Below are 46958 nucleotides of genomic sequence, written 5' to 3' on the forward strand. Positions count from 1 at the left end.
ACTTTTTCAGCAGCCTCGAAAAATGGTGTTGACACTTTATAAAGAAATTTCTTCTGGAATAACGGGTCTGCTTGTGGAGAACGAGGGATAAGAGATGAATGAGAGCCATCTTATTGAGTAAACGATTAGCGGATGATGAAGATTTATTGAAAAGGTCAAGATGACTATACATGAAACACCCGGAGTGTTATAATTAGTAAGATGGAATAAAAAGTACCAAAAGAAAGAGGCGAATAAGATGGTAGATAGTCTACAATTAGTCATTCTTACTGGAATGAGTGGAGCAGGTAAAACAGTGGCAATGCAAAGTTTTGAGGACATGGGTTATTTTTGTGTCGATAACATGCCGCCAAGCTTATTACCTAAATTTTGGGAACTAGTTAAAGAATCAGGAAAATTAACAAAAATTGCTTTAGTGATCGATTTACGTTCGAGAGCTTTTTTTGAAGAAATTGTAAAAGCTTTAGAATCAATGGATAATACATCTCTTGTCACGACAAAAATCGTCTTTTTAGATGCTAGTGATGAGGAATTGGTGTCTCGTTATAAAGAAACCCGTCGAACACACCCGTTAGCAATGAGCGGGCGCGTTATCGTAGGCATAAAAAAAGAGCGAGAATTATTAGAAGAAATAAAAGGTCGGGCGCAAATTGTTATCGATACTTCGAAATTAACACCGCGTCAATTAAGAGAAAAAATCAATAGTGATTTTAAAACGGCTGATACTGAGCTATTTAGAATTGAAATGGTCTCATTTGGATTTAAATATGGATTACCTATTGATGCAGATGTCGTTATGGATGTTCGCTTTTTACCTAATCCTCATTACATTGATAATTTGAGACCGTTGACCGGGGTGGATAAGCCTGTATATGACTACGTGATGAAACAGCCAGAAACGGAAATGTTTTACCGTAAATTCACAGATTTATTGGAGTATATTTTACCAGGTTACAAAAAAGAAGGTAAAAATAATGTAACGATCGCCATTGGCTGTACAGGTGGGAGACACCGTTCAGTAGCTTTAGTAGAACGCATTGCACAAAAAATTAAAATTGATGGCTATCCAGTTCATATTACTCATCGAGATAAAGGAAAGGTTAAAGAATCGGTGAATCGTTCATGATACAAGAAAGAAAAAAAAACAGGCCTAAAATAGTTGTCATTGGCGGAGGTACTGGGTTACCTGTTATTCTGAAGGGCCTTAAATCAAAGCAAGCAGATCTAACGGCGGTTGTAACAGTAGCTGATGATGGAGGAAGCAGTGGAACACTGAGGAATTATGCCAATATTGTTCCGCCAGGAGATATTCGCAATGTTTTAATTTCACTCTCCAATATTCCGATATCACAAAAAGATATATTTCAATATCGATTTGATACGCATGATAATTTTTTAGCCGGACATTCAATAGGGAATTTAATTATTGCTGCAATGTCCGAAATGAGAGGAAGTATTTTTGAAGCAATCCAATTATTGTCTAAAATGATGATGGTAGATGGCCATGTTTATCCAGCGGCAGAAGAAGCTTTGATTTTGCATGCTATTTTTGAAGATGGATCTAAAATAGCAGGAGAATCTAAAATTGCAATCGAAAGAAAAAAAATAGAACGAGTGTATATAACGACAGCAGAAGATGACCACGCAGCCAAAGCTTCTAGAAAAGTGATTGCTGCTATTCATGATGCAGATATGGTTGTATTAGGTCCGGGAAGCTTATTTACGAGTATTTTACCTAATTTAATGATTGAAGATTTAGGGAAAGCAGTCACAGAAACAAAAGCAAAAGTAGTCTACATTTGTAACATAATGACTCAATTAGGTGAAACAGAGAATTTTACTGATGCAGATCATGTCAGCGTATTGCATAAGCACTTGGGTGAAAAATTTATTGATACAGTTTTGGTCAATATCGGTGAAGTACCAGAAAATTATATCGATGCTGAACGCTACAATGAATATTTAGTACAAGTAACACATGATTTTAAAAAACTTGCTGAGGAAGTTCCTTCTATTATATCGGATGATTTTCTTGAATTAAGAGATCAAGGAGTTTTCCACAATAGGGAAAAAGTTGTGGATGAATTATTTAAAATAGCTTTCGATAATAGACGGCTAGAAAAAAAAAATAGTTAGTAAATCAATTGAAAAAAGAAAGGAGGCTATTATATGTCTTATGCTTCAGAAGTGAAGAAAGAATTAACGCAATTAGAAGTTCACAGAGAGCATGCTAAAGCTGAATTAGCTGCGTTGATTCGTATGAATGGAACAGTTGGTTTGGTCGACAAAAAATTTATTTTAAATATTCAAACTGAAAATGCAGCAATTGCACGTAGAATTTATGTTTTATTAAAAGATCATTTTGATGTTGAAAGTGAACTGTTAGTTCGCCGGAAGATGAAATTAAAAAAAAATAATGTTTATGTCGTACGATTAAAACATGGAACTCAAGAAGTTCTTTCAGATTTATCAATTATGGAGGGAATGTTTTTGCATAGCCATGTTTCAGATGAAGTGATAGGCAATACACAAAAAGTCAAATCTTATCTACGCGGCGCATTTTTAGCGGGAGGATCGGTCAATAATCCAGAAACGAGTCGTTACCATCTTGAAATCTACTCAAGTTACGAGGAACATAATGATGATATCTGTCAAATGATGAATCAATTTAATATGAATGCTCGCACATTAGAAAGACGTAATGGATACATCACCTATTTGAAAGAAGCAGAAAAGATTGCCGATTTTTTAGCCTTGATTGGGGCAACTAGTGGTATGCTTAAATTTGAAGATGTTCGTATTATCAGAGATATGAGAAATTCGGTCAATCGTTTAGTTAACTGCGAAAATGCTAATTTAAATAAGACGATCGATGCTGCAGGTAAACAAATCGAAAGTATCAAGTTTATTGATGCTAGAATTGGATTAGATAAGATTCCAGTAAAATTAAGAGAAATCGCGCTTGTTCGTTTAGAAAATCCAGAAGTAACTTTAAAAGAATTAGGAGAAATGATCCCGAGTGGAACGATCAGCAAGTCTGGGATCAATCATCGATTACGTAAGTTAAACGAAATGGCAGAAAAATTAAGATCTAAAGACCTTGCGAAAACTGACAAAAGGAACTGAAAAAATTAAAACAAATGAATCTATTCAGTAAAGCAAAAAAATCTCTTTACGAGAGAATTCATGCGTCGTTAGTCCGGAAGTTCTGCTTGTCTTTTTATTATAACTGGGCTACACTATAATAGTTGGTATTTTGCTAACATCAGAGAATAGTGGACCCTTCATTAGGTTAGCATTATTGTAGTAGTAGTCCCCTTAGTGTAATGGATATCACGTAAGATTCCGATTCTTAAAATGGGGGTTCGATTCCCTCAGGGGGCATTTTTGTGATTAGAGCAAAACTTCTAATCACTTTTTTTTATCAAAAAAATAACGAACAAAAAAATTGACCTTCATTGACCAATGGAGTAGAATACAGTTAGTAATGTATTGAGTCGATGTTTAGTCACTTAAAAGTAGTAAACAATTGAGGAGGAAGCAAATTATGAACTTAGTCCCTACAGTAATCGAACAGTCATCAAGAGGTGAACGTGCCTATGATATTTATTCTCGTCTTTTAAAAGACCGTATTATTATGTTAAGTGGTCCAGTAGATGATGATCTTGCAAATGCTGTAATCGCTCAGCTGTTATTTTTAGATGCACAAGATTCTGAAAAAGATATTTATATTTACATCAATTCACCAGGAGGCAGTGTAACTGCTGGATTAGCGATTTTCGATACAATGAACTTTATCAAAGCAGATGTACAAACGATCGCAATGGGTATGGCTGCTTCAATGGGAAGTTTCTTATTAACAGCTGGTACAAAAGGTAAACGTTATGCTTTGCCAAATGCTGAAATCATGATCCATCAACCATCAGGTGGTTCGCAAGGACAAGCAACAGAAATCGAAATTGCTGCTCGTCATATTTTGAAAACACGTGAACGCTTGAATAAAATTTTATCAGAACGTACAGGACAACCAATTGAAGTTATCCAAAGCGATACAGATAGAGACAATTATATGTCTGCAGAAGATGCAAAAGCATATGGTTTGATTGACGAAATTATGGAAAATAGTGCTGCTTTAAGCAAATAAGCAGAAACAATCTATATGAGTAAACTAATTGAAGAATAAAATAAAAAAAAGATTGGAGCAACTCTCCAATCTTTTTTTTATTGATAGCCTTTTTAAAAAAATAAGCCAAATCCTTTTAATTGACTTACTATAATCTGTATAATGAAAATAATTAGCGAATAAGGGAGGACTTTTAATGGATGTCAGCAATATAAAATCGGACAAGGTCAATACAACCAATGGAATTAAGGTTGGAAGTGAAAGTGCTCCAGTTAAAGTAATCGAATTTATTAACTTGGCATGCCCGTATTGTAAAATATGGTATGAGGATTCAAAAGATCTATTAACTGAGTATGTCTTTGCAGGTAAAGTACAGCGAATCATCAAACATTTTGATAAAGAAACAGCGGGGTTAAGAAAAGGAAATGTTCTGCATCAATATTTAGACTACTCTGATCCTGAGAAGGCACTTGAAGAAATAGATTTCTTTTTTGCTCACCAAAAAGAGTGGGGAAGATTAACAAATTCTGATGAGATCGCAGCATATGCAGTCGAAAAAAGAAACTTAACGCTTCAATCAAATGGAACTAAGGCTAAAGAAATCGTACAAGAAGCAAACGGAGCAGAGGTTGTATTGGTTCCTACAGTTTTTATTGAAGAAGATATTTTTGATGAGAATATCAAACAACAAGAACTTAAAGGCTTGATCGAAGCGCGTATTGAACAAGTGTAGAAGTTGAGAACAGTATTTTTTTGTGAAAAAGACATAATTCATTCAAACTTTCTTTGTGTAATTTAATGAAAAACTTAGAAACATAATAGTTGAAAGATAATCGGATAACTGTTACAATAATTGATGTGAGAGATGGTAATAGTGCTTTTCAGTACTATTGATTAATGATAATAAAACAGAACCAGGAAACTGATAGTTTAATTTTCATTTTGATTCTCTTGTTTTTTTAAGTAACAAGGGTCGCCAAACGACTAACGCGGTCACAAAGCGTCCAACGTAGAAAGAGGTCGCTCATGCAAAGCGTAGTATCCGTTATTGAAGAAGTCATTCCAGACATCATGTATACACTTCAGAATCGTTACCATATTTTGCGCAATGTTTTTTTATTAGGTCCGGTGGGCAGAAGAGTTTTAGCTGATCGTATGGGAATCACAGAACGTGTTTTACGTACAGAATCAGAGGGCCTTAAGAAGCAAGGGCTAATAAAAACTTCAAAAATGGGAATGGAATTAACTGAAAAAGGCGAAACCGTTTACCACCAATTAGACCAATTAATGGGTCAATTATTGGGAATGAGAGAGAAAGAAAAACAACTTGCCTCTTATTTGGAAATAGAACAATGTGTGATAATTTCCGGTGATATAGACGATCAGCCAAAATTACGTGAGGAAATAGGCCGTGCTGCAATGGAAGCTTTGAACTTTTTGCTTCCGGAAGGTGATAATATTATTGCTGTAATGGGCGGTACAACTATGGCAGAAGTGGCAAATCAAATGAATGAAACTCTTTCTCGAAAAAGAAAGCTGCTGTTTGTTCCAGCTCGAGGCGGCTTAGGAGAATCACTTAATATACAAGCGAATTCGATAACTTCTTTGATGGCACAAAGGGCAGGCGGCGAAAACCGTGTTCTGTATGTTCCGGAACAAGTAAGTGAAGAAACATATAAACCGCTCTTACAAGAACCTGGGATCAAAAAAACGCTTAAGTTAGTAAATGATGCGAATTGTGTTTTGTTTGGCATCGGTAATGCAAAGCTTATGGCGGAACGCAGAGGAATGAATGAAGATGTTCTAGCTCTGATTAAAAATAAAGCGGCAGTTGGAGAAGCGTTTGGAGAATTTTACGATCAGTCTGGTGAAGTGGTATATAAAATACCCCGAATTGGAATGCAGTCAAAAAACCTGGCAAACATTGCTAGTGTGATTGCTGTAGCTGGCGGAAAATCCAAAGCTAAAGCAATTGAAGCTTACATGAAAAAAGCACCCGGTCATACGTGGTTGATCACAGATGAAGGTGCTGCTAATGAGATTTTAACAGGGATAACCCTTTAAAATAAATTTATTGTATGATTCCTAAAGGAGGAAATATATTTATGACAGTTAAAGTAGGTATTAATGGTTTTGGACGTATTGGACGTCTTGCATTCCGTCGTATTCAAGAATTAGAAGGTATCGAAGTGATTGCGGTTAACGACTTAACAGAACCAAACATGTTAGCTCATTTACTAAAATATGATACAACACAAGGCCGTTTCAATGGTGAAGTTGAAGTTAAAGAAGGCGGATTTACAGTTAATGGTAAAGACGTTAAAGTTTTAAGCAACCGTAACCCACAAGAACTTCCATGGGGAGAACTTGGAGTTGACATCGTATTAGAATGTACTGGTTTCTTCACTACTCAAGAAGCTGCTGAATTACACATCAAAGCAGGAGCTAAAAAAGTTGTTATCTCTGCACCAGCAACTGGTGACATGAAAACAATCGTTTACAATGTAAACCACAAAACTCTTGACGGTTCTGAAACAGTTATCTCTGGTGCTTCATGTACTACTAACTGTTTAGCTCCTATGGCTAAAGTATTGAATGACAAATTCGGTATTGAATTAGGCCTAATGACAACTATCCACGCTTACACAGGTGACCAAAACACATTAGATGCTCCACATGCAAAAGGCGATTTCCGTCGTGCTCGTGCTGCAGCAGCTAACATCATTCCTAACACAACTGGTGCTGCAAAAGCAATCGGCGAAGTATTACCAGAATTAAAAGGTATATTAGATGGAGCTGCACAACGTGTGCCAGTTGCAGCTGGTTCATTAACTGAATTACAAACTGTATTAAAAACGAAAGTAACTGCTGAAGAAATTAATGCAGCAATGAAATCAGCTTCTGACGAATCTTACGGATATACTGAAGACCCAATCGTTTCTTCTGATATCTTAGGTATGTCATTTGGTTCATTATACGATGCAACTCAAACAAAAGTTATCACTGTTGGTGACAAACAACTTGTTAAAACTGTTGCTTGGTATGACAACGAAATGTCATATACTTCACAATTAATTCGTACTCTAGAATACTTTGCTAAATTAGGTTAATCTTTAACGAGAGACTTGAATTAGGATAGAAATAGTAAAAAGCGGGGAGGCAACGCGCTTCCTCGCTTTTATTTTTTCAAAAATTAATATTTATAGATAATTGCTCTTCAGAGGAGGAACCTTCATGGTGAAAAAAGTTGTAACTGATTTAGATTTAAAAGGTAAAAAAGTTTTGGTTCGTGCGGACTTTAATGTGCCAATGAAAGACGGCGTTATTACTAATGACAACCGTATTCAAGCAGCATTACCAACTATCCAATATGTGATCGAACAAGGTGGAAAAGTTATTTTGTTCTCTCACTTAGGTAAAGTGAAAACAGAAGAAGACAAAGCTGGCAAAAGTTTACGTCCTATCGCTGAACGTTTAGGCGAATTATTGAAAAAAGACGTTACATTTGTACCTGAAACACGCGGTGAAAAATTAGAAAATGCTATCGACCAATTAAATGCTGGCGATGTATTAGTATTTGAAAACACACGTTTTGAAGATGTTGATGGTAAAAAAGAAAGCAAAAATGATCCTGAACTTGGCAAATACTGGGCAAGCTTAGGCGACGTTTTTGTCAATGATGCATTTGGTACGGCTCATCGTGCACATGCTTCTAACGTAGGAGTTGCTTCAAATCTTGAAACAGCTGCTGGTTTCTTAATGGATAAAGAAATCAAATTTATCGGTGGCGCAGTTGACGAACCTAAACGTCCTTTTGTAGCTATCTTAGGTGGCGCAAAAGTCAGCGATAAAATTGGTGTTATTGAAAATCTATTAAGCAAAGCGGATAAAGTTCTTATCGGCGGCGGAATGACTTACACTTTTTATGCTGCAAAAGGCATTGAAATCGGTAAATCATTAGTCGAAGAAGATAAAATTGAATTAGCTAAAAGCTTGATCGAAAAAGGCGGAGATAAATTAATCTTGCCAATCGATTCAATTACATCTCCAGAATTCAGTAATGATACACCAACTGAAATTCATGAAGGTGCTGTACCGGCTGATCAAATGGGACTTGATATTGGACCAAAAACAACTGCACTATTCACTAAAGAATTACAAGGTGCTAAAACAGTTGTATGGAATGGACCAATGGGCGTATTTGAAATGTCTAACTTTGCTGAAGGAACAATTGGTGTTTGCGAAGCAATTGCTAACTTAACTGAAGCAACTACTATTATTGGTGGAGGAGACTCTGCAGCAGCAGCAATGCAATTAGGTTTTGCAGAACAATTCACTCACATCTCTACAGGTGGCGGAGCATCATTAGAATACCTTGAAGGCAAAGAACTTCCAGGTGTATCATCTATTTCAAATAAATAATTCATTTTAATTAGAGAAAGGAAGTTATGTTATGCGTAAACCAATTATTGCAGGTAACTGGAAAATGAACAAAACAGCTGCTGAGGCTGCTGAATTTGTTGAGGCTGTTAAAACAAAAATCCCTTCTTCTGAAAAAGTAGATTCAGTTGTTGGAGCTCCTACTTTATTTTTACAATCTTTAGTTAAAGCTTCAGAAGGAACAGAATTAAGAATTGCTGCTCAAAACAGTTATTTTGAAGGAGCTGGAGCATTCACAGGCGAAACTAGCCCTGTAGCTTTAGGCGATCTAGGAGTAGACTACGTTATCATCGGTCATTCTGAACGTCGTGAAATCTTCCATGAAACTGATGAAGAAATCAATAAAAAAGCACATGCTGTTTTTAAAAATGGTATGATTCCAATCATTTGCTGTGGTGAAACGTTAGAACAACGCGAAGCTGGAGAAACAAATGAATGGGTTAGTGGTCAAGTTAAAGCAGCAATCGCTGGCTTAACAAAAGGTCAAGTAGCCGCATCTGTTATTGCTTACGAACCTATCTGGGCAATTGGAACTGGTAAATCATCAACTTCCAAAGATGCAAACGACACGTGTGCCGTTATTCGTCAAACAATTGCAAAAGCAGTTTCTCAAGATGTTGCTGATGCTGTACGTATTCAATACGGCGGCAGTGTAAAACCTGAAAATATTGCTGAATACATGGCTGAGTCAGATATTGATGGAGCTTTAGTAGGAGGAGCAAGCTTAGAAGCAGAATCGTTCTTAGCACTATTGGAGGCTGTTAAATAATGACAAAATCACCAGTAGCCATCATCATTCTTGATGGATTAGGATGTCGTAGTGAAGTTATGGGTAACGCAGTAGCTCAAGCTAAAAAACCAAATCTTGATCGTCTTTTAGAAAAATACCCCCATGGTACATTAAAAGCGTCTGGTTTAGATGTAGGTCTTCCAGAAGGACAAATGGGGAATTCTGAAGTAGGACATACAAATATTGGAGCTGGACGAATTGTCTACCAAAGCTTAACACGCATTGATAAAGCAATTATGGACGGCGATTTCCAAACAAATCCTGTTTTAAGCGGTGCAATGGAAAGTACGATCAAACAGCAATCTAATTTGCATTTGTTCGGACTTTTATCAGATGGTGGAGTGCATAGCCATATCAATCATTTGATTTCATTGATCAAAACAGCTAAAGAAAAAGGTGTGCCAAATATCTATGTACATGCTTTCTTAGATGGCCGTGATGTTGCACCTGACTCTGGTATCAATTATGTTAAACAATTAGAAGAAGCTATCATGGAAATTGGAGCAGGCGAAATTGCGACTGTTTCTGGCCGTTTCTATGCTATGGACCGCGATAAACGTTGGGAACGTGTAGAAAAAGCTTATAACGCTATAGCTCATGGTGAAGGCGTTAAGGCTTCTAATGCATTAGAAGCTGTACAAGCAAGCTACGACAATGAAAAATTTGACGAGTTTGTTATGCCGACCGTTATTGAGAAAGACGGAAAACCAGTTGCAACTTTACAAGATAATGATTCAATCATTTTCTTTAACTTCCGTCCTGACCGTGCGATCCAATTGTCAAATGCTATAACAGATGATGAATGGGAATTCTTTGATCGTGGACAAAGAGCACAAAATCTTAAACTTGTTACAATGACTATGTATAATCCTAGTATCAAAGCTGAAATAGCTTTCCCACCAATCGCTTTAAAAAATGTTGTCGGGGAAGTTCTTTCAAATAAAGGACTCACTCAATTACGTATTGCGGAAACTGAAAAGTATCCACACGTTACATTCTTTATGAATGGCGGACGTAATGAAGAGTTCCCAGGTGAAAATCGTATCTTGATCCCATCTCCAAAAGTGGAAACATATGATTTGAAACCTGAAATGAGTATTTATGAAGTTACAGATGCATTAGTGGCAGATATTGAAGCCGACAAACACGACGCAATTATCTTAAACTTTGCAAATCCGGATATGGTTGGACATTCAGGCATGCTTGAACCAACGATCAAAGCGGTCGAAGCTGTTGATGAAAACCTAGGTCGTGTGGTAGATGCAATCACTGCTAAAGGCGGACATGCAATTATCTTTGCTGACCACGGTAATGCAGAAACAATGCTTACACCTGAAGGCAAACCGCATACTGCACACACTACCGTACCAGTCCCTGTAATTGTAACTAAAGAAGGCGCAACATTACGCGAAGGCGGACGCTTAGCTGATATCGCACCAACAATGTTAGACCTATTAAATATTGAAAAACCAGTTGAAATGACTGGCGTATCGTTGATTCAAAAATAAAATCAAATCAAATCAATAGAACGTCATATTGAAAGACAACCCATGTAAAAGCTGCAGACTTTGCATGAATTCTTTTGATAAAATAATTTTAAAAATAAATAGTCAAATAAAACTTAAATTGTTTGCATTTGACAGCTAAACTCATTAAAATAAGGCCATGGGCAAAGCCCTGGCACTAAAAATTTTTTATACTAAAAGGAGAGAAATTAAATGCCATTTATTACAGATATTTTAGCTCGCGAAGTATTAGATTCACGCGGTAACCCAACAATCGAAGTAGAAGTTTACACAGAAAGCGGAGCATTTGGCCGTGGAATGGTTCCATCAGGAGCTTCAACAGGAGAACATGAAGCAATTGAATTACGTGACGGAGACAAATCTCGTTACCTTGGAAAAGGTGTTTTAAAAGCAGTAGATAACGTAAATAACATCATCTCTGAAGCTCTTATCGGTTTTGACGTTCGCGATCAAATGGCAATCGACAAAACAATGATTGAATTAGACGGAACTCCAAACAAAGCTAAATTAGGCGCTAACGCTATCTTAGGTGTTTCTATCGCTGTAGCACGTGCTGCTTCTGATTACCTAGATGTTCCTTTATACCAATACCTAGGTGGATTCAATACTAAAGTATTGCCAACACCTATGATGAACATCATCAATGGTGGTTCACATGCTGACAACAGCATCGACTTCCAAGAATTCATGATCATGCCTGTAGGAGCTCCTACATTCAGAGAAGCTTTACGTATGGGTGCTGAAGTATTCCATGCATTAGCTGGAATCTTGAAAGCAAAAGGATTAGCTACTTCAGTTGGTGATGAAGGTGGATTCGCTCCAAACCTAAGTTCTAACGAAGAAGGTTTCGAAGTTATTATCGAAGCAATCAAAAAAGCTGGTTACAAACCTGGTGAAGACGTTATGCTTGCAATGGATGCTGCTTCAGCAGAATTCTACAACAAAGAAAAAGGTGTTTACGACTTAGCTAGTTCAGGCGAAGGCGAAAAAACAGTTGATGAAATGATTGAAATTTACAAAAACTTGGTTGAAAAATACCCAATTATCTCTATCGAAGATGGATTAGATGAAAATGACTGGGAAGGTACTAAAAAATTAACTGAGATCTTAGGCGATAAAGTTCAATTAGTTGGTGACGATCTATTCGTTACAAACACTGAAAAATTAGCTAAAGCAATTGATATGGGAGTTGCAAACTCTATTCTTATCAAAGTTAACCAAATTGGTACATTGACTGAAACATTCGATGCTATCGAAATGGCTAAAAAAGCTGGCTACACTGCAGTAGTTTCTCACCGTTCAGGTGAAACTGAAGATTCAACAATTGCTGATATTGCAGTTGCAACAAATGCTGGACAAATCAAAACAGGTTCTCTTTCAAGAACTGACCGTATTGCTAAATACAACCAATTGTTACGTATCGAAGATCAATTAGGCGACTTAGCAGTATACGAAGGTAAAAAAGCTTTCTACAACCTAAAAAACAAATAAGAATTTAAGTAAATTAAATTTTTAAATAGAGGAACACTTCATTAGTTGAGGCAACGCAACTAATGAAGTGTTTTTATTATTAATGAACTATGATCTTTGGTATTGTTAGATCAGTTAAATAAATTATAGAATCAGATAGTCTAATGGCTTTTACGCAAGCAAATTTGTCCGTTTCAGAAAAAAATTAAAGCATTAACACTATTAGTCAACTAACTTTTTATTAAAAGTGAACAAAAAATGGACAATGAAATCATCTTTTGATACACAAATTTTACTGTATCAAAAATAATGATACAAATTGCTTTATTTATGATAAAATGTAAGCGATTAAGACTAAAAGAAAGCAGGTGACTAAATGAAAAGAAAAGATTTAGTTTATCAGTTTGTTAAAAATCATACTGAAAACCTTACCAGTGATGAAATAGAATTCGGATCAGGGATGACTACCATTGAAATTTCTGATGCGTTAAATATTATTCGCAATAATGTGAGCAAAGAGTTGAATCTTTTAGTTCGTGAAGGAAAGATAGTTAAACTTGAAGGAAGACCTGTGCGATATGCTGATAGCAGTTGCTTAAAATGGAAACCTTTATCTAAAATCGTAAAATCTTATAAAGATGAAACATTAGTCAAAGAACAGGTAATGGAACAACAAAATGACGCTATAAAAAATGATCATAATTTATTTGAGTACATGATTGGTTCGAATGGCAGCTTGAAAAATCAAATGGAACAAGCAAAGGCAGCTATTTTTTATCCTCCTAAAGGATTAAATAGTTTAGTTATCGGTCCAACTGGATCCGGCAAGACCTTTTTTGCTAATGCTATGTATCAATACTCACAGGATAAGGGGATCATTGAGCCAAGTCAATCTATGATTATTTTTAATTGTGCAGACTATTCGCAAAATCCGCAATTACTGATGTCTCATCTCTTTGGACATGCTAAGGGAGCATATACTGGAGCTACAGAAGCAAAAGATGGATTGTTGCTGAAAGCCGATAATAATATGCTGTTTTTAGATGAAATACATCGGTTGCCTCCTGAAGGACAAGAAATGCTTTTTTATTTTATGGATACCGGAACATTTCAGCCAATGGGTGAAACAGATAAACGCTATTCGGCTAAAGTCAGAATTATTTGTGCAACAACTGAAGACCCTAATTCGGCATTATTAAAAACTTTCGTAAGACGTATTCCTATTACGATCCAGCTGCCAGCATTCAATGATCGACCGGCTAAAGAACGCATTCAATTACTCAAATTATTGTTGTCTATTGAAGCAAAACGGATCGATAAACGAATCGTTGTAGAAGAGAATGTTGTCAAAGCGTTACTTGGAAGTGTTACTTATGGAAATATTGGTCAATTAAAATCAAGTATTCAATTGGCTTGTGCTAAAGCCTTCTTAAATAGTATGGATAACAATGAAGAGATGCTGATCAATATGGAAGGCTTAACGGGTGAATTGCAAGAAGGATTGATCAATATTGCGAGGAACCGAGATGAATTGAATGAAATATCCAATTATCTTGAACCCTGTATGACCATCCATCCAAAAGATTCTGTTTATATTTTAGATAAAGATTCTTATGAATTGCCGTTTAATTTATACGAGATCATTGGAGATAAAGCAGTAATGCTCAAAGATGAAGGGTTAACACAAGAAGATATTGAAAATTTTATTACGACAGATATAAATCTCCATTTGAAATCTTTCTATAAAACCAATCAATTGATCCCGAACAATGAACACAATTTAAGAGACATTGTTGAACAAGAAGTCATCACATTAACAAAAGAAGTTTGGAAAATGGCAGAAGAACATTTAGGCTATAATTTTAAAGAGAACTTTTTATACGCAATGAGCTTGCATCTTAGTTCATTCATCAAACGTTCAAAAGAAGGTTTTGTCCAAATAAAACAAAATAGTGAATTAGATAAATTGATTTTAAATTATCAAAAGGAATATGAAGTAGCCATTATTATTAAAAATCATATGAAAGATAACTACCAAATTATTGTTCCAGAAGTAGAGTGCTGGTATTTGACGATGCTGCTTGTATCTTTAAAAGAACAAAATAACTTGGGTGATGTTGGGATAGTTGTTGCTGCACACGGCCAATCAACCGCTACGAGCATGGTTCAAGTGGTATCAAAATTATTAGATGTTAAAAACATTGAAGCTGTTGATATGCCATTAGAAATGAGCCCGCAACAAGCGTATAAATTGGTATTAGAAGCCATTCGAAATGTTAATGAAGATAAAGGTGTGTTACTGCTAGTTGATATGGGCTCGCTAACCACGTTTGGTGTAAAAGCTATGCGGGAAACCGATATTCTAATACAAACACTAGACATGGTGACGACTCCGCTTGTATTGGAAGCTGCGCGTAAAACATCCTTAATGGATAACCAATTAGATGAAGTTTATTGGTCTTTGAAGAATTTTAGAGGATACAGTAACCTTCCAGAAGAGAAACCGTTTAGTTTGACAGCACCTCAACAGCAAAAAATCAATAAACCTAAAGCTATTATTACGATTTGTTCAACGGGTGAAGGAACAGCTGTACGAATAAAACAACGTGTAGAAAGTGTATTGGAAGATTTTATAGATGAAACGATTGAAATTTTTTCAATCTCATTAGTTGGTATAGAGGAAGAAGTTACAAAAATTTCGCAAAACTATCAAGTGTTGGCGACTGCTGGAGTTGCAAAGACATCCTTAAATGTTCCACATCTTTCCTTAGAAGAATTATTTCAGTCTTCAGGAGATGAAAAAGTTAAACAAGTTATTCTAGAGCAGCAATATGCTGAAGGAAATTATGCTGAATCAATGGACACGAAACAACTTTGTGAAGAGTATCTAGCTACTTATTTCACTTTCCTAAATCCACGTAAATTTATTAATATATTATGGGACTACACAGAAATCATTGAAGAAAAACTGAATAAAACACTTAGCAATAGCGTTCAAATAGGGTTATTGATGCATATGGCTGGAGTAATCGAACGCGTTTTATTTAGAGATCCGCTCAATCAGCCAGAAGAAGAAATCGATAAAACCTCTATCTATTACCAAGCTATCAAAGATGCAAATCTATTGCTTGAATCAAAATTAAATATGAGTATTCCAGATTCAGAATTGTTTTATATTGTTAAAATAGTTGATGCATAAAATGAATCAACTTAAAGTAGAAATACGATCAGCCTGCTAAGGTACTTGTGATTTTAGAAGATGATGTACGAGGAGAATAGATAAGAATGCCTATGGAAATTCGTTTAGTTCGTATCGATGATCGGTTGATTCATGGTCAGGTTGCAACAGTATGGGCGAAAGTGACAAAAGTAAACCGTATTCTAGTGGTCAGTGATGAGGTAGCAAAAGACACATTAAGAAAAACATTACTAAAACAAGCGGCCCCCCTAGGTGTCATTGTAAATGTGATCACTATTGATAAAATGATCTCGATTTTTAATGATCCTAAATTCAATGATTTTAAATCAATGTTGTTGTTTACAAGTCCGCGTGATGTAAGAAGAGTAGTAGAAGGCGGAGTTAAACTTGATACCATCAATATTGGAGGGATGAGTTTCTCAGACGGTAAAAAAATGATCACAAATGCAGTTGCGGTAAATAGCGAAGATATAAAAGACTTGAAATATTTAAATGAACAAGGAATTAAATTAGAAATCCGTAAAGTAGTGGCAGATAATAAGGTATATATGATGGATTTATTGAAAAAAGAAAAAATGATTTGAAATTTTTAACAGTCAACTATAGTGACGACACCAGCAAAAAAAATCATCCGCAAAATAGAGTCGATTCCGATCAATGTTATCAAGTAGATTGGTTGTATATAGCCTTTAAAGCGACTGAAAGAATAAGGAAACTGTAAGATAAGAACTTCACTTATTTTCTAGTAATTTGCTGAGTTTTATGTTAGAGTTAGGGGTAGAAGAAACGTTAGACAGGAGGGCAATGAAATTGTACGATACACTTTTAATTGCTGAGCTAATTATTTCAGTTATACTCATCATTGTAGTAACTATGCAACCTTCAAAAACAAATAATGCTGCTAGTGCATTTACTGGTGGAGCTGAACAATTATTTGGAAAACAAAAAGCACGCGGATTCGAGGCAGTATTGCAACGTACTACCGTATTACTAGGGATCTTATTTTTTGCATTGGCATTGGCTCTTGCTTATATAGCAATTAATTAACAAACTTAGTGAAGCTACCTGAATCTTCAGGTGGCTTTTTTTTCTAAAAAAATTAATTTTCTTTACTGGAATTGTGTTAAGCAAAAGGCATTTTATCGTGTTAGCAGTGTTTGAGTATGAAAAGAATTCATTTTACAGTAAAATGGTAGAATAAGAACTTAAAGGAAATGCGAAAAGGGAGAATAAAATGGCAATAAAATCATTTTTTTTTGAAAAAGGGCCTAAAGCAGTCATTTTGATGCATGCTTACTCAAGCGCTCCCAATGATGTAAGGATGCTGGGAAGAGCACTAGAAAAAGAAAATTATACGGTTTATGCACCATTATTCAAAGGACATGGAACGACTGAACCAGAAGATATTTTAAATACAGCGCCAAAAGATTGGGTCAATGATGCGAAAGAAGCGATCCGGTTCCTACATGAAAAAGGCTATAAAGAGATAGCTGTATTCGGATTGTCTATGGGTGGCGTGATAGCAACAAAGTTGTTGGTAGATAAAGAACCAGTATTAGCTGGTGGAACGTTTTGTTCACCGGTAATGAATTTCCGTAATGGAAATAATGTGAGAAAAGAATTTTTAGCTTATGTACAGATACTGAAGAAAAAAGCTGGTTATTCTGAACTAGAAATAAATAATCTTATGCCGGAAGTCGAAAGAAAATTAGATAACCAATTAGACGAAATAAGTGAACTGACGGAATCAATGGAACCTCACTATAGTGAGATCAATCATCCTTTTTTTATTGCACAGGCTGGTCAAGATGAATTAGTCGATCCACAGATAGCCATTTCATTTAGAAATGCATTAAAAAAGGCTTCAATAGTTGATTTTCATTGGTATGAGAACAGCAAACATGCGGTAACGGTTGGAGTAGATAGAAAAGTTTTGCAAACAGATGTTAGTAATTTTTTAAAACAGTTAGATTGGAATGGAGGATAAAAAATGAACGACAAAAAAACGTTACAAGAAGCAATTATAGTTTTTATGAGTGAACACAAAAAAATCTCGTTTCAAGTAAGTGACATCAGTGAAGGAATGGGTATGACAAGTGCGGTCGATTTTAAGATCCTTGTTAGTTCATTAGCTGAAATGGAACGAGAAGGTAAGCTCTTTTTAAATAAAAAAGGGCATTTTAAGTTGCCAAGTAACGATCCGGTTTTGACTGGTATTTTCAGAGCAAGTGATCGAGGATTTGGATTCGTTGCGATTGAAGATGTCGAAAAAGATATTTTTATTCCACCGAATATGACTAATTATGCACTAGATGGCGATAAGGTAACTGTTGATATTATTAAACCTGCTGAACCTTGGTCGGATAAAGGTGCTGAAGGAAAAATAAAAGCCATTATTGAACGTAACTTTACACAATTAGTTGGAGAGTTCTACGCTTACAGCGAAGAAGGAATCGAAGAGACCGGTTTATACGGATATATCGATCCACAAGATAAAAAAATTACAGACTTGCGCGTCTTTATTGAGTCAGAAGGTATTAAACCAGTTGACGGTTCAATTGTTGTTGTAGAAATAACTTTGTACCCAGATGATGAGTTTCCTAGAAGTATGCAAGGAATCGTTAAAAAAGTTGTGGGACATATAAATGACCCAGGAATCGACATTTTGACTATTGTCTATAAACACGGAATCCCGACTGAGTTCTCACAAGAAGCTTTGAAACAAGCAGATGAAGTTCCAGAAAAAATCAGCGAGTCTGATCTTGAAGGTCGTCGTGACTTAAGAGATGAAGTTCTGGTGACGATCGATGGAGCAGATGCAAAAGACTTAGACGATGCGGTAGGCTTGAAAGTATTGGATAATGGAAACTATCTATTGGGCGTTCACATAGCAGATGTATCCTATTATGTGACAGAAGATAGTCCTTTAGACAAAGATGCTTTTGAAAGAGGAACCAGTGTATACTTAACCGATCGCGTTATACCAATGATTCCACAACGATTATCTAATGGGATTTGTTCGTTAAATCCTCATGTCGATCGTTTGACGATGAGCTGCGAAATGGAAATGACACCTGATGGAGAAATTGTCGGACATGACGTTTTCCAAAGTGTGATACGAACAACTGAACGGATGACTTATACTGAAGTAAATGAAATATTAACAGATAAAAATCTAGAGACCCGTAAAAAATACAGCAGCTTAGTAGCTATGTTTGAATTAATGGAAACTCTGCATCATACCCTAGAGGTAGATCGTAAAAATCGAGGGGCCATTGACTTTGATACAAAAGAAGCTAAAATAATTGTCGATCCTACAGGTAAGCCATTGGATATCGTATTGAGAGAACGCGGTGTTGGTGAGCGCTTGATCGAATCATTCATGTTGGCAGCAAATGAAACGGTATCTGAACATTTTTCAAAAATGGAAGTTCCATTGATCTATCGTATTCATGAACAACCTGACAGTGATCGTATGCAAAAATTCATGGAATTTGTTACGGCTTTTGGTATTACCGTTAAAGGGACCAGCAAAGATGTTTCTCCTATGACGTTACAAAAAATTGCCAATAGTGTTAAAGGAAAACCAGAAGAACAAGTTGTTTCAACGATGATGTTAAGAAGTATGAAACAAGCCAAATATGCTGTGGAACCATTAGGCCATTTCGGTCTTGGAGCAGAATTTTATTCACATTTCACTTCTCCCATCCGTCGTTACCCAGATTTGATCTTACACCGTTTGATCCGTTCTTATGGAGAAGAAGGTACTGGATCTGCTCAGAAAACAAAATGGGAAAATCGATTGCCCGCAATTGCAGAAGATACGTCAAAAGCGGAACGTCGTGCAGTTGATGCTGAAAGAGAAACCGATGCATTGAAGAAAACTGAATATATGGCTGACAAAGTTGGCGAAATCTATGAAGGAATCATCGGTTCAGTCTTGAAATTTGGTATATTCGTCGAATTGCCGAATACGGTTGAAGGTCTGGTCCATATTTCAAATATGAAAGATGACTACTTTAACTATATCGAAGAGCAAATGATGCTTGTTGGAGAACGAACGGGTGTTGTTTACCGTATCGGACAAAAAGTAAAAGTAAAAATAACAAAAGCCGATCCTGAAACACGTGAAATCGATTTTGAACTTGTTCCAGATCCGGATGCACCTAAATATGAGGGACCCAAACATCTAGTAAAAGGCAAAGGCCGTGAAAATAGCCAACGTCGTGGAAAAGAAAGCTCTTCTGCGTATAAGCCTAAACAAGATGGAAGCAGTAAAAAGAAAAGCAAACCTTTTTATAAAGATGCAGCTAAAAATAAAAAGTCCAAAAATAAAAATTAAGTAAGAGCGAATGAATCAGGAGGCGATCATTGATGCCAAAAGGTACAGGTAAAGTATTGGCTCAAAATAGAAAAGCAGGTTATGATTTTTCTATCTTAGATACCGTAGAAGCTGGGATAGTGTTGCAGGGAACGGAAATCAAGTCTATCAGAGCGGGTCGGATCAACTTAAAGGATGGCTACGCTAAGATTCAGAATGATGAAATTTATTTGCATAATGTCCATATCAGTCCTTATGAGCAAGGAAATCAATTCAATCATGATCCATTAAGAACGCGGAAATTATTGATGCATAAAAAACAAATCATGCGCTTAATGAACGAAACGAAGTCTAGCGGAAATACATTGATTCCTTTAAAAGTTTATTTAAAAGACGGTTATGCAAAAGTATTGATCGGTCTGGCAAAAGGGAAGAAAAAATACGATAAACGCGAAGATCTGAAGCGAAAAGATCAAAAACGTGAGTTGGACCGTGCTTTAAGAGCTAGATAAACAGATGAATCAGTGCAAAGACGGTCTCATGGACGTTGCTAAAATAGGTAAGGTAAGTTTAGGATAATAAATGGTCGAGCTTCTAAAAAAATAGTAGACGAAAGAAGGTCTATCGATGTCTGTTTACGATTATAAGGTCAATGAAATCAGTGGTGAAGAAGTGTCCTTATCAAAGTACAAAGGAAAAGTTTTACTAATTGTGAACACAGCAACGGAATGTGGTTTAGCTCCTCAATTAGAAGATTTAGAAAAATTGTATCAAACGTATAAAGAACAAGGACTAGTCGTTTTAGGGTTTCCTTCCAATCAATTTATGAATCAAGAACCTCGTGAAGGAGAAGAAATCGCAAGTTTTTGTCAGAAAAATTTTGGTGTTTCTTTTCAACTTCATGAAAAAATACTCGTAAATGGAAAAAATGCTGATCCTCTTTACCAATACCTAACATCAGAAACAGGTAACAAGAAAATCAAATGGAATTTCACGAAATTTCTAATTGGTCGAGATGGCGAAATCATCAAACGATTTGGTTCAACAACACAACCTAACAAAATGGAAACCGATATAGCTGAAGCAGTAGCAAACGGCTAACCTTGCTAAAAGGGTCTTAGACAAACAGTCTGAGGCCCTTTTTCTGATTAGCAACGTGTTGGAAAAGAATTAGATCCTCATGAAATAGAAAATTTTCAAATAACATTCAGAAAAAAACAATCTATAAGAAACATGGTATAATGATGTGGTATAGATAATAAAGGGGTGAGTAAACATGGACGCAACTAAAAAATATTTGAATTTATTAGCTAAAGACTACCCAACCATTGGAGATACAACGGCTGAAATTATTAACTTAGAGGCTATTATGAACCTGCCTAAGGGTACAGAACATTTTGTTAGTGACGTTCATGGAGAATATGAAGCCTTCCAACATGTGCTTAGGAATGGGTCAGGCAATATAAAAGAAAAAATAAAAGAGATTTTTCATGATCGTTTAAGCCAAAAAGAAATGAATAGCTTAGCAACATTGATTTATTATCCTGAAGATAAAATTCGGTTGATCAGTAATGAATTTGAGGACCTAGAAGAAACAAATGAATGGTACAGAATCACGTTGTCTAGATTAATTGGATTATGTGTCTATATTGCTTCAAAGTATACGCGATCCAAAGTACGAAAGGCTTTGCCCGATGAATTTGCTTATATTATTGAAGAGTTGTTAGCAAAAGATGGCGACGGTTACACGAATAAAGAAGATTACTATAGTGAGATTATTGACAGTATTATTTCGTTGGATAGAGGAGCTGAGTTTATTACAGCTATATCTTACTTGATTCAACGTCTTGTCGTCGATCAGCTGCATGTAGTAGGAGATATTTATGATAGGGGTCCTTATCCAGATAAAATCATTGATACACTGATGGCGCATCATTCTGTTGATGTCCAATGGGGAAACCATGATATATTATGGATGGGCGCGGCCAGCGGTTCAGCTGTTTGTATTGCAAATGTACTGCGCATAAGTGCTCGCTATGATAATTTAGAAATTATAGAAGATGCTTATGGGGTTTCATTACGTCAATTACTCACATTTGCGGAAATGACTTATCCCGAAGATTTAAAAAGTTGTTTTTATCCTAAAGTGGACTCGGGAAAAAAAGATTATTTTGAAGATGAAATACGCCAAATCACTAAAATGCATCAAGCGATTTCTGTGATTCAGTTTAAACTTGAGGGTGAGATCATTAACAGGCATCCTGAGTTTAAATTAGATCATCGTTTAGTATTAAATAGCATCGATTATGAAAATGGGACGATTTCAATCAAAGGAAAAGATTATCCATTGTTAAATACCAATTTTCCAACAATCGATCCAGCTGATCCTTATAAATTAACCTCAGAAGAAGAATTAGTTGTCGAAAAGTTAGTCACAGCTTTTAAAAATTGTGGTCGCTTGCAACAACATATTTCTTATTTGTATAGCAAAGGCAATATGTATCTCACATATAATGATAATTTATTGTTCCACGGCTGTATGCCGCTAACAGAGACCGGCGAATTCCTGGGAATGGACATTCAAGGAAAGCAATATGCTGGTAAAAATTTACTGGATAAATTTGAAGAAGTACTAAGAAAAGGGTATTTAAATAAAGGACATAAAGACAATGACAAGTACTTAGACTACGTTTGGTATTTATGGACGGGTCCAGTTTCCTCACTTTTTGGAAAAGATCAAATGACGACATTCGAACGCTATTACGTTGCAGATAAGGCCACCCATGAGGAAAAGAAAAATGCTTATTATGCCATGCGTAATGATGAAAAAACGTGTGAAATGATATTGAGTGAGTTCGGGCTGAATCCGCTTAAAGGGCATATCATTAATGGACACACACCCGTAAAAGAAAAGCGCGGTGAAGATCCTATTAAAGCAAATGGTCGTATGATTGTGATCGACGGCGGTTTCTCAAAAGCTTATCAAGGAACGACGGGATTAGCAGGATATACACTTTTATACAACTCTTATGGAATGGTTTTAGTTTCGCATCAGCCGTTCACTTCTGTAAAGGATGCCATTAAAAACGAAATAGATATCATGTCTACAAGAAGAGTGATCGACAGGGAGTTGGATCGTAAAAAAGTAAGAGAAACGGGTGTGGGCAGAGAATTGGCTGAGCAAGTCAGCGATTTGAAAGAGTTATTAAAAGCTTACCGCAATGGGAATATTGTCGAAGAGACGAAATAAGATTAGACAGCTATCAAGTGAAATGTAGAGACATTAACGAAATGTTTACCTAAAGATAAACGGATATTCATAAAAATCATCTTTTTTTTGGTACAATAAGAAGCGTAGGGAAATTATAGATATTACTAAGATATAGGAGGCGATTTTCCATGAAAGAAGGCTGTACTTTTTATTTTATCCGTCATGGACAAACTTATTTCAATCATTACAGAAAAATACAAGGGTGGTCTAATACCCCTTTAACACCACAAGGTCGTGAAGATGTTCGCAGCAGCGCAAGAGGTTTAGCAGATGTTGAATTTGATGCAGCATATACAAGTGACCTAAGTCGTACGATTGAAACAGCTAACATTATTTTAGAAGAAAATAAAAAAGGAAAAGAAATGACGTTGCAATCGATGCCGGAATTTCGTGAAGTTTTCTTTGGTTCATTTGAAGGAAGCAATGTAGATGAAACCTGGGAAAAAGTGAATGAACAAATGGGATATCCAAGTGTTGCTGAGATGTGGGTTGAAACGTCTATTCCTGAACAAATGAATGCTTTTAAAAAAGCAGATCCTTATCACGATGCGGAGGATTTTTTAACATTTTGGTTAAGAGTAGAACAGGGATTAATCAAATTAATCAACAAACACCGTGATACAGGAGAGAAAGTCATGATCGTTGCTCACGGAAATACGATTCGCTATTTATTAAATAATTTAGTTCCAGAACTTGAAAATCCACAACCATTATTAAATGCAAGTGTCTCAGCTGTTAGATACCAAAATGGAAAATACCATTTAGAGCTTTACAATGGAGTAGGTCATTTTAAGACTTTAGAAGACTAATTCAATAATGCTGTAAATGAGGTTCAAAAAAAATACTGTTATAAAAGGGAGATTAATATGATACTGCCAAAAGCTTTAGTTTTTTTTGATTTAGACGGGACGTTGTTAAATGGTAGATCTGAAGTAGACCAAGAAGTGACCGCTGCTTTAGAAAAATTGAAAGAAAATGGCGGGATCCCATTTATCGCAACGGGAAGAAGTCCACTTGAGATCCAACATGTACTAGACACGACACCGATTGAATCTTTTATCACGCTTAATGGTCAGTACATTATGTACGAAGGCAAAGAAATCTACCGCAGTCAAATACCGCAAGAGACGTTGATCCGTTTGAAAGCAGCAGCTGATGAATTAAGGTTAGCCGTTTCTTTTTATACGAGCGATAAAATACGTGTCACTTCTACTTCGAAAGAGGTAGATAAAGCGTATGATTTTATTCATGCAAAATCACCGTTAGTTGATGCGGAAATTCATTTGAATGAAGAAGTATTGATGGCATTGATCCTGACAACAGATAACGCTGATGTTGAGTGGTTCAAAGAAGCATTTCCAGAATTGTCTTTCTATCGAAATACGCCTTACAGCATAGATGTGATCACGAAAGGCAATTCAAAAGCCACAGGCATCCAAGAGTTGGTCAAACTAATGCAGTTTGATGAAATCCCTATCTATGCGTTTGGAGATGGTCCGAATGATTTAGAAATGGTGACGCATGCTGACCATGGTGTGGCAATGGAGAATGGGACCGATATCTTGAAGAATGCTGCTGATTATATAACTTCTAGTCATATCGAAGGCGGAATTGTTGAAGGATTAGAATTTTACGATTTAATTAAATAGATTTTTTCGCTTAATAGGTTATTTTATAAAAGGTGTTGGATAATTGATTAACTGGATCAGCGACACTGAAAATTTTAGCCCTATATAAATAGGTTTTACGTCAAATAGTGTGTATATTTAAAAAAATTTCTTCTGGAATGGACGGGTTTGCTTGTGGAGCCATTGGACCGCCTGTAAGCCTGTAGTCTTACAGACTTTCAAGCTTCAAACAAAACCTTATCGCTGAAGCGCCAACGTTTTGTAATTCTCATTGAATCTTATACATGGCTACAAGCAACCCTATTCCTCCAGAAATTTGGGTAAGTAATGCCATTAGATTAAGTCTATCAACACTAAAAATTATAGAACCTATAAATAGAGCCAGCAGCATTATTGCGCTGAAGGCTCTATTTTTTGTCTGAATAAGTTATTTTGTTATAATGAGGTTAATTAAAAGGATATGAAAAAGGTTAAGAATATTTTGGATCAGCTATTGTTGGCGGAACTAAGCAGAGTACCTTAAAGCTTATCCATTTGTTAGAAAACAGTCCAATCCATCCTTGGAAAAAGAGGAGATGAATGATGGTGACCCATAAAAAAACCCCCATACAAGCATTCCATGTAGTAGAGGACGGTCATGTAACCTCTCCAAAAGGCTTTACCGCTGGAGGCGTACATACTGGTTTGCGAAAGGCGGTCCTTGATTTTGGTTGGATCCACTCGGAGATACCTGCCACGGCAGCAGGTATCTATACCTTGAATAGTTTTCAAGCTGCTCCACTTAAACTGACAAAACGACACGTAGATAAAATACGGAAAATTCAGACGATAGTAGTAAATTCCGGCAATGCTAATTCTTGTACAGGTGAAGACGGGATGAAAAAAGCTCAAGCAACAGTGGAACTTACAGCTAAAGAAAAAAACATTGATGAGTATTTAGTAGCTGTTGCTTCAACAGGAATCATTGGTGTTCCATTGCCTTTTGGGGCAATCAAGAAGGGTATCAGCTATTTGAATGATCCGCTTTATCAAAAGGTAACAGATTTTGAACGAGCTATTTTAACGACCGATATTGAAACAAAACATGTATCTGTTGAGCTGGAAATTGACAGTAAGACGATTACTATTGGTGGAGCTGCAAAAGGATCGGGAATGATCCACCCTAATATGGCAACCATGCTGGCGTTTATTACAACAGATGCCGCTGTTGACAATGAAAGCCTTGAGTACGCATTGAAATCAGCGACTAACCGGACATTCAATATGGTCACCGTTGATGGAGACTCAAGTACGAACGATATGGTTCTTGCCTTAGCAAATGGAATACAAGAGAATCTTCTGTTAACTAAAAATCATCCACAATGGAATGAGTTTTTAGCAGGCTTTCAATATGTCTGCGAGAAACTTGCTAAGGCTATTGCACGCGATGGAGAAGGGGCTACTAAATTAATAGAGGTAGAAGTTTTAGGAGCAAAAACAGTAAAAGCTGCTCAAGCTATTGCCAAATCAGTTGTTTCTTCAAATTTAGTTAAAGCAGCGATGTATGGTTCAGATGCCAATTGGGGAAGAATAATCTCGGCTATTGGATACAGCAATCAAAAAATAGAACCAGAACGTGTAGAAATTTCAATTGGTGATACAATAGTTGTTGAAAAAGGTGTGGGGATACCTTTTGATGAAGCAGCGGTCATCCTTACTTTAGTTAAAGATGAAGTGAAGCTGTCGATCGACTTGCAGCAAGGCAGTCGATCTGCAACAGCATGGGGCTGTGATCTAAGCTATGATTACATTCGAATCAATTCATCTTATCGATTGTAAGAAGTTAAAAGAGCTATACTGCCATAAAAATTGAGTAAGCGATTCACCATGTCTACCAACGCTAAAAATAGAAGACCCTGTTTACAAGGAAATGAAGTGGGAATTAAATTTATTTATAAGGAGGAAGCAGCGTATGTTTAAAGAAAACGATCGATCTGCACTTATGGCAACTTATGCGCGTTTTCCTATCACTATTTTAAAAGGAAAAGGAACCTATGTATGGAATGAGAAAAATGAGGCATACCTAGATTTTACCTCAGGCATTGCTACATGTAATTTAGGCCATGTTCCTGATCAAGTTACCCAAAAATTACACCAACAATTAGACACCTTATGGCATTGTTCCAATTTGTACGGTATCCCTTCTCAAACAAAACTAGCTGAAGGACTCATCCAGCATTCTATATTTGATCAAGCCTTTTTTTGCAATAGCGGGGCAGAAGCAAATGAAGCAGCATTAAAAATTGCTCGTAAATATGCAAAAGATCATGGGCATCCAGAGCGGACATCTGTTGTATCCTTCAAAAATTCATTTCATGGAAGAACCTATGCTACGTTGTCTGTAACGGGACAAGAAAAAGTTCAGATCGGATATGAACCTTTGATGCCCGGAGTACGGTCGCTACTCTTTAATGAGATCACTGATTTAGGGAAAATCCATAATGGAAAGACAGCAGCAGTGCTGCTAGAGCTTGTGCAAGGTGAGGGTGGGGTCAATCCAGCACAAAAAGAGTGGCTCCATTCACTGCAAGATATATGCAATAAGCATGACATCCTTTTAATGGTAGATGAAATCCAGACGGGAATGGGAAGAACAGGGACGTTGTTTGCTTATGAACAATACGGCATCGAACCCGACGTTATGACGCTAGCTAAAGGATTGGGGTCTGGCTTTCCGATTGGAGCTATGCTAGCTAAAAAACACATTGCTGCATCGTTTACACCAGGAACACATGGCACCACGTTTGGTGGAAACCCATTAGCAGCAACAGCTGGCATGGCGACCTTAACAGAAATGACTAAGCCTGGATTTATGAAAGATGTACGACAAAAAGCGGATTATTTTAAAGAGCAATTGGAACGATTGGCCCGGCAGTTTAGCGTTATCAAGAAAGTAAAAGGACTGGGATTTCTAATGGGGATCGAAGTAGATATGGAAGCAATAAAATTAGTGACATTATTACAAGAACAGCATGTGTTGACTTTGACAGCTGGAAAAAAGGTTTTACGTATTTTACCGCCATTAACGGTCACGATCGAAGAAATAAATGAGTTTATTCAAAAATTGGAAAACGTGTTGCTAGTTATCCAAGAAAAAGATGACCTAGAATAAATGGATAGCAAGTGAACAAAGAACAAGAGTTGGTTCAGTGACTGTGTCATGCAAAAAGGTAGGTACTCCTCACAAGTAAATTTAAAAAAGTGCTTCTTAAGTGAAGCGACGTATTTTATTTTCTAGTAAAATGTGTTATAATACTTGTAGAGAGTTAACTTAAAGATGATTAATGCTCAGACAAATCATTCTTTCTGTATACACATCCCATTTAGGGAGCGTTACGGAATCGACAGGTATAGGTCGAGCTTGGATCGCGTTTCGTAGGTTACGGCTACGTAAAAACGTTACAGTTAAATACAACTGATAAAAACAATAATAACTCTTACGCTTTAGCTGCGTAATAACAGCTTAGTGTAGATCCTCTCGGCATCGCCCATGTGCTCGAGCAAGGGTCCTATAATAAGTGGGATACGCTAAAACTTTCCGTCTGTAAGTTTTAGAAGAGATCATCAGACTAGCGACGTATGATGCCTGTTGTGCGGCTAATACTGAGCGAAACCTTAATAGCACAACTATGAACGTAGACGTCTAGGTGCCGATATATTTGGACAGGGGTTCGACTCCCCTCGCTTCCATCGAGTCAAACTAAATAAGTTGTTAAAACGTTGATACAGGAGTATCTTTAAGGCGTTTTAACAGCTTATTTTTTTGGCTGTATAATTTTTGGTGTTGATAGACTTAATCTAATGGCTCCACAAGCAAACCCGTCCATTCCAGAAGAAATTTTTTTGAAGCATCCACACCATTTATTGTAGAACCTTTTTTTTAATACATCTATATCCACGTCTATTCTTAAAAATCCACATAGTTTGCGAGCTTTTCAGCAATTTTTTCTTTAACCTTTTCAGTCGCATGAACTCAGATAGCCATTACCATTTGAATATTTCAGCGGTTAAAAAGTGGAAGAATATAGAGTGGGCGCGTCGAAATATTTGGGTTTTATATTTGTAAGCGTTACAATAAAGGAGCAAGATGTTAGAGTTGATGAAAAAAAACAGGAGGATACATATTATGAAAATTGGAATACCAAGTGAAATTAAAAACAATGAAAACCGAGTTGCTATTTCACCAGCAGGCGTTAAAAGTCTTGTAAACAATGGTCATGAAGTTATGATTGAAGTAAATGCAGGTAACGCAGCTGGATTTCCAGATGAAGAATATAAATCAGCAGGTGCTGTATTAATTGAAGAAGCTGCACAAGTTTGGAATGCTGAAATGATTATAAAAGTTAAAGAACCGATACCAACTGAGTACAAGTATTTTAAAAAAGGAATGATCCTTTTCACGTACTTACATTTAGCTCCAGCATTAGAATTAACTAAAGCATTGTTGGACTCAGGAGTTACTGCTATTGGTTATGAAACAATGGTTGGAAAAGATGGAACATTGCCTCTTTTAACTCCTATGAGTCAAATTGCCGGCAGAATGGCTGCACAAATTGGAGCCGAATTTCTTGAGAGCGTAAACCAAGGTAAAGGTATCTTGTTGGGTGGAGTACCAGGAGTACAAAAAGGAAAAGTAACTATCATCGGTGGCGGAGTTTCAGGAACAAATGCGGCTAAAATTGCAATCGGTCTTGGAGCAGATGTGACGATTTTAGATGTGAATCCAAAACGCTTAGAAGAGTTGGATGATTTATTTGAAAATAAAATCAATACACTTATGTCAAATGAATTGAATATTGCAAAATCAGTCAAAGAAGCAGATTTAGTTATCGGTGCTGTATTGATCCCAGGTTCAAAAGCTCCAACATTAGTGACCGAAGAGATGGTCAAACAAATGGAAGCAGGTTCTGTTATCGTTGATATAGCAGTTGACCAAGGTGGTATTATTGAAACAGCTTCCGAAGTAACAACACATGATAACCCGGTTTATCTAAAACATGGAGTCGTTCATTATGCTGTTGCAAATATGCCAGGTGCTGTTCCTAAGACTGCTACGTTAGCTTTAACTAATGTAACGATTCCTTATGCAGTACAAATCGCAAATAAAGGATTAGTCAAAGCGGCTAAAGAAAATTCAACAATTTATACAGGTATCAACGTTATGGACGGAAAATTAACTAAAAAAGAAGTTGCGCATGCTTTGGATATTCCTTTTCATGAAGCTTTGAACTCATTTAATTAATACAGACTTTATTATCTGAATAAATAAATGAATTTTCCCCCGAAATGCAGTATACTGATTAGAGAAACTAACTGCAAAAGGAGCATTCACATGTCTAAAGGAAATAAAAAAGTTCAAGTTGAAGTAAAAGAAACCCCTAATAACAGAGAAGGTTTCACTGAGTTAGAGTTATATGTGAATGGTGAAAAAATTGGTCAATTGCAACAAAAAGAAGGCCAGACAGTTACTATAACAACTAATTCAGGAAAAGAATCTAAAGCTAGATCTGTCGATGATGGAATAAATAAATTAATCATGGACTATAATTTATACCAAATGTAAGTCAAAAAAATCAATCCTGTTTTTCAGGATTGATTTTTTTTATGATTTGGCATTATCTAAAAGCTTCCTAAATGCTTTTTAAATTCAATTATGCTATGCTTTTTTTATACATAATATAAAGGACGTGGCCGCTTTGAAGACAAATACCGAACAAGCTTATTTTAAAGATAAATTAAAGTTTTTCCTAGAAGTCATTAAACCTAATTTGGGACGAGCTGAAGTTTCCTCTAATGCAGCTGAACTGGCTTACTTTACGCTATTATCTTTATTTCCTATTTTATTAGTTATAGCTAATATTATCCCGCTTTTTCCTATCAAAGCATCGGATGTATTGCCGATGATAGAAACAGGTGTCCCACCAGATATTTACAATGTCCTAGCACCGATACTAGAAAATTATTTAAGTAGTTCAAGTGGAGGAGCTATTTCTATCGGACTTATCACATCATTATGGGCTGCTAGTAAAGCTTTTAACGCATTACAAAATGTGCTGAATAGTGTTTATGGAGTGGAAAAGAGAGAAAACTTCATAATCGTTCGATTAGTATCATTTCTAGTTCAATTGTCCATCGTAGCTATCGTAGGATCATTGGTTTTCGCCTTTGTTTTTGGAGAACAAATTCTGTTGCTTATCCAAGATTTTGTGGGGATCGATTTGGGGATCATTCTGCAAGTATTGAGCTATAGATGGTTAGTTTTATTCATTGTCTTGACGCTCGTGTTAACAATGGTTTACTTTTTAGTACCCAATAACCGTTTGAATATTAAATACGCTTTTCCAGGAGCTGTATTTACTACAATAGGTTGGTTGGTTCTATCCGAAGCATTTACGCTTTATATTCGATTTGCTGGAGGAGAAGCAGCTGCTAGTGCAACATTTGGGGTGTTTATTGTTTTGATGGTGTGGCTCTATTTATCGGCAATCATTTTACTATTAGGCGGGCTGATCAATACGATTTACTTTGAATATAAAATAGGTAAATCAGTCAATGAAGCTAAGCTCGAAAAAGATGAAGCTGAAAAAGATGACAGACCAAAAGAATATCCAGATGATTCAGATTCGATCCAACATAAAAAATTAGTGAAAGTGAAAACGGTCGAAAAACAAAAGGAAACCTGATTCTTGAATTGGTTTTCCTTTTGTTTAATTATTTTTAGAGTGAAGCACTGTAAGATTTTTCTAAGAAAGACGAGAAGTCTTTTTTTTAGATCTGATTTCTTATATAATGAATGAAGTTTGATAAATAAATTTTTGACAGATAGGACACAAGGAGAATTTTGAAAAATGACAGAGAATAAAGAAACGAAAATAGATTATGGGATCATCTTATCCGTCTTGTTGCTTGCGATTATTAGTATCGCTACTATCTTTTCAACCACTTATTTAGATGCTGGTGATGGTATTAAAGCTACATTAATGCAAGTGATCTGGTATGTAGTTGGCACAGTTGCTATTGTCGTTATTATGCAGTTTGATTCGGAGCAGCTATGGAAGCTCGCACCGGTGGCATATGGTGTAGGGCTCTTTCTATTAGTGATGGTCTTATTCTTTTATGATCGCCCTACAATGCTGAGTACCGGAGCTAAGAGTTGGTTTAAATTAGGTCCAGTGACCTTCCAGCCATCTGAAGTTATGAAAATCGCCTTTATTCTAATGCTCGCTCGTGTAGTCACAAAACATAATGGCGATTACGCAAATCATTATCCTAAAACTGATTTCTTATTACTGGGGAAAATCATTTTAACCTCTATCCCTCCATTGATACTGGTCATGTTACAGAATGACTTAGGTTCAACACTTGTATTTATTGCCATTATTATTGGTTTAGTGTTGATATCAGGTATTACATGGAAAATCATTCTGCCACTGTTTTCAGGAGTTGGAGCACTCGGAGCGACTTTACTTATTTTAGTAATATACAATCGTGAATTTTTACTACGATTAGGTTTTAAACCGTATCAATTTTCCCGAATAGACTCTTGGCTGAACCCTTATGGTGATTCAGGAGATACTTCCTACCAATTGATCCAAAGTATAAAAGCGATAGGCTCAGGTAAAATGTTTGGTAAAGGATTTGGAACTTCAGAAGTATATGTACCGGTTCGAGAGTCTGATATGATTTTTGCAACGATCGGTGAAAATTTTGGCTTTCTTGGCAGTTGTATTTTGATTTTTATTTACTTTTTACTGATTTACCAAATGATCCGTATTTGTTTTGATACAAAAAATGAATTTTATGCCTATATTGCAACGGGTGTTATCATGATGATTTTATTCCATGTATTTGAAAATATCGGTATGAGTATTGGGTTGCTTCCATTGACTGGGATACCATTGCCGTTTATTTCCCAAGGTGGAACGGCACTATTAGGAAATATGATGGGTGTTGGATTGGTTATGTCCATGAGGTACCATTACCGCAGTTACATGTTCTCTGAAGAAGATGCAGATTTCAAATAAAAGAAATGTAATTTTAGGAGTGAGCTGATTTGCTTGAACTATATCAACACCCTACTTGTTCAACATGTAAAGCAGCAAGGAAATGGTTAGATCAACATGCGATAGAGTATCAGGCGATAAATATGATCGAGACTCCACCAACACAAGAAGCCTTAGCTAATTTAATAGAGCAATCCGATCTTCCTCTGATCCGGTTCTTCAACACTAGCGGGAATAGGTACCGCGAATTAGGCTTGAAATCACGTGTACCAGATATGGCTATCAGCGAAGGCGCAGCGGTATTGGCTTCAGACGGTATGTTGATCAAACGGCCGTTACTGACAGATGGGAAGATAACGACTCTCGGATTTAAAGAGGATGTTTATGAAACCATCTGGGGAAACAGAAACTAAAAAAGACAGGAGCGATTAGAATGGAACAACAAATGAGATACAGCGAAAACGGCTTATGGGTACTAAAAGAAGGCGAAAATTACCGCATCGGATTGTCTGAAAAAGGCCAAGATGATTTAGGTGAAGTCATGTTTGTAGAGTTACCCAACACATTAGCTGAAGTAAAAGAAAGTGACGTTTTACTAGGAGTCGAAGGAGCAAAAGCGGTCACTGAATTGCTGTCTCCGCTAACAGGTGTTGTTGTCCAGTTTCATACTGAGTTGACGGATGATCCTGAAAAATTAAATAGTACAGATAAAAAAGACAATTGGATCTTAGAAGTCAAAGACGTAGAACCGGATGCTTTTGAAAAATTATCAATTAAAATTTAAAAAAAGTTGACAGAAAAAAACAGCTCTGTTAAGATATATTAAATATCAATTAACGCGATGATAAGAAGAGTAAGTTCGTAATAACCATTTGTAGAGAGCCTTGTTTGCTGAAAAAAGGTAATGGGAATTGAACCGAAGATGGTCTTTGAGCAGAACAGGTGAATGCTTTGCATAAACCTATTCCGGATGCACCCGATAACGTGCCGCAGTATAAAAGAGTTGAAAAAAACTTAAGTACTGTAAGAGGTTAATTTAGTGATAAATTAACAAATTAAGGTGGTAACACGAAAATTCGAAACTTTCGTCCTTATAGTAAGCAGTGTGCTTAGTATAGGGACGAAAGTTTTTTTATTTCAAGAAAGTAGGAGGTGTGGCTGAAATGATTGAATTAAAAAATATAAAAAAAGTGTTTCAAACGAAACAAGGCAGTTTAACAGCTGTAAAAGATATAAATATCTCAATCAAAAATGGTGAGATTTATGGAATCGTTGGTTACTCCGGAGCTGGAAAAAGTACATTGGTCAGAATGTTCAATGGCTTAGAAATGCCAACAGAGGGCACAGTTGCTATTGAAGGGAATGTTATTTCACAATTACAAGGGAAATCGCTTAGGAAAGAACGTCAAAAAATTGGAATGATTTTTCAACATTTCAATCTTTTATGGTCAAGAACAGTAGAAGAGAATGTTTTATTCCCGCTTGAGTTAGCGAAAATACCTAAAGAAGAACGTGAAGCTAAAGCAAAAGAGTTGATTGGTTTAGTTGGATTAGAAGGAAGAGAAAAAGCCTATCCTTCACAATTATCTGGCGGCCAAAAGCAGCGTGTGGGGATCGCAAGAGCACTAGCCAATGATCCAACATTGTTGCTTTGTGATGAAGCAACAAGTGCGCTTGACCCGCAGACAACGGATGAAGTATTAGATCTACTATTAGATATCAATAAGCGTTTAAACTTAACTATCGTATTGATCACACATGAAATGCATGTTATCCGAAAAATTTGTGATCGAGTAGCGGTCATGGATGACGGGAAAATTGTTGAAGAAGGCTCAGTTATTGATGTGTTCAAAAAGCCGCAACAAGACATTACTAAACGCTTTATTCGTCAAGATGCAAATCCAGACAGTGAAGATACCGACATGATTTTTGAAGAATTGTTGGCAGAATATCCTGAAGGGAAAATCGTTCACTTAACGTTCCACGGGCATCAAGCTAAGATGCCGATCATGTCAAAAATCGTTCGAGAAGATGGCGTCGATTTAAGTATCATCCAAGGAAGCATCCACCAGACACAGGAGGGTGCGATCGGCTCGCTGTATGTTCAACTAACCGGTGAGAACGAGAAAATCCAGGTAGCTATTAAAGAATTAAGAAAATTACAGGTAGAAGTCGAGGTGCTAGAACATGTTGTTGAAACTTAATTTTGGGACCAGTGTTTTATCACAGTATCTTGACTTTGCAGAAGTCGATTGGGAAAAAATGCAACAGGCAACCATAGAAACCATTTTCATGACAATTGGATCGGTTGTGATCATCTTCTTTGCCGGATTATTACTAGGGCTATTATTGTATGAAACAAACGGGAAGAATACACTGTTCGCTAAAATACTATATCGAGTAGTGGCTATATTGGTCAATGTCTTCCGTTCTATTCCTTTTATCATCTTGATCGTACTACTTATTCCTATCACTAAAACGCTTGTAGGATCCATTATTGGACCAACAGCTGCATTGCCGGCGCTGATCCTTTCGTCAGCACCATTCTTTGCAAGGCTAGTCGAAATTGGTTTCAGAGAAATCGATAAGGGAGTCGTTGAAGCGGCTGAAGCCATGGGAGCTAGCAAATGGGAAATCATTTATAAAGTTTTGATTCCAGAAAGTCTACCAGCCATTGTTTCAGGTATCACGGTCACAACTATTTCTTTAGTTGGAGCTACAGCGATGGCAGGAGTTATCGGAGCAGGCGGTTTAGGAAACTTAGCCTATCTGGATGGCTTCCAACGTAACCAACCGGCAGTAACTTTAGTCTCAACGTTGATTATTTTAGTGCTCGTATTCATCATCCAAGCTATTGGAGATGTGATCGTTAAAAAAGTAGACAAACGTTAAAACAGCTAAATGAAAAGCAAGCGATAGTCATTAGCTGATAAAAAGTACCACCGTTTAAATAGGGGATTTAAATGCAATAAAAAAACAGATTGAAAACAAGGGGGATTTAAAGATGAAAAAGAAAACTATTTTATCAGCGTTAGTAACAACGGGCGTGCTATTGACTTTAACAGCATGTGGTAGTGAAGGAAGCGATGAAGCAAGCAGTGAAACAGGCGGATCAGCAGCAGAAGAAACAACGATCAAAATTGGGGCTAGTAATGTTCCACATGCTGAGATCCTTGAATTTATTGAACCAATCCTTGAAGAGGAAGGCATAACATTAGATATCACTACTTACAATGATTATGTTATCCCAAACGTCGCATTAGATGAAGGCGAAATTGATGCTAACTATTTCCAACATGTTCCATTCTTTGAAGCGGCAGTAAAAGAAAATGGGTATGATTTCGTTAATGCTGGAAGCATTCATATCGAACCGATAGCTATTTTTTCTCAACGCTACAAAAGTTTAGATGAGGTAAAAGATGGTGCAACGGTCTTGGTCAGTAACAACCAATCAGACTGGGGACGAATTCTTGCGATTTTTCAAGAAGCCGGCTTAGTAACAGTTAAAGATGGCGTAGATCTTACAACAGCCACATTTGATGATATCGACGAAAATCCTAAGAACTTAGTCTTTGAATACGATAATGACCCAGCGTTGATGACAACATTGTACCAACAAGATGAAGCAGAATTAATTGCGATCAACTCAAACTTTGCAGTAGATCAAGATATCAGCCCAATCGACGATTCAGTTGCTCTTGAAAGCTCGTCTTCGCCATATGGTAATATTATTGCCGTTCGTTCAGAAGATGCTGAAGATCCTGCTATTTTAAAATTAGTGGAAACATTAAAGTCTGAAGAAGTACAAGAGTTTATCTTAGAAGAATGGGATGGAGCAGTTGTTCCGGTAACAGAATAATAAAAGAAAAGTAAGAAGCAAATGAATGATTTTGCTTCTTGCTTTTTTTTTGTGCTCTAAAGGTTGGTTAAGATAGTACTATTTTCAAGATAGTGCTACACTCAAAGTAAGATATTAGGTAAGGAGTGGGTGGTATGTACAAAGAATTACCAGCAAAAAAATTAAATGAAAGTGCCATTCGGTATGAACGAACAAAAGACAGCATTGGAAGTTTCTTTACGTTAGTTTTTTTTGGGGTTTTAATGTTCTTAACACTTAAATTTGATTGGCCAAAAGGCTTAATAGTTATTTGGATCATCTTGCCGATCATTGATTTTTCATTGAGTTTGTATGTCCTTCCGTACTTGAAATTAAAATCGGTGCGCTATGAAGTGCATGCGCTTCATCTAGAAATTATGACTGGCATTTTTTTTAAAAAGAGAGTGTTGATCCCAGTTGAACGCATCCAGCATGTGTCAGTAAAAGAAGGCCCGCTAACTCGGCATTATGCCATCCAGATCGTAGAAGTTTTTACAGCAGGAACAGTCCATGAGATCCCGTTGCTGATAAAAAAAGAGGCGGAAGAATTGAGGGTCCAATTATTAAAACGACTAAAGGCGGTGAAATCAGATGTATGATGAAAAAAAATTACACCCGTTAACGCTGATCACAGATGCCTACAATCGTTTGGTTTCATTTGTCATACCGATTCTTTTCTTTGCTTTTTCAAGTTCTAGATTGGAAGGCTTAGGCCTCATTTTGCCGCTGCTCTTCTTTACCATTTTTGGTTTAGTGTATCTAGTAGATGTTTTGAAATTTATACGGACATCGTACTGGATCGATAACAATCGATTTGTTGTAAAAAGCGGATTATTCATTCAAAAAGAAAAAGATGTCCAAATCAGCCGTATTCAAAGCATAGATTACAGCGAAAATTTGATTCACCGGGTCTTTAACGTGACAAAAATTGAAATCAAGACACCGGGAAAAGGGATAGCTCTAGATGCTTTGTCTAAAGAAAATGCGCTAAAGTTGGCTAACCAGCTACATTATCTAAAAGAAACACAACGTGAAGGCTTCAGCCAAAGTGCTGAAGGAATGAGCGGAAAGCAAATTGACCGGCATAAAGGATTCTCGCTGCAGGAAGAGGGAGTGACAAAAACCGTTTATGCAATGAGGTTAGTCGATATTTTAAAAATGAACCTGATGGGAGGTTCCATTCTTAAAGGACTGATTGTTTTAGTAGGAGCAGTGAATGTCTTTGAAGAATTGATTTCAGATACTTTATTTGATCAAGCGGGAACGATCGTTAGTCAAACGTCTATCTTATCACAGCTGATAATTGTTGGATTGCTGTTTATCATTGTATATGTTGTGGGTAGCGTTATTTCCGTTATCAAAAATTTTGATTATAAAGTTGAATTGACAAAAAATCATTTAACTATTGAAAAAGGGTTATTGGAAGTGAAAAGCCAAACAGTCGCTTTAGCGAATATTCAAAGTGTCTGGGAAGAACAAAATTGGCTGCAAAAATTATTGGGCTATACGACATTTTCAGTTGGGATCACAAGTGATGAAGAAGCAACTAAGAAGGATGATACAGGCGAAAATAATGAAAAAGGCAAAATTATTTTGCTGCCACTTATAAAGAAGAAGCAGCTTGCCTCGTTAAGAGCCGAAATCGTACCGCATTTCAACTTCCTGCCTACTCAACAAGTTGTTCCTATTCGCTCTTTGAGACGATTTGTTCAATGGCCGCTTTTATTCTGGATCAGTATAACACTTTTAGCTTCCTACTTTTTATGGCCATTAGCTTGGACGATCGGGGCAGCAGGCAGTCTAGTGATTCTTCTGTACGGATACCGCAGTTATAAAAAAATCGGCTACGCTCTTTCAAAAGAAGAAGTAACGTTTCAACTGCCTAAATTGATCAGTACTGAAACGATTTACTTACGTAAAGACCGGATTTTAAATCTGACGGTCAAACAAAATCCTTTTTTAAAAAGAAGCCGTTTAGGAAAAGTAGAAGTATTCAGTGCACTTGGAGATTCCGCTCAAAATAAAAAAGTGTCTTTTATTGAAGAAGCCGACTGCGAACGGTTATTTGATTGGTTTTTAGTAAATGAGAGGAGTGTAGAGCCATGGGACCAAAAAACATGATTGATCCTCAAGTGTTGAAGTTGTGGCGTATCAGAGGATGTTTCAATAGTCTTCCTCTAGTGGGTGTCGCCTTAGTATATAACTTTTTTATCCAAGTCATGCCAAATACCGGTTTACCTGATGTGGGCATTTACATCACTATTGGGCTGGCACTTATTGGCGGATATGTCTTTATCTACTTGTTGCCAACGTTAACTTATCAATCTTGGCGAGTAGATTACAATAAGGATGAAATTGATTTTATTTCAGGTATTTTAATCACAAAAAGGGTCACGATCCCGATCATCCGAGTTCAAAATGTTGAATCAAGTATTGGACCATTAGCCAAAAAAATGGGTATGATGTCTTTAACGATCTCGACAGCTGCGACAAGTCATAAGCTGCCGGAATTGCCTGAAGAAGAAGCTCTGGAAGTCCAAAAAAAGATTCGACGTTTGATTCGAAATAGTCTGTAAAAAAAAGCTGATTCTTGATCTTATCCTTAAATAGTAGTTTATCTACTATTGAGGGCAAGAAACAAAATCAGCTTTTTTTAAATCATTTTTTTTATGACTCGCTTAACAAAATCCGTAAATAAACGCTGCATCATTAAATCGTACGGGATCATCAATTCAGGATGCCATTGCACAGCCACGATACTTTGATGGGGTGATTTTGCTTCAAAGGCTTCAATCAAGCCATCTTTACTCCAAGCCACAGCTCTAAATGGCTCAGCCAATTCCTTGATTGCTTGATGATGGTACGTATTGACAACATATTGATTACCAAAAATCTTACCGATCGTACTATCAGGCTCGATATCGACCGTATGGGCGCCTGTTTCAAAATGAGTTAATTGAACATGTTGGACAGCTAAATCGGGATAGTCTGAGACATCTTGATAAAGAGTTCCGCCGTAAGCGACATTTACTAATTGCAGTCCACGACAAACCGCAAAAATCGGTTTAGCTTGATGGATCGCTTCTTTGACAAGTGCAATCTCAAAAGCATCGCGAGCTGGATTAGTGGCGCCTAGTTTCAAGCTTGGTTCTTCGCCAAACAATAATGGCGATACATCTTGTCCGCCAGCTAATAAAAGGCCATCTACTTTTGATAAGTAATCTTTGGCGTCAATCGGGTCACTGATCGGAAAAACAACTGGGATGGCGTCAGCTTGCCGAACGCCATTAACAAATCCTTGAGGTGTATACGTGATCGGCAAGCCATTTACATCGGCATTATTTAATAAGACATTGCCGGCAATTCCAATTAAAGGTTTCATAAATATCACATTCCTTTCATCAATGAAATCAGACTAAATAAAATACAGAATACTAGGTGTTGCTGATTTATTTGACGGGGTAAGATCTTTATTCTTAGTTTACCTGATTTGAGCAGAAAAGTAACCCCTGAAACAATTGGCAATAAGTTTGCGAAAGCATAAAGGTTAGTCTAAAATAAAAGGTAGCAAGACCATTAGCTCTACCAGTAGTGATTAAAAAAATTTAAAGCATAGGGGCGAAACTAAGCTATGTCCATATTAGAAGTTAAAAACTTGCATGTATCCATTGAAGACAAAGAAATTTTAAAAGGTGTCAATTTACAAATGAAAACCGATGAGATCCATGCCATCATGGGACCAAATGGAACTGGAAAGTCCACTCTTTCAGCAGCCATTATGGGGCATCCTAGCTATATCGTTACTGAAGGCGAAATTTTATTGGATGGACAAAATGTTTTAGAAATGGCCGTCGATGAACGCGCAAGAGCTGGATTATTTTTAGCTGTCCAATACCCAAGCGAAATTGCCGGCATTACAAATGCCGAATTTATGCGTGCGGCAATCAATGCTCGTCGACCAGAAGACGATAAAATACCGGTCATGAAATTCATCAAAAAATTGGATGAAAAAATGGCTGTTTTAGATATGGCAGAAGAAATGGCAGAACGCTACTTAAATGAAGGTTTTTCAGGCGGCGAGAAAAAGCGCAATGAAATCTTGCAATTGATGATGATTGAACCGACATTTGCTATTCTGGATGAAATCGATTCAGGGTTAGACATTGATGCCTTAAAAGTAGTATCAAAAGGGATCAATGCGATGCGCGGCGAAAACTTTGGCGCATTGATCATTACCCATTACCAACGTTTATTGAATTATGTGACACCAGATGTCGTGCATGTCATGATGAATGGTATCATCGTAAAAACAGGCGGAGCTGAATTAGCTAAAAGGCTTGAAGCTGAAGGCTATAAAGGCATCCGTGATGAATTAGGCTTAGATTTTGTTTTAGAAGACGATTAAGGAGGATCAAGATGAAAGAGACAAATTATTTAGGTTATCTTGACCTTGTGCAGCAATTTTCTCTGATGCATGAAGAACCATCTTGGATGACCGAATTCAGAGAAGCAGCATTGATAAAAATCAATTCTTCCGATCTACCATCTTTTGAAAGAGTTAAGTACGAGCGCTGGCCTTTGCTGCAAGTACCTGATTTTTTCAGCGATGAAGAAGGCATTTTACTAGCAGAAGATTTTTTGACCGGCGATGACGATGCTCCGCGAGTTATCCAAGTCGGCAATCAAACGGTTTTCGAACAGCTGCCGATGAAATACATTGAACAAGGCGTGATCTTTACCGATATTTTTACAGCATTGCAGGAGCATTCAACGCTGCTCAAAAAAATATATATGAAGTTGGCTGTCGAATATGATGAAGACAAATTGACGGCTTTTCATGCGGCCTTTATGAACAGCGGCTTATTTTTGTATGTGCCTAAAAACGTTATGATCGACGAACCGTTGGAAGCTCTATTCGTACAAAATAGCAATGTGAAAAATAGCTGGATCAAACATGTTTTGATTTTTGCGGACACAAACAGTGAGTTCACCTATGTCGAAAAGTATGAAACAATCGGAACTGAAGAAAATGCGGCCAATATTATTGTGGAAGTCATTGCCAATCCGGGTGCGAAAGTGAAGTTCTCAGCAGTCGATCAAATTGGTGCAACGACCACTACGTATATCAATCGTCGCGGACATACGCTAAAAGATGCAACGATCGAATGGGCGATTGGAGTCATGAATACTGGGAATGTGATCGCCGATTTTGATACCGACTTGATCGGAGAAGGCTCACACAGCGAAGTGAAAGTCGTTGCGATCAGTATGGGCAAACAAATCCAAGGGATCGATACACGCGTGACGAATTATGGCCGAAATACGATCGGCCACATTTTGCAGCATGGTGTGATCTTAGATAAAGCAACGTTGACCTTTAATGGCATCGGCCACATCATCAAAGGAGCCAAAGGGGCGGATGCCCAACAAGAAAGCCGGATCCTTATGCTGTCTGAACATGCTAGAGGAGATGCCAATCCGATTTTGTTGATCGATGAGAATGATGTGACAGCTGGACATGCAGCCAGTGTCGGCAGAGTCGATCCGGAAGAACTGTATTATTTGATGAGCCGTGGCGTCCCGAAACAAGAAGCTGAACGGTTAGTGATCCGTGGATTCTTGGGTTCGGTTATTGCAGCGATTCCATTAAAAGTCGTCCGTGAAGGATTAGTAGATACGATCGAAAGGAAGTTGGATAAATGAGCTTTCCGGCTGATAAATGGAAAAAAGACTTTCCTATCTTAGCGCAAATAGTCAATGACGAACCGTTAGTGTATTTAGATAATGCTGCGACGACTCAAAAGCCAACAGTTGTGTTAAAAGCCATTGAAACCTATTACCGTGAATCAAATGCTAACGTACACCGCGGTGTCCACACTTTAGCTGAACGAGCAACAACGCAATATGAAGCGGCCCGCGAAAAAGTGCAACACTTTATCCATGCTGCTGAACCAGCCGAGGTTTTATTTACCCGCGGTACGACGACCAGTTTGAACTGGGTAGCCAAAAGCTACGGAGAAGCCAACTTGCAGCCGGGAGACGAAATCTTGGTTTCTGTAATGGAACACCACTCTAACTTGATCCCTTGGCAGCAGTTAGCCAAAAAAAGACAAGCCGTATTAAACTATGTTGAGTTGACCGAAGAAGGCCTGTTGGATCTAGACAGCCTGCGTGATCAGCTAAGCGAGAGGACCAAAATCGTGGCCTTAGCGCATGTTTCCAATGTGCTTGGGGTTGTTAACCCAATCCAAGAAATTGCACGACTGGTCCATGCAACAGAAGCCGTACTCGTCGTCGATGGAGCGCAAGCTGTTCCACATATGCCAGTCGATGTCCAAGAACTAGAAGTTGATTTTTATGCTTTTAGCGGTCACAAAATGGTGGGGCCTACCGGTATCGGGGTATTATATGGCAAACGCCATTTACTAGAACAAATGGAACCCGTTGAATTCGGCGGGGAAATGATTGAATTTGTCTATGAACAAGAAAGCACGTGGAAAGAATTGCCGTGGAAGTTTGAAGCCGGGACACCCAATATTGCCGGAGCAATCGGGCTGGGGGCGGCGGTTGATTATTTAGCAACCGTTGGACTTGCTGCGATCCAAGAATATGAACACGAATTGATGGCTTACTTATGGCCGAAATTGATGACGATACCAGGACTAACGATTTATGGCCCCTTGGATACTGCGAAACGATCCGGCATAGTGACTTTTAATCTGGATGGCATTCACCCGCATGACGTTGCGACTGCAATGGATATGCAGGGAGTAGCGATTCGAGCCGGCAATCATTGTGCTCAGCCGCTGATGCGAAAATTAGCAGCTGATTCAACAGCTCGTGCCAGTTTTTATTTTTATAACACAACCGCAGATGCAGATCAATTTGTTGAAGCATTGCTGGCGACAAAGGAGTTTTTTACTCATGGCTTTAACTAAACTGAACCAATTGTACCGTCAAGTGATTTTAGACCACTCCAGCCACCCGCATCACCATGGGGGTCTGGAGCATGCAACAGATCGCAGTGACTTGACCAATCCGACTTGTGGCGATGTGCTGCAGCTTCAACTGGTAATAGAAGATCAGATCATTAAGGATATTCGATTTGATGGAAGCGGTTGTACGATCAGTCAAGCCAGTGCTAGTATGATGACTGATGTTGTGATCGGAAAAACAGTCGCTGAATCCTTACTGTTGGCAGATCAATTTTCGCTGCTCGTGCAAGGCAAAGAAGTCACCAAACTAGAAGAACTAGGAGATGCGGCACTTTTAAGTGGGGTTGCGCAATTCCCAGCCCGTATCAAATGTGCTACGTTGTCTTGGAAAGCACTAGAAAAAGCCTTAGTAAAATAGACCGTTTAAACGAGGAAAAGCAAGGAGTGAAGAATTATGGGAGAATTACCAGAACGCGAGAATTATCAATTCGGCTTTCATGATGAAGTGGAATCAGTCTTTACGACTGGAAAAGGGGTTTCTGAAGCAACTGTCAGAGAGATTTCTAACCGCAAACAAGAACCCGACTGGATGCTGGATTACCGTTTAAGAGCCTACGATCACTTTACCAAACGGCCGATGCCGGAATGGGGAGCAGATCTGTCGGAAATCGATTTTGATGACATTACCTACTATAAAACTGTCAGCAATCAGCCCGAACGCAGCTGGGAAGATGTACCAGATAAAATCAAAGAGACCTTTGAACGCATTGGGATCCCGGAAGCCGAGCGCAAATACCTAGCCGGAGCCGGAGCGCAATACGAATCCGAAGTGGTTTACCATAACATGAAAGAAGAGTTTGAAAAGCTGGGTATCGTGTTCACCGATACCGATTCAGCCTTAAAAGAATACCCTGAGATTTTCAAAGAATATTTTGGAAGCATCGTGCCTGCAACAGATAACAAGTTAGCAGCTCTAAATTCAGCGGTCTGGTCTGGCGGAACCTTTATTTATGTTCCAAAAGGCGTACGCTGCGATGTGCCGCTGCAAATGTACTTCCGAATCAACGATGAAGCCATGGGCCAATTCGAACGTACCTTGATCATTGTCGATGAAGGCGCCAGTGTACATTACGTCGAAGGTTGTACGGCACCAACCTTTTCATCCAGTAGCTTGCACGCTGCTATTGTTGAAATCGTCGTCAAAAAAGACGCGTACTGCCGCTATACGACGATCCAAAACTGGTCCAACAATGTCTACAACTTGGTCACCAAACGGGCTGTAGCCGAAGAAGGAGCCACAATGGAGTGGATCGACGGCAACCTTGGAGCGAAAACCACGATGAAATACCCAAGCATCCTATTGAATGGTCGCGGAGCTAGAGGAACCATGCTGTCGATCGCAATGGCTGGAGCCGGACAAAACCAAGATACGGGAGCCAAAATGATCCATAATGCACCAAACACTTCCAGTTCGATCGTCTCAAAATCGATCGCCAAAGACGGCGGCGAAGTCAATTACCGCGGACAAGTCACATTTGGCAAAAACTCCGGCGGATCGATCTCGCATATCGAATGCGACACGATCATCATGGATGATTTATCCAAGTCAGATACTATCCCGTTCAATGAGATCCATAACGGCAACGTCTCACTAGAACACGAAGCCAAAGTCTCTAAAATTTCAGAAGAACAGCTCTATTACCTGATGAGCCGAGGCTTGACCGAACAACAAGCCACTGAAATGATCGTCATGGGCTTTGTCGAACCCTTCTCAAAAGAACTCCCAATGGAATACGCAGTGGAATTGAACAGATTGATCGCCTATGAGATGGAAGGGTCCGTTGGTTAATAACAAAAGAGAAGCTAGGAATGCTGTGTATAAGTATTTTTAGCTCTTTTTGATGTTTGAAAATAAAAATAGAACCAATACTAGCACCAATGGACTTTTTAGAACAAAGACTTTTATTTTGAAGAATTATTGAATTACTACTTTCTGTTCAATATGAAGTAAAATGATGATATTAAAATTATCTAATGAGGAGAGGATATTATGAATAAAAGATTGTTTATTATAGGTAATGGGTTTGATTTAGCTCATAAGTTGCCGACTAGTTTTAATCCAAACTTTAAAGAAATTGCTGAAAAGAATGAACAATTTCCTTATTTTTGGGAAATCTATCAATCACAAGAAATAGATATTTGGTCTGATTTTGAGAATCTATTAGCAAAGCCCGATTTTAATGAGCTGGAACAAATATTTGAAGGATATAAATCTGATTATTTATCTGATCGTGAAAGTGACAGGGATGCAATTATTACACAAGTAGATCTTAATGGTAACTTGATTCCATCTCTATATGAATTTGCTAACCAAGCTGAGGAGAAACTAATTAAGAAAGTTGCAATTTCATCAAATATTAAGTTATTTAAGCCTGAAGATTTATTTGTGAATTTTAACTATACACATACATTAGAAAAGGTATATGGTGTACAAGCAAGCAGAGTTTTGCATGTACATGGTGAAGTTGGTCAAGACAATTTAGTATTAGGCTATCCTGAAGGTGATTTTTCTCCAGAAAAATATCAATATGATGTGAGGCAAAAAGGAAGGGGCCCCTATCGAGAGAGTGACATTCGAGATCATATTGAGGATATGATGAAAAGCGATATGATGGATTACTATACCTACACAGCATTTGAAGGCTTAATCATTAAGGTAGAATCGTTCAATAAGGCGCCACAGGTCAAATTGTTAGAAGAATTTCTAGTCAGAAATGAAATAAAAGAAATTATAGTAAACGGCCATTCTTGCGCGATTGATTTTCCGTACTTCGAATATTTAAGTAGGAACTTCAGAAAAGCTGAATGGGTATTTTATGCTTTTGATAACAAAACAAAAAATAATATTGAAAAATTGATAAAAAAATTCAGCATCGAGGACTATAAAATACTAGCCTTCGAAAATTGAAAAATATAGTATTATAAAGGTAATCTGATAGGAAATAATAAAGAGAAGCTAGGAACATTGCTATATAAGTATTCCTAGATTTTTTGATGTTTGAAAATAAAAGCAGTAGCAATGGGTATTTTTTCAGAATATTTTTTTTGTTTCGGTGAATTGTGCAATTTATTTTCTCAGTGAGAAAGAAATAGGGTATGTGTAAAATAGTTCTCGAGATGATTTTATTTTTTACTAGCAAAAAGAAAGAAGGCGTTCTATCATAAATGTATGCTGAGCGGCAAATACATAGATGAAAGAGGCCTTCTTATGGATAGAATTATAACAAAATTATATGAAATAATAAAGGAATCGAGCGATTTAATAGATACAAAGAA

The 46958-nt window shown here is 37.3% G+C and carries 42 protein-coding genes, 1 tRNA gene, 1 other RNA gene and 1 other annotated feature; of the genes, 43 read left to right on the forward strand and 1 reads right to left on the reverse strand.

Translation table 11 applies throughout. The annotated features are described in order from the left end of the window. The first annotated feature begins 238 nt into the window (after window positions 1-238). The 37 genes from rapZ (at window position 239) to J7E16_RS06185 (ending at window position 39263) form a co-directional block, all read left to right on the forward strand. Window positions 239-1126 (forward strand): RNase adapter RapZ, encoded by an 888-nt coding sequence (gene rapZ / locus J7E16_RS06005; RefSeq protein WP_034547497.1) that lies wholly within the window; start codon window positions 239-241, stop codon window positions 1124-1126. After that, window positions 1123-2136, forward strand: a complete 1014-nt coding sequence (mgfK, locus tag J7E16_RS06010) for a gluconeogenesis morphogenetic factor MgfK (RefSeq protein WP_214889885.1) — start codon at window positions 1123-1125, stop codon at window positions 2134-2136. The genes rapZ and mgfK overlap by 4 nt, the downstream gene beginning before the upstream one ends. Before the next feature lie 33 nt (window positions 2137-2169). Then, window positions 2170-3126, forward strand: a complete 957-nt coding sequence (gene whiA / locus J7E16_RS06015; protein ID WP_214889887.1) for a DNA-binding protein WhiA — start codon at window positions 2170-2172, stop codon at window positions 3124-3126. Window positions 3127-3312: 186 nt separating this feature from the next. Continuing rightward, window positions 3313-3384: transfer RNA gene (locus J7E16_RS06020), tRNA-Arg, on the forward strand. 163 nt (window positions 3385-3547) lie between these two features. Then, window positions 3548-4144, forward strand: coding sequence for an ATP-dependent Clp endopeptidase proteolytic subunit ClpP (gene clpP, locus J7E16_RS06025; RefSeq protein WP_034547503.1), 597 nt, complete (start codon window positions 3548-3550; stop codon window positions 4142-4144). Window positions 4145-4319: 175 nt separating this feature from the next. Further along, a complete protein-coding gene (locus J7E16_RS06030) occupies window positions 4320-4856 on the forward strand; it encodes a thioredoxin domain-containing protein (RefSeq protein ID WP_214889889.1) in 537 nt (178 codons plus the stop codon). A gap of 293 nt (window positions 4857-5149) precedes the next feature. Beyond that, window positions 5150-6187, forward strand: coding sequence for a sugar-binding transcriptional regulator (locus J7E16_RS06035; protein WP_214889892.1), 1038 nt, complete (start codon window positions 5150-5152; stop codon window positions 6185-6187). A 41-nt stretch (window positions 6188-6228) separates the two neighbouring features. Beyond that, window positions 6229-7233, forward strand: a complete 1005-nt coding sequence (gene gap / locus J7E16_RS06040) for a type I glyceraldehyde-3-phosphate dehydrogenase (protein ID WP_214889895.1) — start codon at window positions 6229-6231, stop codon at window positions 7231-7233. Window positions 7234-7357: 124 nt separating this feature from the next. Then, the gene (locus J7E16_RS06045; RefSeq protein WP_214889898.1) at window positions 7358-8545 is read left to right on the forward strand and encodes a phosphoglycerate kinase; all 1188 of its coding nucleotides are present in this window, start codon (window positions 7358-7360) and stop codon (window positions 8543-8545) included. Between the two features lie 31 nt (window positions 8546-8576). After that, window positions 8577-9332 (forward strand): triose-phosphate isomerase, encoded by a 756-nt coding sequence (gene tpiA, locus J7E16_RS06050; protein ID WP_214889901.1) that lies wholly within the window; start codon window positions 8577-8579, stop codon window positions 9330-9332. Next, complete coding sequence (gene gpmI, locus J7E16_RS06055) at window positions 9332-10861, forward strand: 2,3-bisphosphoglycerate-independent phosphoglycerate mutase (RefSeq protein WP_214889904.1); 1530 nt, start codon at window positions 9332-9334, stop codon at window positions 10859-10861. Before tpiA ends, gpmI begins: the two co-directional genes overlap by 1 nt. 210 nt (window positions 10862-11071) lie before the next feature. Next, complete coding sequence (eno, locus tag J7E16_RS06060) at window positions 11072-12370, forward strand: phosphopyruvate hydratase (protein ID WP_214889908.1); 1299 nt, start codon at window positions 11072-11074, stop codon at window positions 12368-12370. A 355-nt stretch (window positions 12371-12725) separates the two neighbouring features. After that, the gene (locus tag J7E16_RS06065; protein WP_214889911.1) at window positions 12726-15548 is read left to right on the forward strand and encodes a sigma-54-dependent transcriptional regulator; all 2823 of its coding nucleotides are present in this window, start codon (window positions 12726-12728) and stop codon (window positions 15546-15548) included. Between the two features lie 86 nt (window positions 15549-15634). Beyond that, window positions 15635-16132: a mannose/fructose/sorbose PTS transporter subunit IIB gene (locus tag J7E16_RS06070; protein ID WP_214889914.1), complete on the forward strand. Its 498-nt coding sequence runs from the start codon at window positions 15635-15637 to the stop codon at window positions 16130-16132. 226 nt (window positions 16133-16358) lie between these two features. After that, the gene (gene secG / locus J7E16_RS06075) at window positions 16359-16595 is read left to right on the forward strand and encodes a preprotein translocase subunit SecG (RefSeq protein ID WP_214889917.1); all 237 of its coding nucleotides are present in this window, start codon (window positions 16359-16361) and stop codon (window positions 16593-16595) included. A 187-nt stretch (window positions 16596-16782) separates the two neighbouring features. Further along, window positions 16783-17535 (forward strand): alpha/beta hydrolase, encoded by a 753-nt coding sequence (locus tag J7E16_RS06080; protein WP_214889920.1) that lies wholly within the window; start codon window positions 16783-16785, stop codon window positions 17533-17535. Between the two features lie 3 nt (window positions 17536-17538). Next, window positions 17539-19890, forward strand: a complete 2352-nt coding sequence (gene rnr, locus J7E16_RS06085) for a ribonuclease R (protein WP_214889923.1) — start codon at window positions 17539-17541, stop codon at window positions 19888-19890. A 32-nt stretch (window positions 19891-19922) separates the two neighbouring features. Continuing rightward, complete coding sequence (gene smpB, locus J7E16_RS06090) at window positions 19923-20381, forward strand: SsrA-binding protein SmpB (protein WP_034547527.1); 459 nt, start codon at window positions 19923-19925, stop codon at window positions 20379-20381. Between the two features lie 115 nt (window positions 20382-20496). Further along, the gene (locus J7E16_RS06095) at window positions 20497-20970 is read left to right on the forward strand and encodes a glutathione peroxidase (RefSeq protein WP_214889926.1); all 474 of its coding nucleotides are present in this window, start codon (window positions 20497-20499) and stop codon (window positions 20968-20970) included. Window positions 20971-21145: 175 nt separating this feature from the next. After that, complete coding sequence (locus J7E16_RS06100) at window positions 21146-23119, forward strand: fructose-1,6-bisphosphatase (RefSeq protein ID WP_214889929.1); 1974 nt, start codon at window positions 21146-21148, stop codon at window positions 23117-23119. Window positions 23120-23268: 149 nt separating this feature from the next. Next, complete coding sequence (locus J7E16_RS06105) at window positions 23269-23949, forward strand: histidine phosphatase family protein (RefSeq protein WP_214889932.1); 681 nt, start codon at window positions 23269-23271, stop codon at window positions 23947-23949. 57 nt (window positions 23950-24006) lie between these two features. After that, on the forward strand, window positions 24007-24789 hold the full coding sequence (locus J7E16_RS06110) for a Cof-type HAD-IIB family hydrolase (protein ID WP_034547534.1): 783 nt from the start codon (window positions 24007-24009) through the stop codon (window positions 24787-24789). 558 nt (window positions 24790-25347) lie between these two features. Next, complete coding sequence (gene argJ / locus J7E16_RS06115; protein ID WP_353049867.1) at window positions 25348-26586, forward strand: bifunctional ornithine acetyltransferase/N-acetylglutamate synthase; 1239 nt, start codon at window positions 25348-25350, stop codon at window positions 26584-26586. A 133-nt stretch (window positions 26587-26719) separates the two neighbouring features. After that, window positions 26720-27919, forward strand: coding sequence for an acetylornithine transaminase (gene argD / locus J7E16_RS06120; protein ID WP_214889935.1), 1200 nt, complete (start codon window positions 26720-26722; stop codon window positions 27917-27919). A gap of 214 nt (window positions 27920-28133) precedes the next feature. Beyond that, window positions 28134-28500, forward strand: a transfer-messenger RNA (tmRNA) gene (gene ssrA, locus J7E16_RS06125). 433 nt (window positions 28501-28933) lie between these two features. Continuing rightward, entirely contained in the window at window positions 28934-30049 is a 1116-nt protein-coding gene (ald, locus tag J7E16_RS06130) for an alanine dehydrogenase (protein WP_214889938.1), read from the forward strand. Between the two features lie 90 nt (window positions 30050-30139). Beyond that, window positions 30140-30370, forward strand: a complete 231-nt coding sequence (locus J7E16_RS06135) for a DUF2969 family protein (protein ID WP_214889941.1) — start codon at window positions 30140-30142, stop codon at window positions 30368-30370. Between the two features lie 124 nt (window positions 30371-30494). Beyond that, complete coding sequence (locus J7E16_RS06140) at window positions 30495-31490, forward strand: YihY/virulence factor BrkB family protein (protein ID WP_353049868.1); 996 nt, start codon at window positions 30495-30497, stop codon at window positions 31488-31490. A gap of 165 nt (window positions 31491-31655) precedes the next feature. Then, on the forward strand, window positions 31656-32831 hold the full coding sequence (locus tag J7E16_RS06145; protein WP_214889947.1) for an FtsW/RodA/SpoVE family cell cycle protein: 1176 nt from the start codon (window positions 31656-31658) through the stop codon (window positions 32829-32831). A gap of 29 nt (window positions 32832-32860) precedes the next feature. Next, a complete protein-coding gene (locus J7E16_RS06150) occupies window positions 32861-33223 on the forward strand; it encodes an arsenate reductase family protein (protein WP_214889949.1) in 363 nt (120 codons plus the stop codon). A gap of 20 nt (window positions 33224-33243) precedes the next feature. Next, window positions 33244-33594 (forward strand): glycine cleavage system H family protein, encoded by a 351-nt coding sequence (locus J7E16_RS06155; protein ID WP_214889952.1) that lies wholly within the window; start codon window positions 33244-33246, stop codon window positions 33592-33594. Window positions 33595-33642: 48 nt separating this feature from the next. Next, window positions 33643-33906 (forward strand) — a binding site (T-box leader). 67 nt (window positions 33907-33973) lie between these two features. Further along, the gene (locus tag J7E16_RS06160; protein ID WP_214889955.1) at window positions 33974-35014 is read left to right on the forward strand and encodes a methionine ABC transporter ATP-binding protein; all 1041 of its coding nucleotides are present in this window, start codon (window positions 33974-33976) and stop codon (window positions 35012-35014) included. Continuing rightward, entirely contained in the window at window positions 34998-35702 is a 705-nt protein-coding gene (locus J7E16_RS06165; protein ID WP_034547567.1) for a methionine ABC transporter permease, read from the forward strand. Before J7E16_RS06160 ends, J7E16_RS06165 begins: the two co-directional genes overlap by 17 nt. 112 nt (window positions 35703-35814) lie before the next feature. Next, the gene (locus J7E16_RS06170; protein ID WP_214889958.1) at window positions 35815-36669 is read left to right on the forward strand and encodes a MetQ/NlpA family ABC transporter substrate-binding protein; all 855 of its coding nucleotides are present in this window, start codon (window positions 35815-35817) and stop codon (window positions 36667-36669) included. Window positions 36670-36803: 134 nt separating this feature from the next. Beyond that, complete coding sequence (locus J7E16_RS06175; RefSeq protein ID WP_214889961.1) at window positions 36804-37286, forward strand: PH domain-containing protein; 483 nt, start codon at window positions 36804-36806, stop codon at window positions 37284-37286. Continuing rightward, window positions 37279-38808, forward strand: coding sequence for a PH domain-containing protein (locus J7E16_RS06180; protein WP_214889964.1), 1530 nt, complete (start codon window positions 37279-37281; stop codon window positions 38806-38808). Before J7E16_RS06175 ends, J7E16_RS06180 begins: the two co-directional genes overlap by 8 nt. After that, window positions 38790-39263, forward strand: coding sequence for a PH domain-containing protein (locus tag J7E16_RS06185; RefSeq protein ID WP_245792759.1), 474 nt, complete (start codon window positions 38790-38792; stop codon window positions 39261-39263). The genes J7E16_RS06180 and J7E16_RS06185 overlap by 19 nt, the downstream gene beginning before the upstream one ends. Window positions 39264-39340: 77 nt before the next feature. On the opposite strand, the gene J7E16_RS06190 is transcribed toward J7E16_RS06185, so the two are convergent. Next, window positions 39341-40069: a gamma-glutamyl-gamma-aminobutyrate hydrolase family protein gene (locus J7E16_RS06190; RefSeq protein WP_214889967.1), complete on the reverse strand. Its 729-nt coding sequence runs from the start codon at window positions 40067-40069 to the stop codon at window positions 39341-39343. 249 nt (window positions 40070-40318) lie between these two features. Here J7E16_RS06190 and sufC point away from each other — a divergent pair, with 249 nt between their 5' ends. The 6 genes from sufC (at window position 40319) to J7E16_RS06220 (ending at window position 46590) form a co-directional block, all read left to right on the forward strand. After that, window positions 40319-41092, forward strand: coding sequence for a Fe-S cluster assembly ATPase SufC (gene sufC, locus J7E16_RS06195; RefSeq protein WP_214889970.1), 774 nt, complete (start codon window positions 40319-40321; stop codon window positions 41090-41092). Window positions 41093-41103: 11 nt separating this feature from the next. Next, window positions 41104-42390, forward strand: a complete 1287-nt coding sequence (gene sufD, locus J7E16_RS06200; RefSeq protein WP_214889973.1) for a Fe-S cluster assembly protein SufD — start codon at window positions 41104-41106, stop codon at window positions 42388-42390. Continuing rightward, entirely contained in the window at window positions 42387-43625 is a 1239-nt protein-coding gene (locus tag J7E16_RS06205; RefSeq protein WP_214889975.1) for a cysteine desulfurase, read from the forward strand. The genes sufD and J7E16_RS06205 overlap by 4 nt, the downstream gene beginning before the upstream one ends. Further along, entirely contained in the window at window positions 43612-44040 is a 429-nt protein-coding gene (sufU, locus tag J7E16_RS06210) for a Fe-S cluster assembly sulfur transfer protein SufU (protein WP_214889978.1), read from the forward strand. Before J7E16_RS06205 ends, sufU begins: the two co-directional genes overlap by 14 nt. Before the next feature lie 36 nt (window positions 44041-44076). Next, window positions 44077-45471 (forward strand): Fe-S cluster assembly protein SufB, encoded by a 1395-nt coding sequence (gene sufB / locus J7E16_RS06215; RefSeq protein WP_214889981.1) that lies wholly within the window; start codon window positions 44077-44079, stop codon window positions 45469-45471. A gap of 201 nt (window positions 45472-45672) precedes the next feature. Then, complete coding sequence (locus J7E16_RS06220) at window positions 45673-46590, forward strand: AbiH family protein (RefSeq protein WP_214889984.1); 918 nt, start codon at window positions 45673-45675, stop codon at window positions 46588-46590. Window positions 46591-46958: the final 368 nt, after the last annotated feature.

Origin of the sequence: Carnobacterium sp. ISL-102, assembly GCF_018612935.1 — a bacterium.
In the GTDB taxonomy this organism is placed as follows: Bacteria; Bacillota; Bacilli; order Lactobacillales; family Carnobacteriaceae; genus Carnobacterium_B; species Carnobacterium_B alterfunditum.

What these genes read in the sequence shown, in the direction of transcription:
- rapZ (WP_034547497.1), top strand. Translation starts at nt 239, where the DNA reads ATGGTAGATAGTCTACAATTAGTCATTCTTACTGGAATGAGTGGAGCA.
- mgfK (WP_214889885.1), top strand. Translation starts at nt 1,123, where the DNA reads ATGATACAAGAAAGAAAAAAAAACAGGCCTAAAATAGTTGTCATTGGC.
- whiA (WP_214889887.1), top strand. Translation starts at nt 2,170, where the DNA reads ATGTCTTATGCTTCAGAAGTGAAGAAAGAATTAACGCAATTAGAAGTT.
- clpP (WP_034547503.1), top strand. Translation starts at nt 3,548, where the DNA reads ATGAACTTAGTCCCTACAGTAATCGAACAGTCATCAAGAGGTGAACGT.
- J7E16_RS06030 (WP_214889889.1), top strand. Translation starts at nt 4,320, where the DNA reads ATGGATGTCAGCAATATAAAATCGGACAAGGTCAATACAACCAATGGA.
- J7E16_RS06035 (WP_214889892.1), top strand. Translation starts at nt 5,150, where the DNA reads ATGCAAAGCGTAGTATCCGTTATTGAAGAAGTCATTCCAGACATCATG.
- gap (WP_214889895.1), top strand. Translation starts at nt 6,229, where the DNA reads ATGACAGTTAAAGTAGGTATTAATGGTTTTGGACGTATTGGACGTCTT.
- J7E16_RS06045 (WP_214889898.1), top strand. Translation starts at nt 7,358, where the DNA reads ATGGTGAAAAAAGTTGTAACTGATTTAGATTTAAAAGGTAAAAAAGTT.
- tpiA (WP_214889901.1), top strand. Translation starts at nt 8,577, where the DNA reads ATGCGTAAACCAATTATTGCAGGTAACTGGAAAATGAACAAAACAGCT.
- gpmI (WP_214889904.1), top strand. Translation starts at nt 9,332, where the DNA reads ATGACAAAATCACCAGTAGCCATCATCATTCTTGATGGATTAGGATGT.
- eno (WP_214889908.1), top strand. Translation starts at nt 11,072, where the DNA reads ATGCCATTTATTACAGATATTTTAGCTCGCGAAGTATTAGATTCACGC.
- J7E16_RS06065 (WP_214889911.1), top strand. Translation starts at nt 12,726, where the DNA reads ATGAAAAGAAAAGATTTAGTTTATCAGTTTGTTAAAAATCATACTGAA.
- J7E16_RS06070 (WP_214889914.1), top strand. Translation starts at nt 15,635, where the DNA reads ATGCCTATGGAAATTCGTTTAGTTCGTATCGATGATCGGTTGATTCAT.
- J7E16_RS06080 (WP_214889920.1), top strand. Translation starts at nt 16,783, where the DNA reads ATGGCAATAAAATCATTTTTTTTTGAAAAAGGGCCTAAAGCAGTCATT.
- rnr (WP_214889923.1), top strand. Translation starts at nt 17,539, where the DNA reads ATGAACGACAAAAAAACGTTACAAGAAGCAATTATAGTTTTTATGAGT.
- smpB (WP_034547527.1), top strand. Translation starts at nt 19,923, where the DNA reads ATGCCAAAAGGTACAGGTAAAGTATTGGCTCAAAATAGAAAAGCAGGT.
- J7E16_RS06095 (WP_214889926.1), top strand. Translation starts at nt 20,497, where the DNA reads ATGTCTGTTTACGATTATAAGGTCAATGAAATCAGTGGTGAAGAAGTG.
- J7E16_RS06100 (WP_214889929.1), top strand. Translation starts at nt 21,146, where the DNA reads ATGGACGCAACTAAAAAATATTTGAATTTATTAGCTAAAGACTACCCA.
- J7E16_RS06105 (WP_214889932.1), top strand. Translation starts at nt 23,269, where the DNA reads ATGAAAGAAGGCTGTACTTTTTATTTTATCCGTCATGGACAAACTTAT.
- J7E16_RS06110 (WP_034547534.1), top strand. Translation starts at nt 24,007, where the DNA reads ATGATACTGCCAAAAGCTTTAGTTTTTTTTGATTTAGACGGGACGTTG.
- argJ (WP_353049867.1), top strand. Translation starts at nt 25,348, where the DNA reads ATGATGGTGACCCATAAAAAAACCCCCATACAAGCATTCCATGTAGTA.
- argD (WP_214889935.1), top strand. Translation starts at nt 26,720, where the DNA reads ATGTTTAAAGAAAACGATCGATCTGCACTTATGGCAACTTATGCGCGT.
- ald (WP_214889938.1), top strand. Translation starts at nt 28,934, where the DNA reads ATGAAAATTGGAATACCAAGTGAAATTAAAAACAATGAAAACCGAGTT.
- J7E16_RS06135 (WP_214889941.1), top strand. Translation starts at nt 30,140, where the DNA reads ATGTCTAAAGGAAATAAAAAAGTTCAAGTTGAAGTAAAAGAAACCCCT.
- J7E16_RS06145 (WP_214889947.1), top strand. Translation starts at nt 31,656, where the DNA reads ATGACAGAGAATAAAGAAACGAAAATAGATTATGGGATCATCTTATCC.
- J7E16_RS06155 (WP_214889952.1), top strand. Translation starts at nt 33,244, where the DNA reads ATGGAACAACAAATGAGATACAGCGAAAACGGCTTATGGGTACTAAAA.
- J7E16_RS06160 (WP_214889955.1), top strand. Translation starts at nt 33,974, where the DNA reads ATGATTGAATTAAAAAATATAAAAAAAGTGTTTCAAACGAAACAAGGC.
- J7E16_RS06165 (WP_034547567.1), top strand. Translation starts at nt 34,998, where the DNA reads ATGTTGTTGAAACTTAATTTTGGGACCAGTGTTTTATCACAGTATCTT.
- J7E16_RS06170 (WP_214889958.1), top strand. Translation starts at nt 35,815, where the DNA reads ATGAAAAAGAAAACTATTTTATCAGCGTTAGTAACAACGGGCGTGCTA.
- J7E16_RS06175 (WP_214889961.1), top strand. Translation starts at nt 36,804, where the DNA reads ATGTACAAAGAATTACCAGCAAAAAAATTAAATGAAAGTGCCATTCGG.
- J7E16_RS06180 (WP_214889964.1), top strand. Translation starts at nt 37,279, where the DNA reads ATGTATGATGAAAAAAAATTACACCCGTTAACGCTGATCACAGATGCC.
- J7E16_RS06185 (WP_245792759.1), top strand. Translation starts at nt 38,790, where the DNA reads ATGGGACCAAAAAACATGATTGATCCTCAAGTGTTGAAGTTGTGGCGT.
- J7E16_RS06190 (WP_214889967.1), bottom strand. Translation starts at nt 40,069, where the DNA reads ATGAAACCTTTAATTGGAATTGCCGGCAATGTCTTATTAAATAATGCC.
- sufC (WP_214889970.1), top strand. Translation starts at nt 40,319, where the DNA reads ATGTCCATATTAGAAGTTAAAAACTTGCATGTATCCATTGAAGACAAA.
- sufD (WP_214889973.1), top strand. Translation starts at nt 41,104, where the DNA reads ATGAAAGAGACAAATTATTTAGGTTATCTTGACCTTGTGCAGCAATTT.
- J7E16_RS06205 (WP_214889975.1), top strand. Translation starts at nt 42,387, where the DNA reads ATGAGCTTTCCGGCTGATAAATGGAAAAAAGACTTTCCTATCTTAGCG.
- sufU (WP_214889978.1), top strand. Translation starts at nt 43,612, where the DNA reads ATGGCTTTAACTAAACTGAACCAATTGTACCGTCAAGTGATTTTAGAC.
- sufB (WP_214889981.1), top strand. Translation starts at nt 44,077, where the DNA reads ATGGGAGAATTACCAGAACGCGAGAATTATCAATTCGGCTTTCATGAT.
- J7E16_RS06220 (WP_214889984.1), top strand. Translation starts at nt 45,673, where the DNA reads ATGAATAAAAGATTGTTTATTATAGGTAATGGGTTTGATTTAGCTCAT.